General features: G+C 41.0%; 31 protein-coding genes. 5 read left to right on the top strand and 26 right to left on the bottom strand.

The features are described from left to right. The first annotated feature begins 421 nt into the window (after positions 1 to 421). A complete protein-coding gene (locus ACLL8Z_RS01045; protein WP_411272889.1) occupies positions 422 to 3,577 on the top strand; it encodes a DUF2723 domain-containing protein in 3,156 nt (1,051 codons plus the stop codon). Positions 3,578 to 3,694: 117 nt separating this feature from the next. Here ACLL8Z_RS01045 and ACLL8Z_RS01040 read toward each other — a convergent pair whose 3' ends face one another. From ACLL8Z_RS01040 to ACLL8Z_RS00980, 13 genes are all read right to left on the bottom strand, one after another. Beyond that, positions 3,695 to 4,648, bottom strand: coding sequence for an acetyl-CoA carboxylase carboxyltransferase subunit alpha (locus ACLL8Z_RS01040; RefSeq protein WP_411272888.1), 954 nt, complete (start codon positions 4,646 to 4,648; stop codon positions 3,695 to 3,697). 85 nt (positions 4,649 to 4,733) lie between these two features. Continuing rightward, complete coding sequence (locus tag ACLL8Z_RS01035) at positions 4,734 to 4,961, bottom strand: hypothetical protein (RefSeq protein ID WP_411272887.1); 228 nt, start codon at positions 4,959 to 4,961, stop codon at positions 4,734 to 4,736. Positions 4,962 to 5,166: 205 nt separating this feature from the next. Then, entirely contained in the window at positions 5,167 to 6,387 is a 1,221-nt protein-coding gene (locus ACLL8Z_RS01030; RefSeq protein WP_411272886.1) for a response regulator, read from the bottom strand. Between the two features lie 13 nt (positions 6,388 to 6,400). Continuing rightward, positions 6,401 to 12,067, bottom strand: coding sequence for a HAMP domain-containing protein (locus tag ACLL8Z_RS01025; protein ID WP_411272885.1), 5,667 nt, complete (start codon positions 12,065 to 12,067; stop codon positions 6,401 to 6,403). A gap of 230 nt (positions 12,068 to 12,297) precedes the next feature. Then, positions 12,298 to 12,864 (bottom strand): hypothetical protein, encoded by a 567-nt coding sequence (locus ACLL8Z_RS01020; protein ID WP_411272884.1) that lies wholly within the window; start codon positions 12,862 to 12,864, stop codon positions 12,298 to 12,300. A gap of 251 nt (positions 12,865 to 13,115) precedes the next feature. After that, positions 13,116 to 13,508, bottom strand: a complete 393-nt coding sequence (locus tag ACLL8Z_RS01015; protein WP_411272883.1) for a hypothetical protein — start codon at positions 13,506 to 13,508, stop codon at positions 13,116 to 13,118. A 165-nt stretch (positions 13,509 to 13,673) separates the two neighbouring features. Beyond that, positions 13,674 to 16,457: a hypothetical protein gene (locus ACLL8Z_RS01010; RefSeq protein WP_411272882.1), complete on the bottom strand. Its 2,784-nt coding sequence runs from the start codon at positions 16,455 to 16,457 to the stop codon at positions 13,674 to 13,676. Positions 16,458 to 16,570: 113 nt separating this feature from the next. Next, complete coding sequence (locus ACLL8Z_RS01005) at positions 16,571 to 17,497, bottom strand: hypothetical protein (protein WP_411272881.1); 927 nt, start codon at positions 17,495 to 17,497, stop codon at positions 16,571 to 16,573. Between the two features lie 119 nt (positions 17,498 to 17,616). Further along, the gene (locus ACLL8Z_RS01000; RefSeq protein ID WP_411272880.1) at positions 17,617 to 18,435 is read right to left on the bottom strand and encodes a hypothetical protein; all 819 of its coding nucleotides are present in this window, start codon (positions 18,433 to 18,435) and stop codon (positions 17,617 to 17,619) included. A 181-nt stretch (positions 18,436 to 18,616) separates the two neighbouring features. After that, complete coding sequence (locus ACLL8Z_RS00995; protein ID WP_411272879.1) at positions 18,617 to 19,150, bottom strand: hypothetical protein; 534 nt, start codon at positions 19,148 to 19,150, stop codon at positions 18,617 to 18,619. Positions 19,151 to 19,491: 341 nt separating this feature from the next. Continuing rightward, the gene (locus ACLL8Z_RS00990) at positions 19,492 to 20,088 is read right to left on the bottom strand and encodes an RNA polymerase sigma factor (protein ID WP_411272878.1); all 597 of its coding nucleotides are present in this window, start codon (positions 20,086 to 20,088) and stop codon (positions 19,492 to 19,494) included. 157 nt (positions 20,089 to 20,245) lie between these two features. Then, positions 20,246 to 20,839 carry an OmpA family protein gene (locus ACLL8Z_RS00985; RefSeq protein WP_411272877.1) on the bottom strand — a complete coding sequence of 198 codons (594 nt, stop codon included), beginning with the start codon at positions 20,837 to 20,839 and terminating at the stop codon, positions 20,246 to 20,248. Positions 20,840 to 20,961: 122 nt separating this feature from the next. Next, a complete protein-coding gene (locus ACLL8Z_RS00980; protein WP_411272876.1) occupies positions 20,962 to 22,671 on the bottom strand; it encodes an FAD/NAD(P)-binding protein in 1,710 nt (569 codons plus the stop codon). Positions 22,672 to 23,028: 357 nt separating this feature from the next. Between ACLL8Z_RS00980 and ACLL8Z_RS00975 the strand changes: the two genes are divergently transcribed. Beyond that, positions 23,029 to 23,628, top strand: a complete 600-nt coding sequence (locus tag ACLL8Z_RS00975) for a GNAT family N-acetyltransferase (RefSeq protein ID WP_411272875.1) — start codon at positions 23,029 to 23,031, stop codon at positions 23,626 to 23,628. On the opposite strand, the gene ACLL8Z_RS00970 is transcribed toward ACLL8Z_RS00975, so the two are convergent. The 9 genes from ACLL8Z_RS00970 to ACLL8Z_RS00930 all read right to left on the bottom strand — a co-directional run bounded on the left by ACLL8Z_RS00970 (position 23,612) and on the right by ACLL8Z_RS00930 (position 39,082). Further along, positions 23,612 to 24,778 carry an App1 family protein gene (locus ACLL8Z_RS00970; RefSeq protein ID WP_411272874.1) on the bottom strand — a complete coding sequence of 389 codons (1,167 nt, stop codon included), beginning with the start codon at positions 24,776 to 24,778 and terminating at the stop codon, positions 23,612 to 23,614. The genes ACLL8Z_RS00975 and ACLL8Z_RS00970 overlap by 17 nt on opposite strands. Positions 24,779 to 24,890: 112 nt before the next feature. Then, positions 24,891 to 25,781 carry a phytanoyl-CoA dioxygenase family protein gene (locus ACLL8Z_RS00965; protein WP_411272873.1) on the bottom strand — a complete coding sequence of 297 codons (891 nt, stop codon included), beginning with the start codon at positions 25,779 to 25,781 and terminating at the stop codon, positions 24,891 to 24,893. A gap of 9 nt (positions 25,782 to 25,790) precedes the next feature. After that, a complete protein-coding gene (locus ACLL8Z_RS00960; RefSeq protein WP_411272872.1) occupies positions 25,791 to 26,129 on the bottom strand; it encodes a hypothetical protein in 339 nt (112 codons plus the stop codon). 88 nt (positions 26,130 to 26,217) lie between these two features. Further along, positions 26,218 to 28,218 carry a TonB-dependent receptor plug domain-containing protein gene (locus ACLL8Z_RS00955; protein ID WP_411272871.1) on the bottom strand — a complete coding sequence of 667 codons (2,001 nt, stop codon included), beginning with the start codon at positions 28,216 to 28,218 and terminating at the stop codon, positions 26,218 to 26,220. 78 nt (positions 28,219 to 28,296) lie between these two features. Beyond that, positions 28,297 to 30,756, bottom strand: coding sequence for an alkaline phosphatase family protein (locus tag ACLL8Z_RS00950; RefSeq protein ID WP_411272870.1), 2,460 nt, complete (start codon positions 30,754 to 30,756; stop codon positions 28,297 to 28,299). A 71-nt stretch (positions 30,757 to 30,827) separates the two neighbouring features. Beyond that, positions 30,828 to 33,299 carry a bifunctional YncE family protein/alkaline phosphatase family protein gene (locus ACLL8Z_RS00945; RefSeq protein ID WP_411272869.1) on the bottom strand — a complete coding sequence of 824 codons (2,472 nt, stop codon included), beginning with the start codon at positions 33,297 to 33,299 and terminating at the stop codon, positions 30,828 to 30,830. A gap of 314 nt (positions 33,300 to 33,613) precedes the next feature. Continuing rightward, positions 33,614 to 36,838 carry an error-prone DNA polymerase gene (locus tag ACLL8Z_RS00940; protein WP_411272868.1) on the bottom strand — a complete coding sequence of 1,075 codons (3,225 nt, stop codon included), beginning with the start codon at positions 36,836 to 36,838 and terminating at the stop codon, positions 33,614 to 33,616. Then, complete coding sequence (locus ACLL8Z_RS00935; RefSeq protein WP_411272867.1) at positions 36,838 to 38,340, bottom strand: Y-family DNA polymerase; 1,503 nt, start codon at positions 38,338 to 38,340, stop codon at positions 36,838 to 36,840. The genes ACLL8Z_RS00940 and ACLL8Z_RS00935 overlap by 1 nt, the downstream gene beginning before the upstream one ends. A 1-nt stretch (position 38,341) precedes the next feature. After that, the gene (locus tag ACLL8Z_RS00930; protein WP_411272866.1) at positions 38,342 to 39,082 is read right to left on the bottom strand and encodes an ImuA family protein; all 741 of its coding nucleotides are present in this window, start codon (positions 39,080 to 39,082) and stop codon (positions 38,342 to 38,344) included. 250 nt (positions 39,083 to 39,332) lie between these two features. Here ACLL8Z_RS00930 and ACLL8Z_RS00925 point away from each other — a divergent pair, with 250 nt between their 5' ends. Continuing rightward, a complete protein-coding gene (locus ACLL8Z_RS00925; RefSeq protein ID WP_411272865.1) occupies positions 39,333 to 40,457 on the top strand; it encodes an ATP-binding protein in 1,125 nt (374 codons plus the stop codon). 130 nt (positions 40,458 to 40,587) lie between these two features. Beyond that, a complete protein-coding gene (locus tag ACLL8Z_RS00920) occupies positions 40,588 to 40,812 on the top strand; it encodes a hypothetical protein (RefSeq protein ID WP_411272864.1) in 225 nt (74 codons plus the stop codon). A gap of 103 nt (positions 40,813 to 40,915) precedes the next feature. Here the strand turns inward: ACLL8Z_RS00920 and ACLL8Z_RS00915 are convergent, their stop codons facing one another. Then, positions 40,916 to 41,749 carry a universal stress protein gene (locus ACLL8Z_RS00915; protein WP_411272863.1) on the bottom strand — a complete coding sequence of 278 codons (834 nt, stop codon included), beginning with the start codon at positions 41,747 to 41,749 and terminating at the stop codon, positions 40,916 to 40,918. A 52-nt stretch (positions 41,750 to 41,801) separates the two neighbouring features. Next, positions 41,802 to 44,393 carry a cation-translocating P-type ATPase gene (locus ACLL8Z_RS00910; RefSeq protein WP_411272862.1) on the bottom strand — a complete coding sequence of 864 codons (2,592 nt, stop codon included), beginning with the start codon at positions 44,391 to 44,393 and terminating at the stop codon, positions 41,802 to 41,804. A gap of 386 nt (positions 44,394 to 44,779) precedes the next feature. Between ACLL8Z_RS00910 and ACLL8Z_RS00905 the strand changes: the two genes are divergently transcribed. Beyond that, a complete protein-coding gene (locus ACLL8Z_RS00905) occupies positions 44,780 to 45,007 on the top strand; it encodes a hypothetical protein (RefSeq protein ID WP_411272861.1) in 228 nt (75 codons plus the stop codon). 203 nt (positions 45,008 to 45,210) lie between these two features. On the opposite strand, the gene ACLL8Z_RS00900 is transcribed toward ACLL8Z_RS00905, so the two are convergent. After that, positions 45,211 to 45,651, bottom strand: a complete 441-nt coding sequence (locus tag ACLL8Z_RS00900; protein ID WP_411272860.1) for an SRPBCC family protein — start codon at positions 45,649 to 45,651, stop codon at positions 45,211 to 45,213. 12 nt (positions 45,652 to 45,663) lie between these two features. Continuing rightward, on the bottom strand, positions 45,664 to 46,320 hold a 657-nt coding region (locus ACLL8Z_RS00895), incomplete at its 5' end, for an alpha/beta fold hydrolase (protein ID WP_411272859.1).

Below are 46,320 nucleotides of genomic sequence, written 5' to 3'. Positions count from 1 at the left end.
GACCAGGATTCGAACCTAGACAAACTGCACCAAAAACAGTTGTACTACCATTATACTATCGGGCAATCAAAATCAAAAAGAAGGTCTTTTTGAAATGGAATGCAAATATAGCTTGATTAACTATAAAGTGCAAATGAAAGTTTGATTTTTGTTTAAACGGAGGCCGGAGGTCGGACATGGGGTCGCTCGTGAATTAAATATTGCCTCACATGAGTAGATACACATGAAGAATTATACTTTCCACCTCAGACTGCCTGCATCAGATTGCCGACTTCAGACCTCTGACTTCAATCCTCAGACTTCCGACATCCGGCTTCAGACCTCTGACCTCCGACCTCCGATTAGTTAATTAGTGTTAAACCTTTACTGATTTCTAGGTCTAATTCACTATTTTCGGCAGCAATATTTTGATCTTAAATCTATGACTTATAATAGAACCAATAATTTGTTAGGATGGCTAAGTTTCCTTACAGCATTAATTGTATATACACTTACCCTTGAACCGACTACAAGTTTCTGGGATTCCGGAGAATTTATTGCATCAGCGTATAAGCTCCAGGTAGTTCACCAACCCGGTGCACCTTTATATCTTATGGTCGGCAAGGTATTTTCTCTGCTTGCCGGAGGTGATACTAGCCGCGTTGCTTTTTGGATAAATATGTGTTCAGCACTCGCCAGTGCCGCAACTATACTTTTTCTGTTTTGGACAATCACGGCATTGGCAAGAAAAGTCATCGCAAAGCCAGGGGTAAGTCTGACTAAGGGTGAACTGATCACCATTATGGGTTCCGGCCTTGTTGGTGCATTAGCATACACATTTTCAGACTCCTTCTGGTTCTCAGCGGTGGAAGCGGAGGTTTATCCCCTTTCTTCTTTATGTACTGCCGTTGTTTTCTGGGCGATCCTGAAATGGGATCAGCATGCCGACGAACCCTACGCTGACAGATGGCTCATTTTCATTGCTTATGTTATGGGACTTTCAATTGGTGTCCACCTTCTAAACTTGCTTGCTATTCCTGCAATCTCCCTGGTTTATTATTTCAGGCGTTCACTTGTCAGGACTTCATCAGGAACCCTGTTAAGTCTGCTTGCTGGGATAGTAATACTGGCTTTTATACAATATGGCATTGTTCAATACACCATAAAATTCGCGGCTTACTCCGATCTTTTCTTTGTTAATACTCTTGGCCTTGGCTTTGGTACCGGTGTAGCTTTCTTTGGCATACTCGTTATTACTTCTCTTACAACAGGCATACTTTACACTATCAACGGTGAAAGATCCTATCTTCTGGCTACTGTAACTTCATTTGTCGCCCTAATGACAATCGGCGGTGGTATCGGAGGCCTGATTGTCTCAGCAATCATATTGCTAATACTCGAATACATATTGAAGATTCGTGAAAAACGCCGGGTGCTGAATCTTGCATTGATTTCAGTAGTGTTTATTATACTCGGTTACGGCTCTTTTGCAATGATAGTGATCCGGGCGAAGGCTGACCCAACTTTAAATAATAATGATCCTGACAACGCCTTTTCCTTGTTAAGCTATGTCAACAGGGAGCAGTATGGCGATCGTCCCCTTGCTTACGGCCAGTATTTTGACTCTAAACCTATAGACAGCAAGCAGGGTGATATAATTTATCGCAAGGGAAAAGAAAAATATGAATCTGCTGGTCAGAAATTCGAACGGGTTTACGATCGCAATACCATATTACCAAGGATGTACAGTGATGATCCTCAGCACGCTGCCACTTACAGAGATTGGATGGGAATGACTGAAACCGAATCGCCCACTTTCGTTGACAATATCGGTTTCCTTATAAGTTATCAAACAGGATTTATGTACGCGCGATATTTTGCCTGGAATTTCATCGGACGGCAAAATGATGAGCAGGGTCATGGAAATTATACTCAGGGAAATTGGTTATCGGGGGTTAAATTTATCGACAATATGCTTTTAGGAGGCCAGTATGATCTTCCAAAGAGCCAGATTGAGAATGGCGGATATAACAGATACTATTTCCTGCCGTTCATATTAGGGATTATCGGCGCACTGTGGCATTTTAAGAAGAACCAAAAGGACGCTGGAATTGTAGGTTTATTGTTTTTCTTTACCGGCGTGGCAATTGTTCTCTATCTTAACCAAAATCCTTTACAGCCCAGGGAAAGGGATTACGCATACACCGGATCCTTTTATGCGTTTGCAATCTGGATCGGACTTGGAGTAGCCGGAATTGCAGAATATCTGCGTTCAAAAATCAAAGCCCCGACCGCCGCTTTGCTGGCTACAGTAATCGGATTACTTGCTGCTCCGATGCTTATGGCAAAAGATGGCTGGAATGATCACGATCGCTCGTCGAAATTTACAGCCCGTGACATGGCAGCAGATTATCTTGAATCATGTGCTCCAAATGCCATTCTCTTCACGTACGGAGATAACGATACCTACCCTTTATGGTATGCTCAAGAGGTAGAAAATATCCGCCCGGATATAAGGGTTGTAAATCTTAGCCTTCTGGGCACTGATTGGTATATCCGTCAGATGAAAAAGAAAGTTAATGAGGCAGACGCGTTACCGATTACCATGGCGGATGAAAAGTTCGTTCAGGGTGTTCGTGATGTAATGGGCTACCAGGATTACCAGGTTGCGGAAGCTGTTGAATTGAAAAACCTTTTCGATATTTTAACTTCTGAGGATGATGCTGACAAAGCTACATACCAGGACGGATCAAAAGAAAATTTTCTCCCTACAAAGAATTTCAAAATTACTGTTGACCCTGTAAAAGTCGTAGCCAGCAACACCATTCCGCAAGCTTTTAAAGAGCTGCTTGCTCCCTCCATCAACTGGACCTATAATAAGAACTATGTTACGAAAACAGAATTAGCTTTGATCGATATTCTGGCACACAACGATTGGAAACGACCGATCTATTTCGCAATAACCGTTCCTTCGGATAATTACATAGGACTTGACAGCTATCTTTATAATGAAGGTTTTGCCTATCGGCTCCTCCCGCTGCAGCCGCAAGTTACCGACTCTGCCACTACTGAGAAACCGGAGCTCACCAATACAGATGCAATGTATAATAATATGATGACCAAGTTTAAATGGGGTAATATGAAAAACGCTTCTTATTTAGACCCGGAGTCATTGCGGATGAGCTTTACAATAATTAATCATTTTAATATTCTTGCTGAGAATCTATTTAAACAAGGCAAAATAGCAGAAGCGCGTAAAGCGCTTTTGAAGTGTATCGACGTTGTGCCTGACAATAATTATTCTCTAAATTTTACTATACGGAAGTATTATATGTCGGAATTGCTTTATAAAGTGAAAGAACCGGCAAAAGCAAATGAGCTGATTCTAAATACCGCGAATTACATTGAGGAGCAATTACAATATCTGGCGGCAATAGCTCAAACAAAAGAAAATCTGAATGTACGTGAAATGCAACTTGGAATGTACGTAATTTCAGAAATGGTGAAACTAACAGCTCAAAACGGCCAGATTGACCTAAATAAGAAACTTCAGGCCAGGTATAGTGCTATGGATAGTAAATTTATGGGCCTAAGGTAAGTTGTAAGTTATACGATGTACGTTGTAAGTTTCTAAACTCCGTAAATGTCCCTCCATGGTAAAGTAGAATTATTAAATTTCTTTGTCTAAAGTGGGCTTTCCGTTATGCACGTATTACTACTCCACAACGACTCCCATAGAACAGAACTTATCAATGCGTTCGCTAATAACCGTATCAATATCTCTGGGTTTTAGCTCCTTGAGATCTTTTACTATACGATCCTGAACGGCTTTTGCCATTTGCTCTGGATTATGATGCGCCCCGCCCAGGGGCTCGGGTATAATTCCGTCAATTAGCTTATTACGGTACATGTCCTCGGAAGTAAGTTTAAGACAATCGGCCGCTTTCTCTTTGAAATCCCAGCTTCTCCATAAAATAGAAGAACATGATTCAGGCGAAATTACGGAGTACCAGGTGTGCTCCAGCATGTAAACCCTGTCGCCAATACCAATACCTAACGCGCCCCCTGAAGCTCCCTCGCCCACAATAAAACATAGAATAGGAACCCGTAAGACTGACATTTCAAATAAATTTCTAGCGATCGCTTCCCCCTGTCCCCGTTCCTCAGCTTCGAGTCCAGGATATGCTCCCGGAGTATCAATGAATGTGATTACTGGTTTGTTAAATTTTTCTGCAAGCTTCATTAATCTTAAAGCTTTACGATAACCTTCAGGATTCGCCATACCGAAATTACGATACTGCCGCATCTTTGTGTTTACACCTTTTTGATGACCGATAACCATTACAGTTTCGCCACCAATACTAGCAAACCCGCCTACTATCGCTTTATCATCCTTCACGGTCCGGTCACCATGCATTTCGATAAAATCGTCACATATCATTTCAATATAGGAAAGTGTATAGGGACGCTCGGGGTGTCGTGATATCTGAACCTTCTGCCAGCCTGTTAAATTCGAATATACACCTTGACGTGTTGATTCAATCTTTACTTCCAACTCTGCCAATGTAGCAGACATGTCAACCTTGGTCTTATCGGCAACCTGTTTAACTTTATCAATTTGCAGCTGTAGGTCGGCAATAGGTTTTTCAAAATCGAATATTGTAGTCATTGTTAATATAAATGAGGCGGCTAAATTAGGAAAATTAAAGCTATCTCAATAGAAGCTTTAATTGAATATACTACAAATAAGCTCTCTATTTGTCTAATTTGGTTTTGAGATCTTCCAGTTGCTTCTTTGCAAGATTCCAGTTAATGGTTTTCTGGTCCCCAATATTAGCCTGATCGATTAACTCCTGTAATCCTGATAATGCATTAATGACATCAAAGGCCTTTATATTGTGTTTTCTGAACGCCACTAGATCGAGGATAATACCAGTTTCTTTGCCTTTTGCATCGGTGATGTAGTTTAATCCTTCGACCATGAATAAGTTGTAAGTTATACGTAATAAGTTATAAATTATAGTTTTAGATTATAGCTTGCAAGTTGCTAATTTCTTGAAATTTTTTTATGCCCAAGGAGTTTGCGCCCATCAGGTACGATTCATACTTACAACATATTACGTATAACTTACAACTTATTACATATAACTTACAACTTTTTACGTATAACTTACAACTTACAATACCCTAAGCTAGCGTTGGCACATCATCAGCGGGTATCGTGAATTTGAAGGTGGTACCTTTTTCCAACTCACTCTGCACTTGAATTTTTCCCCCGTGCTGGGCCACAAAGTCGCGAACAAGTAGTAGTCCCAATCCTGACCCCTGCTCATTATTAGTTCCTGTAAGTGATACTGGACTGATGCTGCTAAAAAGTGTTTGCTGCACCTCCTGACTCATCCCGATTCCGGTATCTATCACGCAAATCTCAACCATATTGTCTGCAACGGTCGCAGATACGCTTACTACTCCACCTTGGGGAGTATATTTAATGCTATTCATAACCACGTTTTGAATAATCGAACGAAGCATAAATACATCGGCTTTAACATATATTTGCTCCTGAATGCTATTTTCTAATTTGACGTCTTTATGGAAGGCATTGGTTGTCAATATCTCCAGCGACACATCAATTCCATGTCTTAACTGGATACTAACAGGATTAAAGGCAGTTTTTTCCCGTTGATTTTTAGCCCAGTTAACCAGCTCATTTAATTGTTCTAAAATTTTATTTGAGGTACGGTGTATTATTGTGGCCAGATGTTGAGTTTCCTGTGGGGTTTGACTTTTAGCAGTCTTCAGCCTTTCAGAAGAAGCCAAAAGTGCCGTAAGCGGATTCCTTAAATCATGGGATATAACTGACAAGAATTTATCCTTGGAAAGGTTCAGATCTTTAAGCTCGTGGTTTAAATTTTCCAGTTCTCTCGTACGCTCTTTAACCCTATCTTCAAGTTCCTGGTTTAATTTTCTAAGATCATCATTGATTCGGGTAAGCTTTTCCTCCTGAACTTTTAATATTTTATTTTTGCGATATAGCTCTACGAAAATCGCCACCTTCGACCTTAATATCTGAGAATTGAAAGGCTTTCGGATATAATCTACAGCTCCTGCAAGATACCCTTTAAATATAGCTGCTTCTTCATCGTCCTGACCGCTTATAAAGATTATGGGAATATGTCTCAGCTTATCGCGCTGATATATTATTTCAGCAGTTTCATAGCCATCCATGATGGGCATCCGGATATCAAGCAGTATAAGAGAGAAGTCGTCTTCCTTTAACAGAATTTTTAAAGCTTCCCGGCCCGATGTAGCGGCTACAAACTCATAGTCATTTTTTTCCAATACCACTTGCATGGACATCAGATTGTCTACATTATCGTCTACCAGAAGAATTTTAACCGTATTCAATTTCTTTTCAAGTTTAATAAAGCCATACGCGCATTAGCGACAAAAGCTGATCTGTTTTAACCGGTTTTGTAATATAATCTGATGCGCCTGAAGCTATACATTTTTGCCTGTCACCAATCATCGCTTTAGCAGTCACAGCTATGATGGGCAAGTTTTTATTTCTGCTTTCTTTACGAATCCATTGAATGGTCTCATATCCGTCCATCTCAGGCATCATTATATCCATCAGCACAATATCTATGCCTTTTTGACTGCTCAAAATATCCAATGCATCCCGCCCGCTCTCAGCAGTAATAACATTTAACCTGGATCGTTCGAATGCGGCTGTAAGGGCAAAAAGATTACGCACATCATCATCCACAACCAGAGCAGTTTTTCCGTCAAGTATATCTTCAGTTCCCCTTATTTTGCTTATGAGATCAAGTTTGGTATTGCTTAACGTTTTGATATCAATATGCAGAAGATTTAAAACCTCCTCTAAAATTACGCCGTGTGAACTAGGTGTTTTTGTTATGAGTTTGTAAGTAAGTCTTTTTAATTGTATCAGTTCATTTGAAGTGAAGTCGCGAGCAGAGTGCAAAAGGACGTTCGTTTGAGGGCGCTTTAATAAATTTATTTGTTTAAGCATCTCCATTCCTTTAGCGTCGGGGAGGGTATAATCGACAATTATACAATCAAAAAATTCCTTTTTCAGGATACCTATGGCTTTCTTTCCGGTTGTGGCAATTATGACCGCAACGTGATCACTTGTAAGCAATTTTGACAAATGTTCAAGCTCAACCTCGTTATCCTCAATTAGAAGCACACGCTTATTAGTTTGCTCGTGGAAATTCACTATTCCAATTATGAGCTCGTCAAGTGCATTATTAGAGAGGGGTTTTAAGTGAAAACTGCGAGCACCAAATTTTAACGCTGCCGACCTATCATCTTCACCAGAAATGAGATGCACCGGTATATGTCTGAATTGCAAGCTATTCTTTAAGGCTTTCAGAACTTTCCAGCCATTTGACTCTGGCATTTTAACATCAAGTGTAATGGCCACAGGGTTAAATTTCGCTATCGCGTCAAATATTCCAAGATAATGAGTTGCAACTACCACTTTCAAGCCATAGCTATGGGATCTTTCAATCACAATTTTTATGAAGCGCACATCATCTTCAATTACCAGTAAAACCTTGTCGGATGAAAGAATGTTAAGTTTGTCATCATCAATGATAATCTCCACGGGCTCGCTTTGGATGTTTCTTGAAAGCGCAGGGTTGAATTCTTCTTTAGCCTTTAGATCGGTCAATATAGCTGGTACGGGAACTTCGCTATATTTCAATGGCAGGAAGAGAGTAAAAGTACTGCCGTTGCCCAGATCGCTCTGTACGTTTATTGTTCCTCCCAGAAGTTCGGCAAATCCCTTGCTGATTGACAATCCCAGGCCGGTTCCTCCATATTTACGACTGGTAGAACCTTCTGCCTGTTGAAACGCCTCGAAAATAATACCCTGAGTCGTTTGAGATATACCTATCCCGGTATCTTCAATAGCGAATGCAATCACGGCGCCGGCGCCTGGAATAGGATTCGATTTTTCAATTTCCGGCCGGTAGATCCTAAGCTTCACGCTACCTTTTTCAGTGAATTTGAAGGAATTTGAAAGTAAGTTCTTTAGAATCTGATTCAGACGCTGAATATCTGTTTCCATTACTTCAGGCAATCCGTCCTCAATATCAATTTCAAAATTGAGATTTTTGGCCTCTGAAATAGGGCGGAAAGTGGTTTCTACGAACGATGCAATTTCCCTGAATCCCACCGACATAATATCGGCTGAAATTACACCCGATTCAATTTTAGAAAGATCAAGAATATCGTTTATAAGTTGGATAAGGTCGTCTCCGCATGAATGAATAGTTTTAGCATAACTTATCTGTTTTTCGTTCAAGTTTCCCTCATGATTCTCGAAAAGCTGCTGGGCTAAGATTAGTAAACTGTTAAGTGGTGTTCTTAACTCATGCGACATATTGGCAAGGAATTCTGATTTATACTTGGAAGTCAGAGTGAGTTGTTCTGCCTTTTCCTCCAGAGACCTTCCTTTATCATGTAGTTCATCGTTCGCGCGTCGTAACTCCTCCTGCTGTGACGATAATTCTCCGGCTAGCGATTGTGATTGTGATAACAATTCTTCTGTACGTGTATTAGTCTCAATATTATTAAGTACGATTGCAATACTTTCGGTCAGCTGATCCAGAAAATCGATATGCGTGTCGCTGAAGTTTTCAAAGGACGCCAATTCAATAACTGCTTTCACATTGTTTTCGAACAATACCGGAAGAATGACCAGGTCCAAAGGCGGTGCACTTCCAATACCGGAAGTTATTTTTAAATACTCCCCGGGAACATTGCTCAACCTGATCTGTTCCTTGTCGGATGCACATTGCCCCACCAATCCCTCATTTAAAAAGAACTCCTGATTTCGTTCAATTTTTCCCTTTTGAGCATAAGCTGCTATCAGCTTTAATTTTGGCTCGTCCGAAGATTCAGGCTGTTCAAGTATATAGAATGCGCCATAACGTGCATTTACCAATTCTGCGAGTTCAGACAGTACGTTGTTAGCAACCGCATTTCTATCACGCTGGCCCTGAAGCATCTGAGCAAACTTAGCAAGATTTGATTTTAACCAATCCTGTTCGTGATTTCTCAAAGTTGTATCTTTCAAATTCGCGATCATTTGATTGATCGTATCCTTCAAGGCCTCAAGCTCCCCTTTAGCATCTACCCGAATAGTTCTTGTAAGGTCACCCTTTGTTACAGCAGATGCAACCTCGGAAATTGACCGAACCTGCGTAGTTAGGTTTTGAGCCAGCTGATTTACGTTTTCTGTCAGATCTTTCCAGGTTCCAGAAGCTCCTGGCACGCTTGCCTGCCCTCCCAAACGTCCCTGCACTCCAACCTCCCGGGCAACTGTAGTCACCTGATCGGCGAAAACCGCAAGGGTATCAATCATTTCATTAATGGTATCTGTAAGCTGAGCAACTTCTCCAAGGGCATTAATCGAAAGCCGTTGCTTTAGGTTACCCTTTGCAATGCCGGTAGCTACTTTCGAAATACCACGTATTTGTCCCGTCAGGTTGGATGCCATTTGGTTTACTGAATCTGTTAAATCCTTCCAGGTACCACCTACACCCTTCACCTGTGCCTGACCTCCAAGTTTGCCCTCAGTACCCACCTCGCGCGCAACCCGTGTCACCTCCGAAGCAAAAGAGTTCAGCTGATCCACCATGGTATTTATGGTGTTTTTCAAATCCATCATTTCACCCTTAACATCGATAATTACCGTTTTGGAAAGGTCACCACCAGCTACTGCCTTGGTTACTTCAGCGATGTTACGAACCTGAGATGTAAGATTACTGGACATCTGGTTAACAGAATCGGTCAAATCTTTCCAGGTACCTGCAACGCCAGGAACGAAGGCCTGGCCACCGAGATTTCCGTCAGTTCCTACTTCGCGGGCCACACGGGTTACTTCGGAAGCAAAGCCCCGAAGCTGATCAACCATCGTATTGATTGTCTCTTTCAGCTGAAGAATCTCTCCACGAACATCGACTGTAATTTTCTTTGATAAGTCCCCATTCGCTACCGCAATAGAAACATCGGCAATATTCCGTAATTGCGCGGTGAGGTTACCTGCCATTTTATTCACACTATCGGTCAAATCCTTCCATGTACCGTCGACTCCCGGAACATTAGCCTGACCTCCAAGCTGACCTTCAGAACCAACTTCACGTGCAACCCGCGTTACTTCAGAAGCAAAACCCCGAAGCTGATCCACCATTGTATTAATCGTGTCTTTTAGTTCAAGAAGCTCGCCTTTAGCATCCACGGTAATTTTACGGGATAAATCCCCTTTTGCCACCGCAGTTGTTACCTCAGCAATATTACGAACCTGAGATGTCAGGTTGTCCGCCATTTTATTCACACTATCGGTCAAATCCTTCCAGGTTCCGCCTACTCCCGGCACATTTGCCTGTCCGCCCAGCTGGCCTTCTGAACCTACCTCCCGGGCAACCCGCGTTACTTCAGATCCAAAAGAATTCAGCTGATCCACCATCGTGTTGATAGTAATTTTAAGTTCCAGCATCTCCCCCTTTACGTCCACGGTAATCTTTTTAGAAAGGTCTCCCTTTGCCACCGCAGTTGTTACTTCAGCTATATTCCGCACCTGACCTGTAAGGTTGCCGGCCATCTGATTCACCGAGTCGGTTAGATCCTTCCAGGTTCCACCGACTCCCGGCACATTTGCTTGTCCCCCCAACTGCCCATCTGATCCTACCTCACGCGCAACCCGGGTTACCTCTGATGAAAAAGAGTTGAGCTGATCTACCATCGTATTGATAGTATTTTTCAATTCAAGAAGTTCTCCTTTTGCATCCACAGTGATTTTCCGGGATAAGTCACCCTTTGCCACCGCCGTTGTTACCCCTGCAATATTACGTACCTGGTCAGTAAGATTACTCCCCATTTGATTTACTGAATCGGTTAGGTCTTTCCAAACCCCTCCAACTCCCTTTACTTTTGCCTGACCGCCCAGTTCGCCCTCCGTACCTACTTCCAATGCCACCCGGGTTACCTCGGAAGCGAAAGAGTTCAGCTGATCAACCATCGTATTGATCGTCTTTTTCAGCTCAAGCATTTCCCCTTTTACGTCCACCGTGATCTTTTTGGAAAGGTCACCATTTGCAACAGCTGTGGTTACACCAGCGATATTTCTCACCTGGGAAGTAAGGTTGCCTGCCATCCGGTTTACCGAATCCGTCAAATCTTTCCACGTACCAGCTACACCCGGAACCTTCGCCTGACCCCCTAACTTCCCTTCTGTTCCCACCTCGAGCGCTACCCTTGTTACCTCAGAAGAAAATGAGTTTAGCTGATCCACCATCGTATTGATCGTGTTCTTTAACTCAAGAATTTCGCCCTTTGCTTCTACTGTAATCTTCCGCGATAAGTCGCCCTTAGCAACAGCGGTTGTAACCGCTGCAACGTTCCTTACCTGTGCAGTAAGATTACCCGCCATCTGGTTTACTGAATCCGTAAGTTCTGCCCAAACGCCTGCAACACCCTTAATCTTAGCTTGTTCACCTAATTTACCTTCAGATCCTACCTGCCTTGCAACCCTTGTAACTTCCATGGAAAACAACCGAAGTTTTGATAGCATCTGGTTTGATTCCTTTGCCATTCTTAAAAACTCACCTTTCAGCGATTGACCATTAATTTCAAGTGGAATTTGTTTAGACAAATCCCCATTTGCAACAGAGTTTATCATTCCCGCAATTTCAAGAGCAGGCGAAGTCAGATCAGTTATAAGGTCATTCAGCGAGTTAACGCCTTTCGCCCATTCTCCTTTGGCCTCAGGCATGGCTATCCTCTTGCTTAAATTTCCTTTTTTTCCTATTACAATTTCTGCTGAGGAAATCTCTGTTACAAGACGCTGGTTAATGTCAATGATGTCATTCAGGACTTCACATATCCTCCCATTGATACCTGCTTGTGTAACAGGCATCCTTATACTGAGATTTCCATTCTTGACCTGCGAAAGAACGTTCAAAAGTTTTTTTAAATCAAGGGTCTCATGTTCTAGATCACCATGGCCATTAAGACTGGTTGAATCTGTTTCTAAAATGTCAGACTTTAATTCCATTTATATAAAGCGGTTAATAAGAATACAGTTGCACCAGAGGCGCTATTTGGGAGAGTACAAGCGGCCATCAATATCACTTTACTAAAATATCGATAATAGTCTCTCCTACCACTCCAGATGTATTAAAAAATGAATTACAATTATACAATACGCTCTTTTGCTAAAATTATTTTTTTTAATAAATATACAAGACTAAATTCAATTGGTGATCTTTTACGAAGCCTGAATGCTCAAGGTTTCGATCGTTCCACTTTGGTTAAAACATAAGAAATAACCCCAACACTGTTAATTATCTTCGTTCTTTCAACCATTCCATAACAGGCATTTTCATAGTATTCCGGGTCATAGTATGACAACTTCTTCATCTTACCTTTATTGAGAAGTACGAACTCATAGGTATATGAATTATATATACGGTACTTCTCAAGACAAAATACAGGAATCTCGCTTTCATTTTGCATTGAAAAAAGATCATTCTGCAGGAACGTATCCCATACGAGCTGCAGCGATTCAATAGTTAAATTTAATGGCTCTAATTTTCCCGACCTGCCTATGTAACTGAATGCAGCAAGGTTCTTGCCCTTCCTCAATAACACAAAGTAATCTGATTTTTCGTTGACGTTATCCGCAAGCGTCAGTCTGAAAGAAATTACATAATCATTGGTGATATGAAGATCATGTAGAAAACTTTCAACCTTTCCAGGTTTGAAAGGTTCTGTATGCTTCATTGAAATAGCCTCCTGAGCACTCAAATTGCGGAAAGCAATGACTAAAAAGATGATCAATAATATCTTCAAAGCAGTAAATGCTGAATTATAAAACTCTGTTTTATTTTTTATTAATACAAGTCAGGGATAGGATTCAAAATCGATTTATTTGGGGTACACAAGAAAAACTCGTTGAAAAGCGCAGTATTGTATTAAAAAGATATGTTTTTACAACGGAAGGACCCCTTGCTTATTACAAGTTCCTGGAAGAAAAAATTTTCATTAACAAACCGGGCCTGTTAATAAACTTGAATGAATAATTTGGAAGGATGATGGAAGATTTATCGCGGGTCGATCTGGTAAATTACCAAATTGGGAGTTTTTGCACTCTTACGGATCTTTCCGGAAGGGCTATTCAATGCTACACTATAAATATCTGTGGAGAATGATTGACCAATATTGCTTTTTTCAGCATAAAATTCTTTGTAAAGCCTTTCGTATTCTGAATTTTCTGAACTAATTTTTTTGATTTGTGAAGTGGAACTACTGAAAACATTCAGTCCGGCATTTTGGATAATTTGACTATTCGCTACTGCAGCTTGATTTGAAGAAGAGTTATTGAATGTTACACTTTGAACGTCAGTGAGGGTAATATTCAACGAAGGCATGTTCGTTTGCGCCTTTGAAAGAAGCCCAAACAATAATAATGTAATGCAAAGTAGAATTGACCTCATCGAATTTAACTTATAATAAATATAAACATTAAAAGTTATACGAACCAAATTTAAAAAGGTTACAAGAAATTAGATTCGTGTTTCTAATAGAGGATGGGCCTCATTATTGAACGAAGTAATATTTAAACTTGATATATTTAATTGGCTTTTATATCTGCGGGTGAATTAATTACCCGGACGTGAATTCGGCGATATAAACTTTTTGGTTTCAATTTTCCTTGCTTTAACCACTAGGAGGATGTTGACAATTTGAGGATTTTCAGAGTTGAGCTGGAAACTGTCAGGTTTCTTTTCAACTTCGACTTCGGAAGGCAGGTTACTGTTGTCCACATTAACAGAATACCGTCCAATCGGAAGATAGAAAACATACTGCCCTTCAGAATTAGTTTTAGTGATATGCTTTACATTATTTTCATCTGTGGCAATTACTGCTATGCCCTGTAGATTCTGATTGATTTCATAACTAAACTCATTGAAATTGAATTTTAATGTTCCACGAAGAGTGCCTGTTCTTTTCAGCGCTATTTCAACACGTTTCTTTTTTTGATCCAGCATTATAATTTGGTCACCCGCATACCATCCTTTAATATTGGTGAGTGAGATCCTGTAATTTTCAATTGGAAGTTTTGTATAATCCACAATACCGGCGGGGCTGGTAATAAAAGCTACATTGTTAATATACAAAAGGTGGCCACTGGCTTTTGCATCTCCTTCATCAAATACATTATTTTGGTTGATATCCCTATATACGAATACCTCCAGATCACTAATCTTAGCACCAATCTTCGGCAAGGAAAGCTTTTGTGACACGCCCATTTCAAGGATACTCAGATTATATTCTCCATAACGATTATGATTGATTGATGAGTAGATAGCAGTTTTGGCAGTAAAGTCAAATTCAGCCCGCCCTGTTACATAGTAACTATTGCCAAAGGCACTACTATTTATGAAAGCAAGCCCAGTTTCAGTACGGAGCTTGTTGCGGAAAAAACTTTTCTGGATTGATGGAATAATATTTATCAACTTGGGCGAGTTTACATTTCTAAGAAAATTATTTGCTGCTTCTCCGATATAAAAAGTACCAATCTGTACAGTAGAACTTAGGTTGAACATTCCACTTCTGTAATTAAGATTAGATCTGAAATGCAAACGCTTTAATGGATCAAAAGAAGATCTGTAAAGTCCTGTTTCGGTATTAACAGACAAATATTGATTGCTGGAAATCGGATAATTAAAAGAATTGTTGACGTTCCACGCCTCCAATGAATGCTGCTCTTCGGGTAGAGATTTAAATCTGAAAGAATTGTTTGATTCTTTTGTATAAACCGGAGCTATAGAAATATTAAGTTTTTCAAAAATGGTACCTGACATACCGATCTCAGCCCTAATCGTGCTGAAATTTGGGAGGAAAGACTGAAAAAGAGAAAGGAATTTAGGCGCGTAATGATTGTAATCTACACCTGCCCAAATATTCGAAGCCTCGCGTAACCATGTAATTCTTTCGGCAAACGATATCGCTCCTCTTCTGATACCCGGGTAATATCCAGAACTATAATAATTCTGGCTATTGATCACTAGCTTTTTCAGCATTCCATTGATACTCAAACCCCCTGCAAGGCTCGGCTCCCTTCTATTGCCATTTTCATACTCCATGGTGTAACCTCCGCTAAATGACGCTGTTGCCCGTAGGTCCTTTATGTTTGACAATGTGAAATTATTACTCAGCACAGCACTTCTCGAATTCAAAACAGGGTTTAGCTCATAAATAGCTGATGACGCAAATTCCCATTTTTTAGCGGTATGTGTAAAAGTACCCCAACTGGCATTTCCAACAGGGAAAAAAGTATTTTCTTTATTGCCGAGAAGATTTGAATTTCCGTCCATGTATCCCGCTTCGTAGGAGTTATTCGAAGATGTATCGCTTATGCTAAAGCTTGCCCCCCGGCCGCTTAGATTTAAATCTAGATTTTTGTTGATATTCCCGGCCACAAACCCAAATTTCTGGTTTTCATAACTCAGGAAAGTATTTCTGGCCATCGGAGGTGAATATGAATTCTTCCAGGTTGTCAGATCGAGATTATACCCAAGCATTCCTTTTGGCAGTTCAAGATTTCCCCGGCCTGTCACCAAATAGGATTGATTCGGGGAAAACATACTTTGGGAACTTATCGTTATACTATTTAGATTATAAGAATCTCCGAGCGACTCGTCCCGATATGCTCGCTCATTTCGTGCACTCTGCACCTTAATATATGCCATACCAAATATGTCGCCATTATCATAAAGGGCACTGAACGTCACATCAAAACTTTCGGAATTTAGCATTTTCTTTATCACAGGCTTGACAAATGTAATCAGAGTATCCGCTGATGGCTGGATGATAAACTGGTTGGTTGTATGAAATGCATCATCCTGAAAAATGGAAGGATATCGATTAATCAACGTGATTTTTTGAGCAGTATTTCCGGGATTGCTCACCCTGATAGGGATCTTGATTGAATCTGATGTCGGGTCTAGAAGTATGTTAGATACCAGTGCAAACATATTCACATTCCGTTTTATATAAACCCTTAATGTGGTCTCCGCAGTAGCCAGAATAGTGTTCCCCGGAGCGGCAAGTAGAATACGGATGAGGTGATCCTTTCCCGATGCTGCACGTTTAGTTACAAATATTTTCACTGGCACAAACAAGCTGTCACCCGCCAAAACTGAAACTGGTATTTTATTTTTGCTTATTAAATTAAGTGATACAGGAATATTAACCTCAACTATTCCTGTAAGAGCGGTGCTTGTTTTATTAACGATCTTCACAGTAAGGTCTACCAGTTCTTCATTCGAGGCATTGATAGCCGTTACCGAAGGCTGGAATAATATTCGGGAATCCTGAGCACGGGAAATAGTTGCTGAACAAAATAAGACTAAAAGTAAGTAGAACCATTTGAAGGGCATTGCAGACTTATATTTTCCTCTCAGGCGAGGGTAGATTTGCGGTCTGCATTGATGATATTTATGATCTCTTTCCAAAATCCAAAGGTAGACACTACTGTTAGCCAGGAAGCAAATTAAAGAGGTATTGCAATGAATAAAACTCTGGTATTAAACGTTCCAGATTTTCCTGTAAGCCTTGAATCATTTGGTGCTGTATAATATCTGAGTGTGTATTCGGTAACCTGATGAGTTGGGTGAGATACAGGATTATTAATTATTATCTGGTCGGCAGATGAAAGTGCACGTACGTATGTATTAATTACAGCACCTTTCGTGGCAGTGACCTTCGTTGTTTCAACATTGACTGCCGCAACGGGAATGGTCACCGCATTATTTTCGAGATTAGACCCGCTCGTTTTGATTATGACCTGATAGCCGCTATAACCTGTGATTTTTAGGCCTCGCGTTTTAGTAACCGACACCCCGCTTTGATAGTTGTCCAGCGTATTGAAGACCAAATCAACCACATTTGCTGAATTCTGTAGCACCATGGTATAACTATTGGAACTGGAGTTTATTTGAAAGGATACGTCCTGGATTTTAGTGGAGACAACCTCGTTATTTTGATTATATAAAGTGAATGTCAAACTGGCTATGTACGTACCGTTAGGAACAAGCAGGTGATTTCCACCTGAGATAATCATATCAAATTTATGTTCGGTTCCTGCATACGGGGTGAAGCCAGCGTTGGACTGATCTATCAGAGCCACATCAGAATAGGCTAGTGCGATTGAATTGTTGGTAACACCAATTTGAGCAGCTGTAGGAGATCCGGAAGCTACCCGGTTAAAACGTAAGGCGAAATATTGGGGCAACACAGAGTTGCTGCCGCTGATGAAATTTCCATTAGCCCTCACCTTCAGGCTCCAGCCCGTACAGTCAGCCTGGTTAGGGGTGTATTGGAGGCTTACAGCATCCGTTACTGTAGTACCCGCCATTTGTGCATTGTAATCTAAAAAAACAGGTTGGTTGCTATAATAAGAATTTATTGTCGCACCCATACAGCTATTCAAGGTGGTTTGGCTAAACCCATACTGAGGTAAAATACTCGCAAGTAAACATGTTAGTGTCAAAATAAGCGACTTCATGAATTGGAAATTATAGGGGCTTATTTTTATCATTAACGGGCAAATTCTAATTCAACCAGCTTCAGTTCATCCTTGTTGCCGTAATTTATCACCGCTGTAGCAGTGTATTTTCCTTTTGCCATGTTTGACGGCAATGCCTGTCTGACAATACGTTTATCTCCCGGTAAGGAAAAAATATCCTGATCATCAAGTTTTGTCCTGGCACCCGTCTGTGTATTCAGTATTTCCCATTTCACTTTACCTTCGAGCCACATTTTACCTGTATTTTGAAGATTCAATTCCAGAAAGCCGCCTGTTATCTTATCTTCCAATACTGGAAGTATATCTGTAAAATTGACAACCTCAATATCCTTTTCTTCGACCTGAGAAAATGCATGATAAATTTTAACCCCCATTCTCACACTAACCTTAATGGAGGTTCCATCCGCAGCTTTTGCATCTCCAGGATTCAATTGAGTTAAGAATAGCATTGCTGTGTGAACAGGAATTGACGTATTGGCATCCGCCGGGACAGTAAATATGATATCAAGTTCACGTTTTTCGTTAGGTTGGAGCGTAAAATACGATCCTGGCATAACCTGGACCCAAGCTGCACCAGAACTTTTTAAGATGCCTGCATCATAGGTTTGGTTATTCCCTAAAGTATCATAGTTCCAATCATTCATAGAAACCCCTATCTCTAATTCTTTATTATTAGGGTTACTCACCACGATCTTTTGGGTAGCAGAAGCGCCCGGTGAAAGTTTGAAATAAAGCTTCCCGGGACTAACAGTCATTCCCGCCTGAGCCCAAAGCTCATAATGAGAAGCAACGAGTGCAACTGCGAGTAACATGCAAAGTAATTTCTTCATAAAGTAAATATAAACAAAGGCTTCATTAAGAGCTCATTTAACAATTAAATACGCGGTTTATTAGGGTTTACGGCTGCTTATTCGTTAAGTTACATGAGCCATACGGACCTCATATTAATGATATTTGTTAATAAGGTCGGAAATATTTAACCGACAGACAATTAATATCAAACATATAACCCTATGGTTGTATTACGCTAAATATGACAGGGATCATACTTGGAGCTGCATTTTTATCGATGTAAGCGAATTTGTTTCCGATTTTATAAGCTATGTTAAATTTATTGGCCGAGTAGGCTCCGTTCCAGGAGGAGTTCGATGCGGTAATAACTGTCGCAGGGGAGCCATTGGCCGGCGGTAAAACGACATCAGATTTCAATATTAAACCTTCCGTATTCCCTCTATTCGTTGTGCCAATTAAAGAGCTAACTTGGACAAGACCCTCAATTCCTGGCCCGGAACCGTTTTGTTGACCGGATATGGCCTTAACCACATACCCTTTTGAACTTACTACGCTAATGTGATCGCTCGCAATTGCCCGGATGAGATTGTCGTTTTTATTTTTTGAATTATTTTTTACGTTGAATATTGGCTCATTTACAGTAAAAGATAGTGCGTCCAACAAATTAATTGACATATTCGCTGATTGCGCTAGAATTCCATCACTAAAAAGTAAACATACCGCGAATACTATTAAAAATAATCCCTTTCTCATTTCATTTCTGTTTTTATTCTAAAAGGTCAGTATCCTCTCCAACTGTGCCTATTATTATATTCAAATGCCACACCAAACTTAAAGGCTTAACTGAAAGCCATTCGAGCAGGTTTTTTAAAAAAGAAGTCAAATCAAGTGGGATTCGATGCCTCAATTGGGGAAAGCGTTTCTCAATTTTGGGAATTGGAAGATGAAACCAATAGCATAAGAAACCCTTCGACTGCAAAATGATGAAAATATCCAACACCTGACAAAAACGGAAAGGCTCGATCTGAGCCCTTCCTACCTAAACATCCACCAAACCATGAGCTATTCCATGTACAGAGTTTCGTAATTGGTAGCTAAGCATAAACTTTCCTCAATTCCGTGATTGATGATTGGAGTCTTGAACGCAAAATACCAAGTGTGATATTAAGCTCTTCTGCTGCCTGTACGTGAGTATAGCCCTTGAAATATACCAGTTCCAGAGCAGATTTTTGATCATTGCTAAGAATCTTTGTCATGTCTTTGACCCCTATAAGCTCCGGATTATAATTAGTTTGGAAAGTCATATCCACCTGCTGACCTACCTCTGCAAGATCTTCACAAACTGAAGAATTCTTATGGTTAGCGCTTCTTAGATAATCAATAGAGACGTTTCGCGCAAGCCTTGCCATCCATGTATATAATCGTCCCTTACTAGAGTCATACATTCCAAATGATTTCCAGATCTTAATAAAAGTTTCCTGCAAAAGATCCTGTGCGACCTCTTCAATAACTACTATGGTTGAAATTACTTTATAAAGGGAGTCGGAATACATTCGATAGAGGGCAGACATTGCCGAACTATCATTGTTCTTTAAGCCCACTACAAGCATATCTTCAGATAAACGGAGCTTCCTGCTTCTTTTCTTACTGATGGCTTGAACATTTTCGAGAGGTAATACCAATGATATCATCTTTTATACTTTGAATAATATAAAATTGATGTGCCAACATGAATTTCTGATGAAGATTTAAATAAATCGGTTGAGCTGGTTGATTGCTAAAAAATATATGGATAAAGCGTCAAAATCGAAGGCTATATCAACGAATATGTTATCGAGGTTAAAGCGATTAGTTGTCTTTCTTTATTTCAACCCGGCGATTTTGCTGCCTGGCGCTTTCAGTATCATTTGTATTAATTGGCAAGGATTCACCAAAGCCTTTAGCTTCGAGGTTCCGACCGTTAATACCGGCTGAAACTAAATAACTTTTTACAGCAGTAGAGCGGTCTATTGATAGAGTCATATTTCTGGTTTCCGTACCTTCTGCTGACGAATGACCATTCAAACTAAACTTCATCCCAGAATACTTTTTCATCTCCCTTGCGATTTCGTCGAGAGTTAAATAAGAGGTCGTTTTGAGAACTGCAGAGTTGAACTCAAATAGAATATTTTTATAATTAAACGATGGCGCCGCAGCTGTAATCTCGGGGCACCCATTATTTTCCGAGGAGCCTGCGTTGCTCGGGCAATTATCTTTGGAATCTGGAGTGCCGTCTTTGTCTGAATCAGATTCTGCAATAGGAGCTTGCTCAGGTGCTTCCTGAACGGGAGGAGTAGCAACAGGTACCGGAGACGCCTGAGTAATCATTTTCCTGGGCTTACACGCCGCAAATAGTGCAACAATTAATATAAAAAGTGACAATATATTTAACGAAGTTTTCATACCAGCTCTCATAAAATTAAAAGTCAAAATTACCATTTACCGATATGGCGTGCAAGGAAGGTTTTCCACACTCATAGGATAACTTATTGGCGAAAATGCAAAGGGTTTTGTATTCAATACTTCTAAAATATGCTGTGAATGATGCGCTGTGATGCTTCTTCACAAAAATCAAGACCAGAGTAATCGGGATTATAACCCCCGATATAAGGAACAGCCATAATATATAGCCTTTTGTTATAGGCACTATATTGATCAGCAACTTGAAAATTATCATTAATTGTTATACCAGGAACTTTTAGATAGTAATTTCCGTTCCCATCTGCTTCAACCTCTTTGTTGCCTTTATCAAAAGCAGCCTGTCCTTCGGTAGGTGACCTGAACCTAATATGTGCCGGGCTTATCGTTTTACTTCTTATGAGGCTTTTAAACGGAAATTGCTCATACGAAAGCCGTGGCTGCCCTATACAATTTATAAAGGTTTTGTAATATGTAGATCTGAATTCGCCCGATTCATCCTTATACTTGTAGCTGATACCACCCTTCTTATCAGGGATAACTTCACTATCCTTATCTACCGGAATGAGTTCTAGCACTCCGGCATCACATAATGCAAGCATTTCCCGGGCCGAATTTTGAGGAACAAAGGCTATCACAATGGCTATTAAAGGCATCAAAACCTTTACAAGGCGTAGCATATCCTCTGCAGAAAGGTATTTAGCCGGATAGTTCATAGCAAAGCTCAATTCGGCAAGCATTTCTTTCCAATAAACTGACTCCCGGCGTTTAATTGATTTTTCCGCCTCGGCATATTCAGCACGGAAGAGCGTAAATGGATCAAGACGTTCACGAAGATCCATCATGGACCCAACAAATTCCTCGATGTTCATTTTCTTAATTTTATCGTAAAAATCAGGGTCTTTCTTCAGGAATATTTCCTTGAAATTCTTTTCAAACACGAAGTCAAGAGATATAAATCCATCATTATCCTCCTTGTATTTCATGATTTCTTCAGGTGTAAGAAGTGAATCATTTGAAAGGTGTGTATCTTCCAGGTGAAATCTGATTCCGGGAAGCAAGCCATCAAGAGAGTGCATCGCCAATTTGAATTTTGGGCTGTTCTCCGACCTGCAATACGAAATCTCACCGTTTTTTTCTTTTACGAACTCTCCATTATGCCGCGCCAGGGTTCTGATTGCATCGATAGCCGTCAAAGACGAGCCCTTGATAGCTATAGGATGGTTTAATTTCAACTCCAGTTTCGATGGCGGATACGGAGAATCAAAATATCCTTCAATTTTTCCTTCATTAAATCGCGGCCAGTTATGGCCTGTACAAATAATTACCCGATCAAATGCTGATATACCCAGTTCGGCAACATCTACCCAAACTTCATTAAGTTCAGGGTGGTCTATTATATCAACGACATTGCTATTTAGATGAAGATGTGTTCGTATCCCAGTTCTCTTTGCATTATTCAACAGAAGCTCAAATTGGGCCGACAGATATTGGCCGAAAAACAAGCGCGGCAGTACTTTAAATTCATTGAAGTTTTCAGGTGTAATATTATAAGTTTCAAGTATCTCGCTGGGAGCATTATTCACCCATTCCTCAATTGAACTTACGAGCGCAGGAATTTCATTGTCAGACACGTTTGTAATGTGTTCTTCGTTTGCACCTTCTTTGCTGTATGGCATTCCACTACCCAATTGGCTCTTCCTTTCAAAAATGCTTATCTCCAAATCGTCCCTGCCGGATTCGATTAACCTTTTAAACATGAACAATCCTGCGGGTCCTCCACCAAGTATTGCAATACGTCTTCTTAATTCTGCCATTTATAGTTGTTTGATAGTTGTTAAAACTTATGTCATCTAATTCTTAATTGGCACTAACCAAAAGAACTGTAATTGATAATTTCGATGTGATAACATCTATATTTTGGATAGGTTTTTTCTAAATGAAGCTTTCATTTTCACTTCCAGATAATTCAATAATTTCACGGCTTAGTTTAAAAGTTATTCAAACCTCGCAAAGGGCGGCGAAAACTTTCATGTTTACCCATGGGATATAGGATATTTACCTATTCTGTCTGCCATTTATACGGGAATTTAACACCAATAAAAAACCTTGCTAAAATATCGCTGTTAACACACTTAACCAACCATATAAATTTATAGCCCGCAAAATTCACCATGATAAAATTAGAATACTTCACCAGTGAAGATTTTGACGCGTTACTCAGCTGGATTCAGGATGAAGAACTATTGCTCCATTGGGCAGGCACTCAATTCCGGTTCCCCCTTAATGAAAAAAAATTGGAATGGTATATCAAAGACACGAACGATTTTCAGGCTTCTTCTACGCTGATTTATAAGGCCATAGAGTCTGAGAGCGGTAAGACCATTGGTCATATATCATTAACCTCAATTAATCGGACAAATCGGTCTGCTCGTATAACACGGGTTTTTGTCGCAGATTCGGAAAGGGGAAAAGGACTTGCTGCAAATATGGTAATAGCATTGCTAAAAATTGGATTTGAGGAGTTACATCTGCACCGTGTGAGTCTGGGAGTTTATCATAAAAATGAGTCCGCGATAAAATGTTATAAGAATTGCGGATTCAATATAGACGGTGTATTACGTGATATTCAGAGATATAAGGATGGTTATTGGAGCCTAATGGAAATGAGTATTCTCGAACACGAATGGGGTGTGATCGGAGGTGGGAAGCCGGAGGTCGGAAATCCATCAGACCTCCGACATCAGACACCAGACCTCAGACCTCAGGTATAACAGTAGCTTCTTCCTTTCCGGCTATCTCTCCTGTGTCCTGCATTTTATCTTTCTCGATTTCAGGGATAGCCTGGGTAAAGATCAGACCTGTTTTAGCTGCATGTTCGGCAGCTTCAACTGTATTATCTACTATCAGCAGCTCCACATGGTTTTCCAGTTCTGCAGAGATGTCCATTGCTATCTTTTCACGGTCGGCGAGCTGAACGTCGCGAATGTAAATTGCAAGGATTCGGCCGGGAAACTTTTTAACGATTTCACGGTAAATAACCGGATCTTCCTGGCCGCTGTCACCAATAAGAACGAAATTCAATAGTGGATAGGTCAGCAGAATATTTTCTATCTCCTTAAATTTATGGCCCATATGGCCAGAACTGATGAATTTGTTATCCTGCAATCCAAAGTCACGCAGCAGCAATGGACCTTCGGGTATTTGATTGAGATCAAGGAAATCTTTTAAAAGATCGTACATATTCCATGGACTACTAGAGACGTAGAAAAATGGGTTATTTCGTTTCCCATTACGGCCCAATTGCAGCGACTTATAAAACTCCGAAACCCCGGGAAATGGCATTCGTGTTTTTGCATTATGAAGAAAGACTTTCCTTGACATTGCGAGGACGTCAGTGGCACTGGTATGAACTATGGTATCATCAATATCACTAATTATCCCATACTCAGCATCTATTGGCGGAACCAAAACCTGGGCCTCACTCTTAAGCCCGGCCGGAAAATCTATCGGCGAGTTAATAAGCTCCACATCAATTTCATGCCACATATCGGTAGGACTAATAGGAAACTCCGGAGCCAGGTTCAACATAAAATAACCTTCATCATCAGTGATTATGGTATGCTCCTGATCCTGGAATTTAACCTTTAAGACTGCTCCTGGAATTTCGTCGCTTTGAAAACGATGATACATATTAACCAGGTTATTAAAAATAGTATCCCTGTCTGTCGCGGCGTTTATTCCCTTATTTTCAAGTACTCTGCCTTTTATATACAGGCGGTTGACTGTACCATAACTTCGAAAAGTCACGATTTGCAGGGGATCGTTAAGGTTTAGACGATTTCGTAGTTTAAAGAAAAGGTTGTCGAATTTTTCCTCGACTAAAGTAGTTGTATCGGTAAAAAGCTTTTTCCAATCGGCCATATGATGCGTTCTGTTAGTAGAACACTAATTACGAAAATGTGTTTAGGTGAAAAATGAATACTCGTGCCACGGTCGTGCAGAAATAAATCCTGAGTAATTCTAATTTGCGCAGCTATACTCCAGCCAGATCGGGATCAAACAGCAAAGGATGAAATTGACCGCCCATTTCTCGTCCTTTCGGAATTGCGATTGCACCGTCCATAAGGACCTTATCTGTGTCAGACAAAGTTCCATCTGCGAAAACATTCAGCACACAGGCCCTTCTCATTTTCTCCGATCGGTTTTCATAGGAACCATGTACCAGCAAAGGATGATGAAATGTTCCATAGCCTTTTTTAAGTTCAATAGGAACAGGTTTAAACCCGGCTTTTTGTTCCTCAGAAAGATATTGCATCAATCCATTCATATCGCCCGCAAGGTCAGGCTTATCAAGTAGCCCCCAGCGATGGCTATGCGGGACATAGTAAAGGCAACCATTATTTATTGTAGCGTCATCCAGGCCAATCCAGCAGGTAAGGTGGTGCATAGGAATAGTACGGGTCCAGTATGAGTAATCCTGGTGCCATGCCACCACGCCTCCATGCAGTGCAGGTTTATAAAAAAGCTGATCGTGCCAGAAACGCACGGCTTGATTTCCCAATAACTGAGAGGCGGCCATTACGAAAGCAGGATTCCATAAAATATCATGAAATCCCGGGGTGATCCTCCAGGCACCCAGAGCGTGAAACAATATTACGTTGGGATCGTGTGATTCGTTAGAGTTGTATTCGTGAAAAAGTGCATTGCCGGGATGCATAGGATCAACCAGTCCGATAAGCTCTTCATTGAGAAAATCTACCTGTTCGTCGCTAAGAAATTTGACATCATGGACATAACCAAATTCTTTGTAAGAATTAATTTGATCTGAGGTAAGGCGGTATTGATCCCACTGAGATTGTGTCTCAGGCCATCTGAACATATCAGATACCTGAACATGAATTTTTGAAAGATCTTGATAGTTCATTTTTAAAAGCTAAGGAATAAAAACTGCGTTCTCTCCCATTGTATAGGTCAATATTTTATGATTTGAATTGACATTGCCCCTAACTTCTGGCACCGAATAAGCTATTAATCCGTTTGCAATTACTCTCTTAGTTTTTCTGTTTATAAATATTTCATCTGCAACAAAATGTACTTTGCCGTATTTAAAATCAGCTTTCCCGTAAAGGTGGATCGTGCTATTTGATGCATCTACAACTATGGAATCTGCTGCAGTGTATTTTAATTCTTCAGATATGACTTTTACGTCTGAATTTTGTGCAAAACTTGTGAAGCTAACAAATACAAATAAGAGCAGGATTATAGTTCTCATAGTTTTGACCGGATTAAGTTATAGAATTATCCCCAAATGTTTGTGAAATATAATCATTTACCAGACAAAGGTACAGGTTCATCTACCTCTAAAGTGAAATACTCAACTCACTTAACACACTTCTCCCAACCCCGTTAATCCCACTCCCGTGTGTACGATAATCTTCATTAAAGATATTCTGCAGGCTCAGACGGAATTGAAGCATTTTGTACTTATATCCGGCGAAAGTATTCCATACCCTCCAGCCCGGTGTACCACCTTTCGGAATTCTGTTGTCATCCCGGTCACCCTGTGCCAGCCTGCTTTGCCCGGAAGCCCAGGCAAGCTCCCCTAAAATATAGAACCGCTTTAGCGTGTATCTAAATGAAGTATTTCCATTAAGCGGTGGCATCCTTCTTAGTGGTTCATCCTTAGTGCTATTTTTACCGAAGGTATAGGCAATAAAACTATTTATCATCCAATGCTCGTTAGCCTGCCAGTTGATGAAACCCTCGCCTCCTTTAATATAAGCATTCTCTATATTCTCTTTTCGGTAGACGTTATAACCGTTAATGATTTCCCCTTCAGATTTAACACGTGTTATCAGGTTACTTAATTTATTATAGAATATAGCAAGTGAACCTTTAATTTTATCAGACTGTATTTTATATCCCACTTCTGTATTGAAATTCCGTTCCGGTTTCAGATTAAATGAAGGCAATTCATATCTAAAATCAACAATACCCAGGCTACCCATATCATCAATATTGGGAGCCCGGTAACCGCTGCTGACGGAGGTGTAAAAATAATGAGACCCTGCGCCGTAATTTATACCTGCATTAAAGACAAGGGCATCGGGTTTGATGTTGACCAGTCCCAGTGTTTCGTCAGGTATGGTAGCGTTAAACCAATTATACCGTACCCCAGCCTCGACATTAAATTTCCTGATTTGGAAGTGATGAAGGTTGTAAATTGAAGAATTGGCATAGCTTGCATTATCAGGATATAGACCCCGGCCTCGAACGGTTGCCTGAGTTAGTTTATTGATATCTTCTTTATAGCTGTCAATCTTGTCGAAATAATATTCAAAACCGGTGTTCGAAGTCCAGTTGGACCCAAACTCAGAAACAATATCGACAGACGCATTTGAAGTCCGAATTTCATCCAATTCCCTGCGCATAGACGGACTATTATTTTTTTGACTGTTTCGAGTCTCATCGCTTTTCTGAAAAGAACCGTTGAAGCTAACCTTTTTATAAAGTTGGTTCAAACTCGATATGTTCAGTTTAACATAGGATAAGGTTCTCTGCTGGACTTCCATCTCGTTAAGAAGGAAATTTTCCAGCTGCACCTTATGGTAGACCGGGACATTGCTCTGCATCACAAACTGGTGTGCCCCGATTAACTCTGCGTTATCCGACAATTTCCATTTTAGTTTCAGATCCGCGTCTATTTCTCCATAACCACTCGGTGTTTGCCTGCCGGTTGTATCGCCGCCTACCAGCGCCCCGAACTTTTTTGTACTTAAACCACCCGAGGCAGCAAAATTACGACCGGAATATATTATCTGCCCCCGGCCGGTTTTCTCCATATTATTGCTCCAATACCGCCCGGTTATAATACCATGGAGCAGCGGTTTGTCAGAATAACCCGGATCGAGTGTCAATAACTGGATCACACCGCCCATTGCATCAGAACCATATTGTACCGAACCACTCCCTTTCACGACTTCAACCCGATCGATCATAAAATGATCAACGGTATTGAGGTATTGATTTGGTCCGTAGCGAAATGTAGAATTATTAAGACGTATGCCATCAACAAGGATCAGGGTTTGATTTCCTGTCAGACCTCTGACAAAAGCAGAGCCTCCACCATGATTTGTTTTTTGTACAAACACGCCCGGCACACTCATCAGAGCTTCGGGTGTAGAACGATACTGAAGCTCATTCATTTGCTTCTTCTTGAGCACACTGATAGAAAAAGGGCTCTTAACTAAAGCCGAAGACCTGCGGGTTGCTGTAATTACAACCTCGGTCAGGATGCCGGCTGTGTCTGCTTCGCTCGTATTTCGTTCCTGACCCGATAACATTGCAGGCAGAATCAGCATTAAGGCGGATATTGAATAGAATTGGAGTTTCAATTAAATGCTTTAACAGGTTAAAATAGAAAAGATTCAGGTTTTGTGTTAGTCATCATCTTTTTCAGTTTTCATTTCGAGCTTAACAAAAGCACTTCTCCGGGGCGGTGGCAGTATAGACGTTTCACCCTTGATCGATTTCCACACTACTTCATTCAAATCCAAATCCGGCGCACGATCTTCTCTTGAAAAATCCCAGGTTCCTGATCGTATGGAACTGGTATTATTAGCAGTATTTTTTACTGTTAAGCTAACACCCGGTGACCTGGCTTTAAAGGCAGCCAGGTCCGGCTTCGCATTAAAGCAGTCAAACAGCGGCGCTGCAGCGGCATCGTACTGGCTCATAGGTGGCAGGCCTAAAATTAACTCCATAGTTCGCAGCATTCCCGAAGTTGAATACATATTGTGATTTACCGATCCCATTTTTATATAGGGGCTGATAACAAAGGCCGGAGAACGGTGTGCATCAACATGATCAGGGCCGTTCTGGGCATCATCCTCTAAAACAAAAATTGCAGATTCCTTCCAGATGGCACTATTAGATATATGCTCCACTAATTGTCCCAGGGCGAGGTCATTATCGGCAACCATTGAGATTGGCGATAATTTACCTAATCGCTGGCCGTAAGTATGATCATTACCAATCCTTATGCTATTAAATTGCGGGACCTTCCCTGCGGATAATAGTGAATCAAAATCATGTTTAAATGCTTTTATCCGATCAACATCGGTAATATCAAGATTGTAGGAAGGAAAATTAACACATATGTTTCCCTCCAGCGACTTAATGCTAGCTTTTCCGGAAGAGGTGAATTCGCCGTATGACCGATAACTTATTCCCGCACGCTGACAGTAATCCCAAATAAATCCATCTCGCGGAAAGGCTATTTTGCGGCTGCCTTCATAGTCATAAGTACCACCGCGGCTGCCATAGCTGATAGGCCAGGTCTTTTCCACATAATCGTTAGCATATGCAGCCATGCTCCAGTTATGCCCGTCAGCACTTACTTCAGCATCGACATAAAAATTATCGAGCAAAACAAACTGGCGCGCGAGTGCATGATGGTTTGGCGTTACTTTCTCAGGAAAGATAGTCAGAGACGAATCCCCATTCCCCTGAGGCATATCTCCCAAAACCTGATCATAAGTACGATTTTCTTTAATGACGTAAAAAACGTATTTGATAGGTGAAACGTCCCCATTTTTAGCAGGAATGGGATTGCCAGGGGCTTTGTGAGCCACGTTTTCCTTCATTTTATTAAAAGGGGTGTTGGCATACACCTGTTTTGAATAATCGTTCAGCTGCACGGAACTGGGCTGATCAATTATCGACAAAGTACCTTTGAATAAACCTCCGATATATTGGAGCCTGGAATTGATAACTCCCAGATGAGAAGCGCTATTGTCCGTCTTTCTAACAGGTTGTGGTCCGCCGGGGTTGGGTAGAGATGAAAACCCTTTCCCATTACTTACAAAAATCTTATTGCCAACCGTTTTCACGTTGGTAGGATACCAGCCTGTGGGAATAAATCCCATAGTAACGCTTTTGCCTGGTTCGGAAACATTGAAAACAGCCAGGCAGTTATTATCGGCGTTTGCTATGTATAAAATTTTCTCGTCGGCAGAAAGGGCTAGACCGTTTGTAGTGGAACCGGTGAGTTTTGTAGGAAAAAGTGTAGCGGAAATAGTTTCTATCACTTTTCTCTGTGCAGTGTTTATCACCGATACCGAATTATCATTTGCGTTTGCCACAAAGATATATTCCCCTTTTTTAGTGGTTAAAATCTCATTGGGATGATTCTGAGTAGTGATTTCAGAAACTATCTTTTCCTGCATAACATCGTAGATGGCCAATTTATCACCTCCCCATATAGAAATATAAAGCTCGGACATATCGGGACTCAAAACACAGGCATAAGCTTCATGGGAAAGCTTCAACTTTTTAATGGTTTTTTTGCTGGCAAGGTCAACTATATATAAACTGCTGTCTTCCTTCGTCACGGTATATAGTCGATTCCGTTTGTTGTCTATCTCAATTCCTGCAGGACTTATTTTTTCTTTTGGCCAGGCCTCCCCCAACTTAATGGTATCAGGATTAAGGAATTTACCATTCTTAACATCGAAAGAAATAATAATATTATCGTTGCCCCCGGATGCATATATCTTAGACCCTTTATTATTAAATTTTAACCCATACCATGATTTACCAATAGAAATGGAATCCAGCTGCATTTCTGTTTTCGTGTCAATTAGTTGCAAAAACTGGGTGCTCTGCCCATTATTTGTTACAGCCAGTATCCTTTTGTTGGGATTCAGGGCCATATTTAAAGGGAGATCACCAAGATCTAATGAGCGCCCGGCGGGACTCAGCGACCAGCCATTTGAAAGGAGGACTTGCTTGCCAGGGCCATACAACGAGGGCGTTTGTGCCAGGGCTTTTTCAGCGGTCATCAAACATAATAGAACCAGGCAAATCAAACTGGAACTTGTTTTTAATAAATAATTCATATTAGGGAAATTATTACTGTGGTAAATTAAAGTTTATCTTTTATGTAGATATTTATGTCAGTTTCTAAAGATCAATCTTTGTCGGCTCCGTCCTTTTTATCAGTGTTTAAGAAAGCGGCCCGAACCGGTGAGGGTGATGGCACACCTTTAATACCCTGCCATAGAATTTCATTAAAAATAAGGTCAGGCACAGCATCCTCTTTACTCCAGTCAAATTTCTCGGACAACTTGCCGAGCCTGGTATTAGCTGGATTCTTGTCATTTAAATTAACATTTACCGGCAAAAAATTATAAGGGGCAAGATCCGGCTGGGGAGTAAACAATCTCCACATTGGGGTCGCGGCGGCGTCGTATTGAGTCATTGGTGGTAAACCCAGTATCAATTCCATTGTTCTCAACATTCCCGAGGTGGTATACATGGTATGGTCAACAAACTTGCGTTTTACATGAGGGCCGATTACAAATGCCGGGCTTCGATGAGCATCAACATGGTCTGGACCATTTTGAGCGTCGTCCTCCAAAATAAATACTACACTTTCATTCCAGACAGGGCTTTTGCTCAAGTGGTCAATCAGCATCCCGACGGCCAGGTCATTATCCGCAACGTGAGCAAAAGGCGTTGGACGGCCCTCACGCATACCTTCTGTATGATTGTTTCCCAACCTGATTGTAGAAAATTGAGGGACGGCTTTTGCAGTTACTAATGAATCGAAGTCGTGCTTCCATTGATAAAAACGGGTGGTATCCCGAATCCCAAGATTATAGGGTGCAAAACGTGCCGTATGTCCTTTCAAAGATTCGAGCCTGGGCTTAGAACCAAGAGCGTCGGCAACAAATTCCCCGTACGAACGATAAGAGACGTTGTTTCTTGCACACAGATCCCATATAAAACCGTCCTTATTATTTCCAATCTTGAGAGACCCGGAAGTTCCGGTTGTACCGCCTTTAGCGCCATATGAAGCCGGCCAATTCTTTTCGACATAATCGTTTGCATAAGCCCCCATGCTCCAATTGTGACCATCAGCACTCACTTCAGCATCCACATAAAAGTTATCCAGCAAAACATAATCTCTGGCTAGTTTATGCTGATTCGGCGTAATTTTTTCACCGAATAATAAGAGAGAGGTATCACCATTGCCACCAGGAATATCGCTTAAGACCTGATCATATGTCCTGTTCTCTTTAATTATATAAAACACATGTTTAATGGGAGATTTATCCCCCACTTTCATTGGAACGGGATTACCAGTCTCTCCTTCAGCAAGAAGCTCTTTTGACTTTGAGTAAGGAGTGTTTTTATATACCATCCGTGTAAAAATCGCAAGCTGCGGAGCGGATGGTTCGCTTATGAAACTCAAAGATCCGCGAAATAAGGAACCTATATATTGAACTTTGGCCGGCTTTGCACTATCCCCTAAACTGTTCAAAACAATCTGTTGCCTATTGCTTGGTTCTGGGCCCTGAGGATTAGCATAGGAAGTTAAGCCCTTGCCGTTAGTAACAAATATTTTCTTACCAACTACCTTCACATTGGTAGGATACCATCCAACCGGAATAAAGCCCTTTGACTTACTTTTAGAAGTTTCAGAAACATCAAATATGGCTAAACAGTTGTTGTCGGCATTAGCTATATAAAGTGTTTTCTCATCTTCGCTAAGTGCAAGCCCATTCGTTGTAGATCCGCTTGGAGAGGCAGGAAATAGAGCAGCATTTAATGTTTCAACGACGGTGTGGGTCGCTGTATTGATTACGGATACTGAATTATCATCGGCATTAGCAACATATAAAAATTTACCATTTTTAGTAAGATACATCTCATTTGGATGGTTGCCAACTGATATTTCCCTGATGATTTTTTCTGACTGGATATCATATAGCAGAATTTTCTTATCTCCCCACAAGCTGATATACAACTTTTTCCTATCGTTGGACACCTTACAGCTATAGGCCTCTGCACCGAGGGGGATAATTTTGCTGATTCCCCCGGTTTTCAGATCAAAAACATAAAGACTTTTTGCTTCTTTAGTTACTACGAAGAGTTTATTATATACTGTCTCTTCCAGGTCAAGGCCGGCAGTTCCTATTTGTGTAGGCCAGGGTTTGCCTAATTCATATGAATCTAACAGCTTAAGCTTGCCATTAACTACTGAATATCTGTTTACTTTATTGTCATGCCCCCCGGACGCATATAAGTATTGGTCATCTTTACTAAAAGCAAGCCCATACCATGCTTTAGCAATTACTATACTATCAACCCGCTGTTCCTTCTGTATATCGATCAGGTCGATGGTATGGGTGCTCTGGCCATTATTCGTAATGGCTAAGTATTTTTTTCCATTACTAACTGCCATATTTAAAGGCAATTCGCCAATTGGGATGTTCTTGCCCGCCGGTGTTAAAGACCATCCATTGGGTAACATCACTCTTTTGCCCTCCAGTTCGCTCAAGGTTTGAGAAAACAATGAACTAACAAATAATAAGGATATTATTGTTAGGCTTGAAGATTTAATTGATAAGGTCATGTCATAGAATTTTTTAGTCATTAGTGGACTGCAAGTTATTTACAATCATCCTAATACACTTAAAGTTAAGAAGAAGATATTGTTAATTTATTGAGAATTAAAAATTGCGTTCCTATGCCTCCAACGGATTGAAATCAAACAGCAGCGGGTGGAATTGCGTCCATTCAGTTGTCATTTCCTAACCTTATAGCGGCCTTATACGGACCTTATAGAGTCCTTATAGGGACCTTATAGCGATATAGAAAGTGTTTACAAAGGATATACACAGGCTCAACTGTCACTTGCAAATAACAACTCTTTCAGAACGTTATGCTATTCATGCCAAGTGTAGGAGACTATTTAAAGTTACGCCCCTTATCAAAAACATCCTTCTGTGACGTTCTTATGCCTTCCACTCCTTTATTCCCTCCGGAAAACATTTCACTCTTTTCATCCGCTCGCGAAAGTGTTAATATCGGTAGATCCTCATTTCCATTCGTTGATAAGCCACGCAATAATTTGGAGAAATCAAAGCATCGTTGCACTATTACATGTACAACCTCCCCTTCGATCTGTAACCTTCCCTCTGCCATAATTAACCTGGATCCTATTATCTCTTTACGATACTGGTCAAATAGTTTCTGAAAGACAACCAGGTTTGAGGTACCTGTTTCATCTTCGATGGTAATGAAACAAATACCACTGGCGGTACCAGGTCGCTGACGGACCAGTACTAAGCCTGCCACTTTCACTAAATCGCCATCTTTGGCGTGAGCAAGATCCTGCGCAGATCGCACATGCAGTAAGCCTAGTTTTTCCCTGACAAAGCTTAGAGGGTGAGCTTTCAGAGATAACGAGGTAGAAGCATAATCCTGGATCACATGTTCTGAAGCGGGCATAAGTGGAAGCGAGATCTGCGTTTCAATTACGCTTTCTGAAGGGTGCCCGGCAAATAAAGCAAGGGGCATATCTGAAAGTGCAGAAACTTCCCACAAAGCCTGGCGGCGATCGAGACCGATTGAACGGAACGCATCTGCATCAGCCAGTTTCTCGAGTGCTGCCTGTGGAACACCCGCATCTCGTAGAGCGGTAATATGTTTATAGCTGTCTCTTCTGCCTTGAATTAATAATGTCATATCATCTTCTCTGATGCCATTTACCTGCCTGAATCCAAGGCGCAACGCATGATATTCCCCGGTCTTTTCTTCCAGAATATTATCCCACATGGAATAATTAATATCAACCGGACGCACTTCAACTCCATGTTTACGTGCATCTATAACAAGCTGAGCGGGCTGGTAAAAACCCATTGGCAAGCTATTGAGTATCGCAGTGGCAAATACATCCGGGTAATAACATTTCATCCAGGATGAGACATACACCAGCAAAGCAAAACTGACTGCATGGCTTTCGGGAAAACCATAACTTCCGAAACCTTCCAGCTGCCTGAAGACACGCTGAGCGTATTCCAGTTCGTAACCTTTGGCTGTCATGCCGTCAACAAGCTTCTTTTCAAACTGGGAAACCAGACCTTTGGCTTTAAAAGTAGCCATACTTCGCCGAAGTCCATCAGCCTCAGCTGGAGTGAAGCCGGCCGCCACTATAGCTATTTCCATAGCCTGCTCCTGAAATAAAGGAACACCCAGAGTGCGACCCAAAATCTCTTTTAGTTCTTCAGAAGGATACTCAACTGCCTCCTCACCATTGCGTCTTCGTAGATAAGGATGGACCATATCTCCTTGTATAGGTCCGGGACGGACAATAGCTACCTCAATTACCAGATCATAAAAACATTGGGGACGGAGACGGGGCAGCATTGACATTTGTGCCCGGCTCTCTATCTGGAAAACCCCGATCGTATCCGCATGGCATATCATCTCATACACTTTAGGATCATCCTGTGGAACATTGGCCAGTGTGAGATCAAGATCGTAATTTTTTTTTGCGAGATCAAAACCCTTTCTGATGCATGTAAGCATACCGAGAGCGAGCACGTCGACTTTCAAAAAACCTAGCGCATCAATGTCATCCTTATTCCATTCAATACAAGTACGGTCTTCCATTCGTGCGTTCATTATAGGGCAGAGATCAGAAAGCTTTCCTTGTGTGATCACAAAGCCACCCGTATGCTGCCCGAGCTGCCTCGGAAAACCAATCATCTGTCTGGTCAGTTCCAGTGTTTTACGCAAATGAGCATCCTGAGGGTTAAAGCCCTGCTCTAGGAGATGTGTATCATTAAACACTTCATGATGATGCCAGACTGAACCAGACAGGCGGTTAACTGTATCTACCGATAATCCCATTGCTTTGGCTACATCCCTCACAGCACCTTTGAAATGAAGTTGGGTTACAGTTGCAACAATCGCCGCGCGGTCGCGGCCATATTTCTCATATATATACTGGATAACTTCTTCACGGCGTTCATGCTCAAAGTCTACATCAATATCCGGGGGTTCATCGCGGGCATCCGACATAAAGCGGGCGAAAAGCAGCTTAAATTTGGTTGGGTCCACTGAGGTAATGCCCAGGAAATAACAAACTACTGAATTAGCTGCCGATCCGCGTCCCTGACAGAGAATATTTTTACTTCTTGCAAATCGCACAAAATCATGAACAGTGAGGAAATAGCTGGCCAAGTCTTTCTTCTCCATAAAGTCCAGTTCCGCATCAATCTGGTCTTTTACTTTCTTCGGAATTTTGCCTTTAAATCTTTCACTGGCACCTTCAAATGTTAGAACTCTTAATTCTTCCATAGGCGTTCGATTTTCGCTGGTCAGCTCTTCGGGATACACATATCTAAGGGTGCTGAGAGAAAACTGACAAGATTCAGCTATCCCAATTGCATTTTCTATCGCTTCAGGATACTGCCAAAATAGCCGATGCATCTCTTCAATAGGTTTCAGGTGCCTTTCTGCATTCTGATGCAGGCGGAAACCCGCGGTATGAATGGTGCACTTTTCTCGAACACAGGTTAGCACATCCTGCAACTCCCTGCGAACCGGATCATGGTAGTAAACATCATTTGTAGCTGCAAGAGGTATGTCCAGTTTGGAAGATAAACGTGAAAGGCAGAACAATCTTTTTTGATCATCACCCAGATATGAACGCACAGCAGCCATGTACAGCTCCTTACCCAGAGTGTGGCGATACTCCTTCATATCATTTTGGAAAGATGTATCAAACTCAAAATTTTCTGTCAAAACGGAAGGAGTAAGAGCAATAAACTTAATGCCCCTGCTGTATTCATACACATCTGCTTTATATAAATAGCATTGCCCCTTTTCAGCCCTGCGGTTTCCAATGGTCAATAAGCCTGATAGGCGGCTATATGCTTCCTGATCTGTGGGATAAGCTAATAAACCCGGACCGTCAATGAGATCCAGGCGGCAGCCGGGAATAAGCCGAATTCCTTTTAATTTGGCTGCTGCATGCGCCCGCACAATTCCTGCAAAAGTATTCCGGTCTGTAATAGCAATAGCTTTATAGCCATACACTTCAGCCTGCTCGACAAGTTCCTCCGGATGTGAGGCCCCTTGCAGAAAACTAAAATTGCTCGTGACTTGTAATTCAATATAGCTCATCAGGCAAAAAAACCATGAATAAACCACTCATTAGAGCCATCTCCGTTATAATGTCCCGACCGGAATAACCAGTAACGCTGCCCCTTCTGATCCTCCACATGATAATAATCGCGGTGCTGCCCGCCTTCGAGCCACCATTCCCGCTCAATGCGCTCCGGACCATCTGCTTTTTTTACGTGGTGGACCTTTTCTTTATACCGGAACAGCATGGGCGGATAATCCGGTATGGGAGCAGTTACCTCGATGTGTTCGGGTCTGGCCAAGAGTTGAACGGGTCGGGGTTTATCGCTTCGCCACCGTAATGAAGGTTTATCGTTTATTGATAATGAAATTCTAATAGACCTTTCAGGCCAGTAATGCTCATCCGGCAAGTACCGATGGATGGTGTGGGCTCCTATCTTACCTGCCAGCCTGTCCAGTAGTTCAGCAAGCATTGAATCTTCCAGGCCTGGTTTTCCAGCCCATAAAGCCTCCTGCCGGGGCGGTATATCTTCCACTTTAGATGCTTCCAGAACAAAAAGTTCAATACCCAAAGCAGGCTCCAGTGTGGATATTTTAAGTTCGAACAAGTTAAACAGATGATGAATATTATGCGAGGCCAGGTTGGTCCCAATTTCCATTTGTACTACTTTTCCATCAATCCTGTATCCTTTAAAAATGGCGGTTCGAACGCCCTTACCTTCCCTTTGCAATCGCTTACACAGCATTTCCAGCAGTTTTTGGACCGCAATTTCAATCCCGGTGGCGGTTCTTATGGGCTCCAGACTAGGCAGACGTTCCTGGTAGGGCTCTACAGGAAGCAGGCATTGTATGGCTTCGTTCTCATTACCCAAAGCCTCATCCAGGCGTTGCAACATAACCTGCCCGAATCGTCTTCGAAGTACTGAACGTGGCATACTAATAAAACTGCTGATGGTTCTTAGCCCCAATTTATGCAAACGTTGCAGAATCAGCGGGTCGAGCCGCAATGCAGCCGGCGGTAATGGGAGTAATGCTTCTGCCTGAGTGTTAATCTCGATAATGGGCTTGATCTTCCCGAAACGAGAAACCGCCCATGCGGCGCCGATTGTATCTGCCATTGCAGCCCTCACATCATAGCCCTTACTTCTCAGGCGGGTTACAATATCTTTCAGATAATACCTTTCTCCACCCCAGAGATGGGCACAACCCGAAATATCGAGAATCAATCCGTCGGGAGAATCGAGTGCAATAATCGGTGTATAGCGGATACACCATTCTCCGAGTCCTTTTAACAACCTATCTCTCTTACCGGGGATTTCATCAATAATTTCTATTGAAGGTATAAGTGCCTTTGCATCGGCAGCGACCATGCCCGGGATAATCCCCTCCGATTCAGCCAAAGCGTTACAGGAGGTGATAAGCAGCCTGCCATGATCCATTACTGCAATTACAAACGGGACTTCCCGCAGTTCAGGACGGCGGAGGCTGAGCCAGTCCGTCAGTAAATGACGGAACCATATGGTGACAAAACGCTTTTGCATGTTAACCGGCTTTTAAGCTTTCAGGCCTTATAAAAGCTTCCGTCATTTCAGTCACCGGCTTAAACCGGCCTGCAGACCATTCTACTTTCCAGTTTCCGGGGTTTCCATTGCGAACTTTTAACAATTCAACATTCCAGCGGGGGAAACCTACGCCAGGCATGCCATCTTCTAGTTCACTCGGTAAATGAGTAATATTCCATCTCGCAACGCAAGCAGTAGCACTCAATTTTTTAAGATCACTGCGCAGGATAAACCCGGTCACCCGGCTTTGTTCTGCTGCCAATTGCAGACGTCGCGTTTGGGTAAAATTGATTTCCTCCAACTCCCCTATCACAGCAGACAGGCCTTTACATTTAAGCGCCTCTTCCATCGCCCAAAGGACATCCCTCTCCCGTTTAAGGTCAATAAAGATCAGTTGATCAGGTTCAACACCAAAAACTTTCAGCGATGGTGGAAAAAGGGTGCGGCGCATACTAATCCACAAACAGGCTCCGTCATGCTGCATAAGATTACTAAGGATTCCGCTTATAAAGCCCCCGTTTGCCGCTGCCTGCTCAGGCTCAGCACTCAGAAATTCATGTATTGCTCCCGTGGGAAATATTCCATTTGGAAATGAAGCTTCAATTGGGCCGAGACCAACAGAATCAGTATTGTCTGATACCGGTGGAGTACAGCCCTGCATCAGCAAAATGCTCTTTTGCAGCTGATTAATGATGTCCTTTTTTGTCCCTGGCAAATGCATAATGAAATTCTTCTACAAACATAATACTAAAAATATTAGTATTCGCATTGATCGAAAGAATTACATCTTATTTTCAAACTGAATAAGCAGAAGCCTGATTATGAACATATTATTTCCGCATGAGAGCGTTCATATTAGAACTGTTTGAACGGGCCTATGGAGCGATATTTGGTATTCAGATCCGGATCGATTGTAAATATCCCATATGACAGTTCGTTATCGTATATTTGGATGTAGCTACCAAGTGCAAATGCAAAACCTTAAACCTGAAATAACCATTTCTGATTCCCTCAGACAGGAAATTATAAACCAATATCAAATACTGGATGCTCCCCGGATAGCCATTGAAGCCGCCAATGTAGGCACCTGGATGATAGACGATGCCACGCGGGTATTCATTACGTCTGCCCGTGTAAAAGAATTATTTGGTTATGAATCGGGACAGGACCTCACATTTGAGGCAGCTTTGTTGTGTGTTTCAGAAAAGCATAGGGATAAGATAGTTAGTGGAATTGAAGAAACTTTTAAGACAGGAAAACCTTATCATGTTGATTTTGCAACAAGCGGACTTCCCGAGCGTAAACTGCGCTGGGTAAAGGCAGTTGGTGGGCTTTATACAGATTCAGAGGGGAAATTAACTCATATATCTGGCGTGATGATGGATATCACCGAACAAAAACAGGGGGAATTGCGTAAAAACAAATTCATAGGTATGGTAAGCCATGAGCTTCAGACTCCATTAACTTCCTTAAAGGCTTATGTTCAATTACTGCATGCCTGGGCCAGGAAACAAAAGGACGATTTCACTGTCGGCGCTTTAGCGAAAATGGAGAAGCAAGTGAAAAAGATGGGTAATATGATCAATGGTTTTCTAAGTTTAAACCAGGTAGAAACAGGCAACATTCATCTGGACTTAAAAGATTTTGAGTTAAATGCTCTTATCAATAGTGCACTTGAAGAAACAAGGCTTCTTAATCCCAACCGTACAATTACTTTTTCACAGCCAGAGATTATCGAGCTTCAGGCTGACCCGGATAAAATTGAGCAGGTACTTATAAATCTTGTTTCTAATGCCATCAAATATTCACCAGCAGAGGGCACTATTGAAATAAGCACCAGCACCATGGGCGAAATGGCTGAGGTAAGAATTAAAGATGAAGGTTTCGGTATCGCTCCTGCTGATATGAAAAAACTATTCGAACGTTATTTCCGGGTTGAGAATAAGCATACGGAACACATCCCGGGATTTGGTATAGGGCTTTATCTCTGTGCAGAAATCATACGGCTTCACCACGGTAAAATATGGGGTGAGAGTGAACCTGGCAAGGGTTCTGTGTTTTGTTTCCAATTGCCCCTCAGGATCCGGGCTATTTAATAAATATTTATAAAGAGTTAATTTATACTGATCCTCTTGTAGAGTGGATAATTGTGCATATCTTTTTTATCAGCAGCTATTTCCATAAACTTAATTTCACTATTATTGAGCATTAACGCTCAAACCAATTATGACCTCTTTTGAAATCGAATGCCCGCAGTCTTTTCACACCTGCGACCGGATTGGTGTGTTCGCTGAACATCAGACTGACTACTCCGAATTCCACCTGATTACAGACGGTGGCCTTTTATCTGTGATACTAAGGCACCAGAACGGGCGATGGCAAAACAAAGAAGGCAAGCAACTAACCGTTGAAGAGCTGGCTTTTATCAGCAGTCAGATTGAGAATAATTAGAGATACTTCATCCTGAATGGCATGGCTTTCCCGCACAAAATCCGCACTCAGCCATCTTATCAAATTCTTCCCTCAACGTAGCATCTGCCGAAACACCTGATGATTATATTTTCTTATAAACCAGTAGGGGAACTTTAGATTTTAATGAGTACTGAGCGGAGCTGCTTGAAAGAAATAATCTTTCAAAAAAACTTCTGTTCTGTTGAGTAAACATAACCAGAATAGACGGCTTTAACTTTTTTATTTCTTTATCAAGATTTAAAACTAAGCTTTCGACGAAATCGAAATCATCAAAACGTACCTTGATATCCTGATTTGTAAATTTCTTAATTGCTTTCTGTATAAGTTTTGGATCTCTATCCAGATCTGAAGGAAATTTAAAATGCAGTAATTCTATTTTAGCCCCCAGTGGCTTTGCAAAATCTATCACTTTCTGTGTTTCATTTTCAAAACTGGAAAGATCGGAAGCATACAGTATTGATGTTATTTTGTTGTTCAGATAGGTATTAGGCACGGCTATAACGGGCACATCGGATTGATTGATAAGAATAGATGTGTTAGTCCCAAATATTTTATTGTGTTTTCCATTACCTCTTCTGCTGATGCAAATGAAATCAAACTTGTTCTTAAGTGCATATTCCATGATATTTGCATCGGTTATAAATGAGCTTTTAGTAATACAACTAAAATTTACAGAGTTGATGCCCATACTACTATATGCGCTATCAACAAATCGGCAAAGCCTGTTTTTTATCTTGTTTGCCTCACTCTTTTCATATGAAACGAAAACTTTAGCGCTCAAGGTGGTGGGTTTCATTACATAGTAAGAATGGAAGAAAACCAGCTCATATTTGTTTTGCGATGCTAATTGAATTGCAAAGCGTAAACCTGCTTTAGAATTTGCAGAGAAATCGGTAGTAACCAAAATTTTTTTCATGATTATATAACCAGGATGAATACTTCTTTAAGATCCGTTAATCAGATCATGTTTAAAATACCAGGTGAGAATTTTCTTTTCGTAACCTTTTGGAAATTATTTTTTCTGTTTCAACGACTAAAACTACTAAGAATGAAACCGCTCCAACCACAAGGAATTCGTGCATTGATAAAGCTTCAGTTTTGAATATTGGTTGGAAATATGGTGTATACGTTATTATTAACTGAAGGACTAATGCTGTACTAACTGCAACAATAAGTGGTTTATTTGAAAAAAAGGCTTTGCTAAAAAGTGACTGGCTCTCCCTGCGAATGACCATTACATGCCCTAGCTGACTAAGACACAAAAAATTAAAAACAATTGTTTGCCAATGTAGTCCATTTCTTATTGACCAGGCTTGAAGAGATAATGCAACACCTGCCATCAGTATACCTACCCATAGCATATGTAATCCCCTTCCACCAGCAAAGACACTTTCCTTCGGGGGCCTCGGAGGTCTGTTCATCACATCTTGCTCAGCCTTTTCAAATGACAAAGATATTGCAGGCAAGCCATCCGACACTAAATTTATCCATAAAATATGTATCGGTAATAAGGCTATTGGTAATCCAATTATCGGTCCTAAAAGTAAAGTCAGAAGTTCACTTGAGTTGGTGGTCATAAGGTATTTGATAAATTTCAAAATATTATCGTACACTCTCCTGCCTTCCCGGATAGCTTTTACAATGGTTGAAAAATTATCGTCCAGCAGAATCATATGTGATGCTTCTTTGGATACATCTGTTCCGGTAATTCCCATAGCAATACCAATATTGGCTCTTTTAAGTGAAGGAGCATCATTGACACCATCACCGGTCATAGCCACATAATGACCTTTCTGCTGCAGCATCTTAACAATTTGCAGTTTTTGTTCAGGTGATACACGAGCATACACTTTTATCTTTTCTACTTTGGCGAGGAAGATATCCTGATCTAATGCGGCTAACTGCTGACCCGTTATTACTATATCACTTTCACTGCTTAAAATGCCTATGCGCTGTGCAATAGTTTTGGCTGTTATTGGATGATCGCCCGTGATCATCACTGGAACAATACCGGCTGTTTTACATTCAGCCACAGCATCAAATACTTCATCTCTGGGCGGATCAATCATACTCGTCAGTCCCAGAAAGTGCAAATCAGATTCATGTAACACGGGGTTCGGCATACTGGGTATTTCATCCCAATACCGATAGGCGAATCCCAGTACCCGATGACCTTTAGCCGCCATTAAATCGACTTGTTCTAGCTGTAAAGTGGAATCAATATTTCCGCATCGCTTCAGTAAAACATCCGGCGCCCCTTTGGTGAAGGATATGATCTTATTTTCATGCGTATGGAAGGTAGTCATCAGTTTCCTATCCGCATCAAAAGGAATTTCTGCCAAACGTGGCCAATTCTGAGTATTTATATGGTAATCTCTGGCTAACTCCGCCAAGGCAATTTCTGTACTATCACCCTTTAACTTTTTTTCATTGTCTTCAACCACATCATTGTTTAGGGCAATTGCATATAATAATAGATTAACATCACCTTGTTGTTTTATAGGCGTTAGTGCATTCCGTTCATAGAGATGTCCATTTACGAATATCTCCTCAACATACATCTTGTTTTTGGTAAGGGTGCCCGTTTTATCTGTGCAGATATAGGTAACGGAGCCTAATGTTTCAACAGCTGGCAATTTTCTAATAAGACTATTGAATTTAATCATTCTTTTTGCTGCCAACGCCAGAGAAATAGTGATTACCGCTGGCAAGGCCTCTGGTATAGCTGCTACGGCGAGTGAAATGCTGGTAAGTACCATTTTTGCGATATCCTCACCGCGTAACCAACCGGCAAGGAAAAATAATATACATAGAAACAGTACAAGGATAGAAAGCTTTTTCCCGAAAGAGCTCATACGTTGTTGCAATGGAGTTAGCGATTCATCTTCCTGTAACATCAAAGCAATACGCCCTAACTCAGTTTGCATACCAGTTGATATTACAACGCCTTTACCACGTCCATAAGTAACGAACGTGCCTTTAAAAGCCATATTTTTTTTGTCTCCGATGGGCAAGTCATCTATTTCAAGTGAGTCTGTCGTTTTATCGATGGCGTTTGATTCTCCGGTTAATGCCGCTTCTTCAATTTTTAAACTAATGGATTCAATAATGCGCAAATCCGCAGGGACGGAATTACCGGCTTCTAAAAGCACAACATCCCCTGGAACCAGGGCTGTTGCAGGCAGGGTTACAAATTCCCCATCGCGCATCACGCTCGTTTGTGTGATTGCCATTTGTTTCAAGGCCTGCATCGCTTTCTCAGCGCGGTATTCCTGATAAAATCCCAGCAATGCATTCAATAAAACAATAACGAGTATAACTATAGTATCAGTCAAGTCGCCCACAATACCAGCCACAATAGCCGCTATTAATAAAATTAAGATCATTACATCCTTAAATTGGTAAAGGAGCATAATAGCTATGCTTTTCTTTTTACCTTCCAATAATTCATTGGGACCCGTCATCAACAATTTTGATTCGGCTTCCTTTGTACTCAGGCCTTGAGGTTTTGTGTCTAATGATTCAAGGGTTTCGGATATAGTCAATTTATGCCAGTTCATGGTTGTCTCAGTAAGTTGAACACATTTAATATTTGTAGCAAGATGGCCATAGATATAGTGCTCTATTAAATTTTGCCTTTCTATAGAACAAGTTGTTCTATTTTTTTAGCAAGATTAAATCTGTATTTACCCGCATGTGTAGCGCGTTCAGAGAAATCAGTAGAAATAAGCATTTTCTTCATTTCATTGATTACTTTAGATAAACAGGTAAGGATTTATTCTTATTTGCAACGCGAATTCCAGCTCGCTCGTTTGCGTATTAAAAATGCAGCTTATACATCAAATATACCTGTAAGTTATTGTTGTGAAATGAGCCTAATCAATAGAAAAGGTGATCTTCCTTACTTTGATAGTATATTGTTGATTAATGATTTAATAATTTTAAAATGGTAGGTGCTAAAAGTCAAATAAATCGCCCAAAAATTAAATTATTAGCTAAGGCTGACTACTATACGAAAGCTAAGGTGCAGAAACACTATCATGTACTGGTTGGTGAAGACTGGCATTACTACTCAGTCCCTTACCGCTACATCGGAAAAGAAGAAATCAGAAAGTTAGCGGATTATTTTAAAGTAAGACAAGAGGCTTTTAACCGACCCTATAATCTGATTTAAAACGTAAGGGCTCGGTGGGTTAGTGCATGCAGCTGCCGTACTGAACAATAATCAAATTACTGCCATACTGGTCCAGTATATGCTGATGGATATCTTGAGGTGTAAGGGGTGCATTATCTGCTTTAACTTACCCTATAGAACTTCAAATCCCTGTTTTACATAAAACAAAAAAGGTGATTGATAATTCTCTCCGTTTTTTAATGTTACATTTTCTCAGCTATCTTTTTAATATTCTCCAGCATCCCTGGTAAAAACCTTTCTTGATTTTTTTGCTCAAATTCAATAGGTATATGTTCCCGGCGATAAGTAAGTTTAATACTTTTGTCATTTTCCTTTTCCAGCCGGTAGGTGATAGTAGAATAGTTTGCGGGTATATCTGCATATCCTTCCTGGCTACTGAAATAGCTAAATTTCAACAGTTTTTGAGGGACTACTTCAAGAATTTTGCCTTTATCCACATATTCTTTACCCTCTGACATCCTCGAAAATGTAACTGGACTACCGACCTTCCAATCTGTTTTAGCTTCTGAATTAAATAAATACACTCTTATTTTGTCAGGGTTAGTTAATACATCCCAAACCCTTATGGCATCTGCATTTATCAATACTGACCTTTCGGTTGTTAAATTTTTTTCTGCTTTCATGTTGCAAGAATGTTAGTTGTTATAAAATTCTACTAATTCAGGCACTAAGGTTTTAGGTGACACCTTGTGAATTTGACCTTTTAATATTTTTTGTGTACCTGCTGGTAATAATTCTGCTACTATTTGTGATGGTTTGCGTAAAGATTGCGGACTTTTTGTACTGGCTATTACCATAACCGGAATGTTAATAGAAGCTAACACATTGTTTGGCACCTTAAAATTGCCCATCACAGCAGCATCATACGGTAGGGAATTGGCATTGGCAATCATCTTTGACCAATTAGGTGTCAATCTCAAAATAAACGGAACAATTGCAGGAACACCTATTACTTTTCTTAAGTAAAATTTTACAGCATCTTTTTTCCTGCCTTCAGCTATCATTTGGTTTAATTGGCGCTCTGCATCTGGCGGTGGTTCATGACGCCTGCTATCTGTATAATAAGGTGGTTCAAAAATCGCCAATTTTTTCACAGGCAAACCACTTGCTACAACTTCAATACACAGGACAGCTCCTGATGAAACTCCATATAAATAAACTGTTCCTCCGCCAATATTTATTAATGCTTCAATATCTTCAATCTCCCTTTGCACTGAATATGGTTGCGTATCGCTGCTGTCACCTCGTGCCCTCCGGTCGTAACTGATAACTGTGAAGTTGTTTGCTAATAC

It is taken from the genome of Daejeonella sp. (assembly GCF_046590655.1).
Taxonomy (GTDB): Bacteria; Bacteroidota; Bacteroidia; order Sphingobacteriales; family Sphingobacteriaceae; genus Daejeonella.
Note: the sequence above shows the minus strand (reverse complement) of the source record. Positions and strands in the feature narration are given on the sequence as shown.

Coding starts and splice junctions, on each gene's coding strand:
- ACLL8Z_RS01045 (WP_411272889.1), top strand. CDS start 422: ATGACTTATAATAGAACCAATAATTTGTTAGGATGGCTAAGTTTCCTT.
- ACLL8Z_RS01040 (WP_411272888.1), bottom strand. CDS start 4,648: ATGACTACAATATTCGATTTTGAAAAACCTATTGCCGACCTACAGCTG.
- ACLL8Z_RS01035 (WP_411272887.1), bottom strand. CDS start 4,961: ATGGTCGAAGGATTAAACTACATCACCGATGCAAAAGGCAAAGAAACT.
- ACLL8Z_RS01025 (WP_411272885.1), bottom strand. CDS start 12,067: ATGGAATTAAAGTCTGACATTTTAGAAACAGATTCAACCAGTCTTAAT.
- ACLL8Z_RS01015 (WP_411272883.1), bottom strand. CDS start 13,508: ATGAGGTCAATTCTACTTTGCATTACATTATTATTGTTTGGGCTTCTT.
- ACLL8Z_RS01010 (WP_411272882.1), bottom strand. CDS start 16,457: ATGCCCTTCAAATGGTTCTACTTACTTTTAGTCTTATTTTGTTCAGCA.
- ACLL8Z_RS01005 (WP_411272881.1), bottom strand. CDS start 17,497: ATGGGTGCGACAATAAATTCTTATTATAGCAACCAACCTGTTTTTTTA.
- ACLL8Z_RS01000 (WP_411272880.1), bottom strand. CDS start 18,435: ATGAAGAAATTACTTTGCATGTTACTCGCAGTTGCACTCGTTGCTTCT.
- ACLL8Z_RS00995 (WP_411272879.1), bottom strand. CDS start 19,150: ATGAGAAAGGGATTATTTTTAATAGTATTCGCGGTATGTTTACTTTTT.
- ACLL8Z_RS00990 (WP_411272878.1), bottom strand. CDS start 20,088: ATGATATCATTGGTATTACCTCTCGAAAATGTTCAAGCCATCAGTAAG.
- ACLL8Z_RS00985 (WP_411272877.1), bottom strand. CDS start 20,839: ATGAAAACTTCGTTAAATATATTGTCACTTTTTATATTAATTGTTGCA.
- ACLL8Z_RS00980 (WP_411272876.1), bottom strand. CDS start 22,671: ATGGCAGAATTAAGAAGACGTATTGCAATACTTGGTGGAGGACCCGCA.
- ACLL8Z_RS00975 (WP_411272875.1), top strand. CDS start 23,029: ATGATAAAATTAGAATACTTCACCAGTGAAGATTTTGACGCGTTACTC.
- ACLL8Z_RS00970 (WP_411272874.1), bottom strand. CDS start 24,778: ATGGCCGATTGGAAAAAGCTTTTTACCGATACAACTACTTTAGTCGAG.
- ACLL8Z_RS00965 (WP_411272873.1), bottom strand. CDS start 25,781: ATGAACTATCAAGATCTTTCAAAAATTCATGTTCAGGTATCTGATATG.
- ACLL8Z_RS00960 (WP_411272872.1), bottom strand. CDS start 26,129: ATGAGAACTATAATCCTGCTCTTATTTGTATTTGTTAGCTTCACAAGT.
- ACLL8Z_RS00955 (WP_411272871.1), bottom strand. CDS start 28,218: ATGCTGATTCTGCCTGCAATGTTATCGGGTCAGGAACGAAATACGAGC.
- ACLL8Z_RS00950 (WP_411272870.1), bottom strand. CDS start 30,756: ATGAATTATTTATTAAAAACAAGTTCCAGTTTGATTTGCCTGGTTCTA.
- ACLL8Z_RS00945 (WP_411272869.1), bottom strand. CDS start 33,299: ATGACTAAAAAATTCTATGACATGACCTTATCAATTAAATCTTCAAGC.
- ACLL8Z_RS00940 (WP_411272868.1), bottom strand. CDS start 36,838: ATGAGCTATATTGAATTACAAGTCACGAGCAATTTTAGTTTTCTGCAA.
- ACLL8Z_RS00935 (WP_411272867.1), bottom strand. CDS start 38,340: ATGCAAAAGCGTTTTGTCACCATATGGTTCCGTCATTTACTGACGGAC.
- ACLL8Z_RS00930 (WP_411272866.1), bottom strand. CDS start 39,082: ATGCATTTGCCAGGGACAAAAAAGGACATCATTAATCAGCTGCAAAAG.
- ACLL8Z_RS00925 (WP_411272865.1), top strand. CDS start 39,333: ATGCAAAACCTTAAACCTGAAATAACCATTTCTGATTCCCTCAGACAG.
- ACLL8Z_RS00920 (WP_411272864.1), top strand. CDS start 40,588: ATGACCTCTTTTGAAATCGAATGCCCGCAGTCTTTTCACACCTGCGAC.
- ACLL8Z_RS00915 (WP_411272863.1), bottom strand. CDS start 41,749: ATGAAAAAAATTTTGGTTACTACCGATTTCTCTGCAAATTCTAAAGCA.
- ACLL8Z_RS00910 (WP_411272862.1), bottom strand. CDS start 44,393: ATGAACTGGCATAAATTGACTATATCCGAAACCCTTGAATCATTAGAC.
- ACLL8Z_RS00905 (WP_411272861.1), top strand. CDS start 44,780: ATGGTAGGTGCTAAAAGTCAAATAAATCGCCCAAAAATTAAATTATTA.
- ACLL8Z_RS00900 (WP_411272860.1), bottom strand. CDS start 45,651: ATGAAAGCAGAAAAAAATTTAACAACCGAAAGGTCAGTATTGATAAAT.